Here is a 57,671-nt window from a genome sequence, read left to right on the forward strand (position 1 = left end):
GAAGCTAGGACTCCGGTGTGCGAGGACTGCTCGTCGGGCCTGCTCCTCATCCTGTGAACGGATGGCCGCCACCAAGTCGAAATGGATACGCAGACGGACGTCGGTGTCAGGTCTGAATCCAGGGACATCCAAGGATGCTGTTGGCATCTGGAGCTGGCTGCTTTCACCGTCAATGTAGTCGACAAGGTTCAAGTAAAAGGTCCTAAGGACCGCGTTCGGCGAGATTTTGGCGATACGGCGGTGCAAGGCCCAGTTGCAATGTAGCCCACGAACTGGATCGTGCCAAACAGAAGCAAGCTCACTCATGATGCGGTCGAGGTCCTCCACGTCAGCCGCGGTTCTGTGCTTGGTGGCATCGAACACTACTGCTTCGTCCAAGGCATCCAGCACTGCGACGACGTCGTTAACCGGCGCACCTTCCCTGCGAAGCTGCAGCACGCTGTGGGCCAGTCGGAGGAGAGGAGTCTGATTTGCTACGAACAGCCCACCGCCAGGGCCTGGGCGCGCCTCAATGATGCCCCGACCCCGCAGTACCCGCAGTGCTTCCGCGAGAGTGGCCGGCGCGACACCGAACTGCTCCGCCAAGCCTTGTTTGGTTCCAATTTTGTGGCCGGAAGGCAGGTCATCCCGCGCGATGATCGCCTCGATCTCCTCTATAACGGCATCTGCGACGGACGGGGCAGTTCGAAGCCGGGCAAGGGGGGTCATCGCAGCTCGGCCTTGGGCTCCAGGGTGGGCGGTCATCTTTTGTTGTCCTGACTCTGCGGGGGCCGTAAGCGATTGCCCTAATGGCCTCATCTTATCGGCGAGCTAACCGGAACCGTAATGGAGCTCGCCTGGAGCCCCTCTCCGGGGCGCGAGATATCGGGCTTGTAAAAGATCCCGAAACCTCTTGCCTGAAATGATTATAACCAATATATTGGATTCTTGCAGCCCTAAACACGTAGGAGAGACGAATGACACAATTGACCGGAGGCGAGCTTCTGGCCGAATCTTTGGCAGCCCAAGGGGTTGACCAGATTTTTGGCATCCCGGGGGTTCAGCTAGACGCGGCGGCAGATGCACTACAGTCGCGAAAAGAGAAGATCAGCTTTACTTGTGCACGAAACGAGCAAGCGACCACCTACATGGCCGATGGGTACGCGCGCAGCACCGACAAAGAGGGCGTTGCCATGGTCGTGCCAGGACCCGGCGTCCTCAATGCACTCTCAGGCCTCGCGACCGCGTACTCGGCCAATTCACCGGTCCTGCTTCTGGCGGGACAGATCGATTCGAAGGCCATCGGACGGGGTCTGGGGGCTTTGCATGAAATCCCGGACCAGTCCGGACACTTGGCTCGGTTGACTAAATGGTCGGCCATGGCTCGGTCGGCGGATGAGATCCCAGGACTCGTTCAGGAGGCATTCCACCAGCTTCGCAGTGGCCGGCCGCGTCCGGTGGCGCTTGAGCTGCCGCCGGATGTCCTCGCGTCCTTTGGATCGGCCCGGATCCCGAGCATGGTTCCCTTCGGACCGACCCAGCCGGAGCAGCGACTGATCGAGCAGGCAGCGGCGCTGTTGAAACAGGCCCGTCGGCCCATGATTTACGTTGGAGGCGGTGTCCTGGCATCCGGGGCATCAAGTGCGCTGCAGGCACTGGCCGAGAAACTCGAAGCGCCCGTGCTCATGAGTGAGAATGGCCGCGGCGCCTTGGATGCCCGCCACCGTCTTGCGTTCGATGCGCTTGCCCTGAGGGCCTTCCGCGAGGACGCTGATCTCGTCCTTGCGGTCGGAAGCCGGTTTGTATCGACGTTCGGGACCCCAGTTGGAACTGGCAGCGCAAGGGTTATCCTGCTGAACGCTGACGAGGCGGATCTGACCGATCCGCGGCCAGCTGACCTTCGTATCCACAGTGACGCCGACACTGGCCTGCAGGCGCTCTCTTCGGCTTTGGGAAACCTGTCCGGCGAGTCCCGGGAGACCGAATTCGCATCGGTTCGCGAATGGCTGGACCTCCAGTTCCAGGACATCGCACCGCAGCGAGAGTACCTGTCAGCAATCAGGGCGGCACTGCCTGATGACGGTGTCTTCGTCAGTGAATTCACGCAGGTCGGGTACGCCGCCAGTGCCTGCTATCCCGCCTACACGCCCAGGACATACATCGGCCCCGGCTACCAAGGAACGCTCGGTTACGGCTTCGCTACGGCGTTGGGCGTCAAAGCCGCCGACCGGAACCGTGCTGTTGTTTCCGTCAACGGTGACGGCGGTTTCTCCTGGACCATGCAGGAACTGTCCACTGCAAAGAGGTACGGCCTCGGTCTGGTGACCATCGTGTTCAATGACGGTTTCTTTGGCAACGTCCGTAGGATTCAGAAGAACCGGTATGGGGCACGATACTTTGCCAGCGACCTGACGAACCCAGACTACGGGGAACTGGCTGGTGCGTTCGGAATCGAACGGGCGAGGGCAACCACGCCTGCTGAACTGCGCAGCGTCCTGTTAGAAGCGATCCCCGCCAACGAGCCTATTCTCGTCGAGGTACCGGTCGGAGAGTTCCCGTCTCCCTGGCACTTGATCCACGAAGGTATTCCCCGTCCCGCGCCACTGCAGGCCGACTCCCATTTGGTCACAGCGGGAGCCCTGAAATGATGCGCAGCTTTGCAGGAACCGTTGTCGGACATTACATCAACGGACAGTGGGGATCGGGCCAGGGACGCGAAGTCATTGAAGTGCACAGCCCCAGCGACGGGCGCGCAGTCGGCGCGGTCGTAGCGGGAACGGCTGAGGACGTCAACAAAGCCGTCGACGCCGCGTCCTCAGCGTTTCCTGCCTGGGCTCAAACTTCACCGGCGGAACGCATCCGCCTGGTCGAGCGGCTGATCATCGAGATCGAGCGAGGCCGAGAGGCGCTCGCTTCGGTTCTCACAGACGAAATGGGTTCGCCGCTGGCGTTCGCACGTGCGGCCCAGGTGGGAGTCGCAGTTGCGGACCTCCGTGAGCTGGTGGCTGCCGCCCGGGCCCACGATTCCGAATGGGAAGTGTCCAACTCCTTGGTGATTTCAGAACCGGTCGGAGTTGTTGCTGCGATTACACCTTGGAATTTTCCACTTCATCAGATCAGCTTGAAAGTCGGAGCCGCTCTGCTGGCAGGCTGCACGGTTGTTCTGAAACCCAGCGAGATCGCCCCACTGAATGCCGCGATGCTCGCCGGGATGTTCGAAGCGGCGGGCTTCCCGCCAGGCGTGTTCAACGTCGTCTTCGGAAACGGCGAAAGCGTTGGCGACCCGCTGGTAACCCATCCGAAGGTAGACATGGTTACCTTTACTGGCTCGCGCAACGTTGGGGAACGGATCTCCATACGCGCCTCAGCGTCGATAAAACGTGTCACTCTCGAACTCGGCGGTAAATCAGCAGCCGTGATCCTGGATGATGCTCACGTCGGGGATTCCGTTTCTGCAGTCCTCCGGTCGGCCTTTGCAAATACGGGGCAGACGTGTGCAGCGCTGACCCGTGTTTTGGTGCCATCTTCGCTGCGCGATGTCTGGATCAAGCAAGCACTGGACGAGAGCCGCAAGTGGACCCCCGGACGACCGGAGGAAGAATCGACGATTCTTGGCCCGCTGGCGTCCGCACAGCAGCTCGAACGAGTACGCCAGCACATCAGGCGAGCCATCCAAGACGGAGCGGAAGTCGTGACCGGGGGAGCCGGAATGGTCACTGGGTTGGAAGATGGCGCGTTCGTTTACCCCACAATCTTCAATAATGTCACCCCGCAGATGCAGCTCTTTCATGAGGAAGTGTTCGGTCCGGTTCTCGCCATCACGTCCTACGAGACCATCGAGGAAGCCGTTGCTCTTGCCAATGATTCAATCTACGGGCTCTCCGGTGGGGTCTTCTCCGCTGATGACGCCCGCGCCATCGACGTCGCCAGGCAGATGAGGACGGGAACTGTGGGCATTAACGGGGCCGGTCTGGACGTCGGTGCCCCCTTCGGCGGGTACAAGCAGTCTGGTAACGGCCGTGAATGCGGAACCCTCGGTTTCGAGGAATTCCTCGAAACCAAATCAGTGATGGGGGCACGGAAGCCCTGACGAATCAGCAACATCCCCTTTCCTCTCCAGCCCGGCTTGGCGCCGGAGAGAGAATCTGATTAACCGACAAGAGAGCGAATCAATGAACGCACGACCAGCATTTGCTGTGGCGGCAGCAGCCGCCGTAGCTTTGTTTGCAGTCTCCGGATGTGCCCCGGGCGGTTCAAACAGCACTTCCGCGCAGGAGGCTGTTACCGGAGGCCAGGCCACCATCGCCATTGCGGCGGATCCTGGCACCCTGAATCCCTTGGCTGGGAATCCGTCTCCGTCCTCATACCAGTTGATGGCCATAGCCTACGACCATCTGGTCGCTAGAACTGCCGACGGGAAATTTCAGGCGAATCTGGCGAGTTCCTGGGAGTCCACTCCCACGAGCGCTAAATTTGTCCTGCGTGATGACGTCAAGTGCTCCGACGGTTCGGCCTTGACCCCTTCTGTAGTGGCCAAGACCTTCGCTTGGGTGTTGGACAAGAAGAACAGCTCGCCGTGGCTGGGTGCGTTCATTCCCGTTGACGCCAAGGTCACCCCTGATGATGCCAACAAAACGCTGGAAGTCACTTCGGCAACTCCGTCGAGCTTCCTGCTCAACTCGCTCAGCTATATGCCAATTCTGTGTGGCAGTGGTGCTGACAACCCCGCCGGACTGGCCACCACAACGTCGGGCACCGGCATGTTCAAACTGACCGGGGAAACCCCCGGCCAGAGCTTCACATTCAGTGTCCGACCTGAGTATGTGTGGGGTCCGGCAGGCGCTAAGGCCAGCGACGCGGGAGTTCCGGCCACCGTCACAGTCAAGATTGTGGCCAATGAAGCAACGCGGGCTAACCTGCTGATCAGTGGCGATGTGAACGTCACCGCACTCACCGGCGCGGACAGAGATCGTCTCAAAAACCAGAACCTGTCGAAGATCGATATCCCCGCCAACCCGGGGCTCATATTCTTCAACCAGGCCGCTGGCCGCGTAGGCGCGGACAAATCAATCCGCAGCACCCTTAGCCAAGCCTTGGACCTGAAGTCCATCGCTTCTGTGGCTTCGGGAGGCCGCGGACAGGACTTAAAGTCCATCGTCACTGGAACGCCTTCGGTGTGCAGCGTCGACACCATTTCTGGCAACGTTCCGTCCTTCGACGCCGAGTCGGCAAAGAAGGCACTGGACGCAGCCGGGTGGAAGGCAGGATCCGACGGCCTCCGCAGCAAGGATGGCAAAGCACTTCAACTGAAGTTCCTCTACCCGAGCAACCGAGGCACTGAGCTGGTCGCCGCAGCCGAACTTATCCAGAAAGAACTGCGGGCCATCGGTGCGGACCTTACTCTCGTCGGGTCGGATAACTACGCCAGCGTCCTGTTCAGCGGCGGCGATTGGGACATAGTCTGGGGCCCGTTCAGCACCGAAGACCCCAGTGTTTGGACAATCCTGGTCAACGGCGCCGCCCCACCCAACGGGCGCAACTTCGCCTCCATCCAGAACGCAACCTACCAAGCCAAAACGAACGAAGCTGTCACCAATGCAGGAGAGGAATCCTGCCCCCTCTGGGGCGAAGCCGAAGCGGCGCTGATCAAGGACAACGACATCCTGCCCGTAGTAGCAAACACTCAGACAATCTACGGCAACAAAGCCAAATTCAACCTTGGCATCCTGGGCAGTGTCGACGCAACGTCGATCCGCATGTCTAAATAACACCAGGTCACCACCAGTAACAGACTCCCAACGAAAGTGAGCATCTTGTGAGTCACGAGCTCGGCATAGACCCACCGGTCGCCGCCGCCACAGAGCCCGCCCGTCAACGGCAACAGGCCGAAACAACGCGCACGCACGTGTGGATCCGTTTCCTGCTACGCAGAACGACCCGGATGATCATTTCAATGTTCATCATTGTGACTGTTGCCTTCTTCGTCGTCCGCATGTCCGGCGGCGATCCTGTCAGGGATGCCTTGGGACCTACAGCGCCCATGGCCCTCGTTGAGCAGCGGCGCGCCGAACTCGGACTGGACGCACCGCTTCTGAACCAGTATCTTCACTATCTCTTTGGCCTGCTCCAAGGAGATCTGGGATCCTCGTTCATAACCGGGCAGTCTGTCAGCAGCGTTGTTGCCGAGCGTCTGCCCAAGACGCTGGCGCTCGGCTTCATCGCTGTAGTTGTTGTACTTATCGTTGCCATCCCACTGGGCCTTATCATTGCCGTCCTCACCCAGAACGGACGACGACGACTAACAGAGTTCAGTTTCAGTGGCCTCACCGGGTTATTCCTGTCGATCCCCGAATACCTGCTGGCAGTGGGCCTCGTGGTGCTATTCGGGATCATGTGGCCGGTGCTTCCTATTGCCGGGTCGGATTCTGCGGCTGCCTACGTCCTGCCGGTCATCGCTCTGGGCGCCGCGTCATCGGCGCTAATCGCACGGATTGCTCGGGTCGAAGGATTGAAAGTACTCGGCCAGGACTATATGCGCACAGCACGGTCCAAACGGCTTCCGAAAACCACACTCTATTTCAAGCACGCCCTGCCAAACATGCTAACGGCGGTATTGACTCTGGGCGGCACAACGCTGGGCGGATTGGTTGCCGCAACCGCGCTGGTTGAGCAAGTATTCAACTGGCCCGGGCTGGGATACACCCTTATCCAATCCATTTCGGCCAGGGACTACAACGTCGTCGTCGGTGTCGCCGTCGTCTATGCCACCCTCATCATCGTAATCAACCTCATGGTTGACGTGCTCCTCGCAGCCCTTGACCGTCGAACAGCTCTACTGGAGATATAAACATGCGCCCACGTTTTTTGAGGACCATCTTTTCCTCACCTCTGAGAGCGTTTGCGTCCCTCGCTCTCCTGGCCCTGATCGTGATCGCAGTAATCGGCCCGGCCATCTGGGGAGTCGAAGGCGACACGCCAAACCCCACGACGCTTAACGCCCCGCCAGGCGGTGACCACATCGCCGGGACGGACGCCCTAGGTCGTGACGTCCTTGCGCGGGTGTTGGCAGCTGGGCAGATCTCACTCCTTATGGCATTATCTGCTACCGCAATCGGGGTAGTGCTGGGTACCCTGCTCGGAGCCGTGCCGGTAGTTCTCGGACGCAGGTCCCAGCGAATTCTTGCCTCTGTCCTTTCAACCTGGATGGCATTTCCTGTCCTGCTGGTCGCCTTGTTCATCACCATCCTCCTAGGACCGGGCACCGTAACAGCCGTAATAGCCATGGGCCTGACCATGACCCCGTCCTTTGGCCGGTTCATGCAAACACTCGCCGCAGAGATCGAGTCCGCAGACTATGTCGTGGCCGGCCGTATGCTGGGAATCAGACGTGGACGGCTGTTCCGGCGGTATATCCTGCCCAACATCTCCGAACCCGTTTTGGTCTACGTGACGATCTCCATCGGCAACGCACTTCTGGCCATGTCAGCGCTCAGCTTTCTCGGACTCGGGGTACAGGCTCCGAACTACGACTGGGGCCGAATGCTTGGCGATGCCCTGCCCAACGTTTACACCAGCCCCTGGGCAGCCCTGATCCCCGGAATCGCTATAGTCTTCGCAGGCATCACCTTCGGACTGGCAGGAGAAGCTCTGGCCTCTCTCTCCCGCAACCGTGGAGGCGCCGCCCGCCCACCCCGAGGCGTCCCAACGCCGCAGAGCCCGTCAGCGATGGAAACCTCCGCTACCCGCCTGAATCAGGGCAACGAATCGAACACCGAAGCACACCTAGTATCCGGTCGTTCCCTCGATGGCGAACCCCTCTTGAGCGTTCGCCATCTCAGCGTCCACTACCCGACCAGCGACGGATGGGTGAGCCCTGTCCGTGACGTCAGCCTAACCATCAACCGAGGGGAAATCGTCGGTGTTGTCGGCGAATCAGGATCAGGAAAGTCCGTGACGTCCATGGCCATCAACCGCTTGATCACCAACCCCGGCCAAGTTCAGGCACGACAACTGAGCTTCGATGGCATCGACCTGTTGGGCATCAAGGAAAAGGATCTCCGCGCGAAGCTTGGCAGCCGAATCGCCACCATTTTCCAGGACCCGATGACTTACTTGAACCCGGCGCTGCGTATCGGCACTCAGCTGACCGAAGTGCTCGAAGGTCGCAGCACCCGCGCAGAAGCACGAGAACGGGCAATCGCCGGACTCAAAGAACTCCGTATGACCAAGCCGGCAGAACGTCTGAACCAATTCCCTGCCGAGCTGTCCGGCGGAATGCGCCAGAGGGTCCTAATCGCCATGGCGCAGATCGCAGACGCTGACCTGATCATCGCCGACGAACCAACAACGGCGCTGGACATGACGGTCCAGCACCACGTCTTGGCCGCATTACGCAAACGCTGCCGCGAAAATGGAAGCTCCGCACTGGTCGTCTCCCATGACATTGGCGTCCTCGTCGAGCTCTGCACCCGACTCGTAGTCATGTACGCGGGGAGGATCGTTGAGGAGATCTCGGTGGAACAGCTCCTTAGGCAAGGCCCGGCCCACCCGTACACCGAGGCGTTGTTGGCATCCTTGCCAACCCTGGAAACGCCTGTTGACAAGCCGCTGGTTACCCTCCCCGGTCAACCTCCCCACCCAGGCGAAACCTTCTCCGGCTGCGCCATGGCACCTCGTTGTCCCTTCTCCACCGATGAATGCCGGACTGTTCTCCCGCAGCTCGAACTTGTCCGCCCGGCAACCAAAGCAGCCTGCTTACACCCTCGAAACCACGCGATCGCCTCGACCGAAAGGCAGAACCTTGACATCGCTTGAGATCTCCCATGCCTCCCTAACCTTCGGCAGGGGCGAATCTAAAACCGTTGCCCTCAACGACATAAGCTTCACGATTCCCTCAGGTGGGGCGCTCGGTCTTGTTGGTGAATCCGGCTCCGGAAAATCCACCCTTGCACGTGCCGTAGCGGGGCTGAGGCCATTGGACTCAGGCGTAATCAGAGTCGGCGGCGTCGATATCACCGACATTGAACACCGCAGACGCAGAAACGTCCAGATGGTCTTTCAGGACCCATACTCGTCATTGAACCCTGCCATGGATATCGGGCACAGCATTGCAGAAGTCGCCCGCACCCGCGGCCACCAAGGTGCAGCCGTGGGGCGCCGGGTCAACGAACTGCTTGACGCCGTCCGGCTTCCCACAGCGGTCCGCGACCGATACCCCAGCCAGCTTTCCGGAGGCATGCGCCAGCGCGTTGCGGTGGCGCGTGCGCTGGCCGCGGAACCAGAGATTCTCGTTGCCGACGAAATTACTTCAGCCCTCGATGCATCGGTTCAATCGGCTGTGCTGAACCTCGTGCGCGACATTCGGCAGGAATTCGGCCTAACGATGCTGTTCATCTCCCACAACCTGGCCGTTGTCCGCTACATCGCAGAAGTCACGGCTGTCATGTACAAAGGCGAACTGGTGGAGATGGGTTCAAGTCCCACCCTCATCAGCAGTCCAACAAACGAATATACAAAAGAGCTCATCGCCTCCATCCCCCGCCCCGGGGGCCTCGACGACTTGGATCCCATCACATGACACCTAACACAGCCATCGACACGTCATTGACCCCGGACCCGCACTCCCGCCTGCAGACAGGCAAGCCCAGGACGGTGCACTTCGACTGGCAAGCCGCGGTCGATTTCGACAGCAGCACGCTCCGCTGCAGCATTAGGCTCCGCTTCGACAGACCCGGCCCTGATAGCGTCGATCTCGATATCCGTCATCTTGACATCCAAGCCGTGCGCACAATTGAAGGTGCTCCCCTTCCCTTCACTGTCGGTGCAGACGACCCAATCCTCGGTGAAGGACTGAGCTTCGAGCTCCCCGCAGACCTAGACACCGTCATCGTTGACTACCAAACCACCAGGGATTCCACCGCTCTGCAATGGGCGCCACCCGAACAGACAAGCTCAGGCACAGGCCATTTCCTCTACAGCCAGTGCCAGACCATCCATGCAAGGTCAATGATCCCGCTGCACGACAGCATGTCAGCCAAGAGCACCTACACGGCCAAAATTACTGTCCCTGCGGGTTACACCGCTTTGATGCCCGCAGAGATGCTGGCGCAAGAAGCAAGGGACCACGCCACCGTTTTCTCCTTCCAGGCCACGACACCCCGGGCACCCTACCTGATGGCACTTGCAGTCGGGCATCTTGCGTCGAGGGAAATCAGCCCCCGGAGCCGAATTTGGGCTGAGCCATCTCAAATCGATGCAGCTGCGTGGGAATTCGCTGAAGTGGAAACGATGCTTACCGCTGCAGAGGAGTTCTTTGGCCCCTACCAATGGGGCCGTCTGGACCTGCTCATCATGCCCCAAAGCTATCCCTATGGCGGACTCGAAAACCCGGGCCTAGTCTTCCTCACCCCGACACTGATCGCCGGCGACAGGTCCCTGACGGATGTTCTCATACACGAAATAGCCCACCACTGGAGCGGCAACCTGGTCACCGGGGCGTCCATGGATCATTTCTGGATCAATGAAGGCTTCACCACTTATGGCGAACGCCGGATCTCCGAAACGTTATACGGGCGAGAGCTCGCCGAACTCCGAGCAGCAATGGGACTTCTGTACTTGAAGGAAGACTTCGAATTCCTTCAAGACCGCATGGAACTGAGCCGCCTGCGGATGAACCTTCGCGGGCTGGACCCAGATGCCACTTCCACTTGGGTCGCACACGAGAAGGGCAGCATTTTCATCCGTGCCCTCGAAGAGTCCGTCGGGCGGGAACGCTTCGATCCATTCTTCAAAGGCTTCTTCCGGGATTTCGCCTTCGGCAGCCTGACAACCGAAGACTTCATTGCCTATGCTACGGACCATCTAAACTCCAGCATCGACTACGAAGAATGGCTGTACGGCAATGGCCTCCCCGCTTCAGTGCCCCCCATCGAGTCGACGGCCCTCACTCGGGTCCGTGAGGTGGGTCAGTCACCTGTCCAAAAAGATGACGCATCCACGTGGGACGCTTCGATGTGGACGGTGTATCTGGGTCAGTTGGAGCCAGACAACAAAACCGATGTCTTCTTCCAGACGATGGACTCAACGTTTGACCTTCTCGACCATCAGAACCCTGAAATCCGGCGTCTATGGTTGCTGCTAGGTGTCCGGGCCGGCTACGCGCCGGCAGTCGAGGCTTCGATGAGATTCCTGTCATCCACCGGCCGGATGAAGTATTTGAAACCGCTTTACGATGCCCTAGTAGCCAACGTCGAGACCCAGTCACTGGCCGTCGAATGCTACCGCCGCAACCGGGAGGGATACCACCCCATTGCCAGGGCCGTTGTCGAGTCGCGTTTGTCCCGATTGGGGTTCACCCCGGACGAACTAACCACCACCGCAACCGAGGAGTGAGCCTTCATGTTTGATCTGCTCAAGGAACTAACCGAACTGCCCGGACCGATCGGACGGGAACAAGCCGTGGCAGATTACCTGCGCGACCGCTGGGCTTTGGCAGGGGCGGACGTCACAGTCACCCGCGTAGGGAATGTCGTAGCCGACCTCGGAGGTAAAGGTCCTCGGCTCATGATCCAAGCCCACATGGACGAAATGAGTCTCAGTGTCCGCAGCATTGATTCCAATGGCTTCGTTCGGCTGGCAACAGGAGCCCGTGGAGGAAATCTAGGCATTCTGCCGGAAAGTGTCAATCGTGAAGCCATCATCCTGACCCGGTCCGGACCGGTGAATGGGATCTTCGCTCGTCCAACAGGCCACCTCCGCAGCACCAGTGGGAGCGAGTCCGGAGCGCCTGATTGGGACACGGTCTGGATCGATCTGGGACTCAGCAGTCGGGATCAAGTACAGGCGGCAGGGGTGCATGTAGGTAGCCCTGTCCTATATAAAGCCGAAACCCGTCAATTGGGTCGACACATCGTCGGCAAAGCCTTTGACGATAGGATAGGCCTTGCCGTTATGACATCCTTGGCCGAGAGAATTGACCGGGCCAAGCTCACCCACAACGTCGTCCTCGTCGGAACCATCCAGGAAGAAACAGGTGCCATTGGCGCCTCCTCGTTGCGCGCAGATCTTGGAGAATTCGACGCCGCCATAGCTCTAGAAGTTGGACCCGCAGGAGACACCCCCGGCAGCCCTTCCGGATCAGACACGGTAGCCCTGGGACAAGGAACTTGCATAGTCCACGAAGACGCCGCTGCTCATTACGATCCCGCGCTCACAGATGCCTTGATCAACCTAGCCGAGAAGAACGACATCCCTTTCCAACATGCACTCTTCACAGCGTTTGGTACAGACGGAGTGAACTTGATGATGCAAGGGATTCCTACTGCACTCTTGGCTGTTCCCACCCGCTACACCCACAGCCCTTTCGAAATGGTCACCCAGGACGACATCAACGCCACGCTCCAGCTGCTTGAGGCGTACGTAACCTCATGAACCTCAAGACAACCGAAACCCTCGTATCTGCTGTATCAGAGGGGTTGCCGATGGCTATCGATTTGTTGGCCCAACTCGTGGCCGAACCATCAGTTTCCGGTGGAGCGGAACAGGACAGCACGGCCAGCGAACGAACCGCTCGCATGGTAGAGCAGGCCTTCAGAGATGTAGGCATCAGCAAGATCCGTCTACAGGAAACGCCAGACGGTTCGTACACCGTCATTGGGTGCAACGCCGCTGCCCCAGACGCTCCCACCGTACTTCTGTACAGCCACTACGACATCCAGCCGGTAGGCGACCGCGCGGTCTGGCAGTCAGAACCTTACGTGCTCACAGAGTTAGGTGCGCGACTCTACGGCCGGGGCGCGGCTGACTGCAAGGGCGGCATCGTCACGCACGTGGCCGCGCTTAGCGCGCTTGGACCCACAGACCGGTTGCGCATAGTTGTGGTTTGCGAAGGGTCCGAGGAACGAGGTGGAACTGGACTTATCCAGTACATGCGTAAAAATCCGGAAGAGTTCCGGAGTATTGATGTCGCTCTAATCGCAGACGCCGGAAACTTGTCGGCGGAGCGCCCGGCCCTCACCATTTCCCTCAGAGGGCTACTCGCAACTACGATCGAAATTTCGTCAGGGGAAGCGCCGCTACACTCCGGGCTCTACGGTGGTGCGGCGCCCGACGCTCTAGCTGCACTTATAGCAGTCTTGGCCTCAATGCGCGACGCCTCGGGGGATACAACCATCCACGGATTGCCAAACGATGGACGTTGGAAGTATGCCCCGTATCCAGCGGAAAATTTCATAGAAGACGCCCGGCTCCTACCGGGGATACAACCCGTTGGCACCTCTGACCCGGCCTCCCAGATCTGGGCGAAACCCGCCCTAACCATCATGGGTATCGATGTCCCTAGTCTCGACTCCGCCGCACCTGTCATACAATCTAAAGCGCGAGCCATAGTGAACCTGAGAATCCCTCCGGGCACCGACGCACTGTACGCCTCTCAGGCCCTGGAAGAACACATACACAATCACACCCCTTGGGGACTTGAAGCACGAGTCACCCATTTTTCATGCAGTAGGGGCATCAGCGTCGACACAGAATCTCGTACCTTCAGGGCGTTCGCCAAAGCACTAGAAAACAGCTACGCAAACGAAGTGGACTTCATTGGGGCAGGTGGATCAATCCCGTTCTGCCAAGCGCTTCTCGAAGCGTCCCCTGACTCAGTCATGCTTTTGTACGGCCCTGCCGATCCACTGTCACATATCCATGCGGCCAATGAGAGTGTTGGTGTTAGAGCACTGGAAAGTACGATTTCCGCCGAAGTTCAACTCCTCAAGACCCTCATCCTGGAGACAGCGCCACTAGGAGCCTAGTACCGGCCGCTTGACGGTATTTGGCGCGAAGAAGCTGGTTCGTCGGTTCCTGATGCTACGTGTAAGCCTCTGGTCTGGCCGCTGCACCCGTCAAACCCGTCGTCAACTCCATTCCGCTCACCCGGTAGCGCGTGGTCAAAGGCCCGGTTCCTTCCATTGGAAGGAACCGGGCCTTCTGCATGCGACGGACGTAAGGTGGCGCGGAGATGAATGGCCCCTGCGACACATCGTGCGTCGCTGGGACAGTTGACGTTAAGGATGGAGCGACTGCTTCTTCTACCGACCCATTCGTTCTTATCGAGGTACGACGGCGTAATGGTGTGAAGGCCATGTGCGCGCTAATAGGCGTCGAAGCAATTGAAGCCCAACGCTACTGTCGGACCGGCTCCTCTCGTAAGACGATGGTTTGCCGTTGATCGTGTCCGATGGCGTCCGCTTTCTGCCCTGCCAGGCAGGATTCGGAGGCCGCATCGCCCCACTCCAGCGCCAGGAGCACCTACACCCATCGGTAAAAAGCGATGTGCCATACACGGTTGCCGCTTGTCCCTTCTCACTCTTTACGGATTAGTTCGTGCTGATAACTCTTGCAAAGAGAGCATTCTTAGGGCACTATAGTTCTCATGCGCACGATAGTGCGCATGTTCTTTGTGGCTTACTCAAAGGAGAGGCAAGTGGAAAATAGTAATCTGGACGCGCTGGCTACGCGCGTCATCGATGGTCTGGGGGGTGAGCGAAATATCGCCTCAGTGACGCATTGTGCGACTCGGCTTCGGTTCGAGCTGACCGACCCGGATGCTGCAGACAAGGCTGTCATCGAGAGTGCGCCAGGAGTCATTGCCTTCGTCGTGGCCGGCGGCCAACATCAGGTGGTTGTCGGTAACAACGTCGCACTGGCCTACGCCGAAGTTGCCGGCCGACTCGGACAGAGCACCGCGACGGATGAAGATATTCAGGATTCCAAGAAGAAGGGATCGCTGCTAAACCGCGCCATCGAACTCATAAGCGCCCTGTTCCTACCGATCACGTGGCCACTCGCGGGGACCGCTCTGCTCAAAGCTTTCGTATCACTCTTCGCTCAGCTTGGGTGGCTTGATCCGGAGTCAACCACCTACGTGATCCTTGCAGGGACGGCCGACGCACTCTTCTTCTTCCTTCCCGTGTTGCTGGCCGTCACCGCGGCAAAGCGGTTCCGAACTAACCAGTTCACATCGATCACGCTTGCCGGCATCCTGCTCTACCCCGCCATTGCGGCTCTCGCTGGCCGTGAGGACGTAGATTTCCTGAGCATCCCCGTCACGATGATGAGTTACTCAGGATCGGTGATTCCCATCATTGTGGGCGTATTCCTGCAGGGTCATCTTGAGAGGCTCCTTAACCGGGTGTTGGCTAGCTGGGCACGTAACTTCATGACCCCTCTGCTGACCCTGCTCATTCTTGGGCCGGTGCTGCTACTTACCGTCGGCCCCCTCACAATGACGGTCGCCAACGGCCTTTCAGCCGTGGTGCTGTGGGTATTCGCAAACGTCCCCTGGCTGGGCGGTGCCCTCATCGGCGGTCTGTGGCAGGTGTTCGTCCTGTTCGGCCTGCACTGGGGGATCATCCCGCTGATGATCAACGACATAGGAACGCAAGGTTTCACCATGTTGTCGGCGCCCACGATGCCGGCGGTTCTCGCACAGGCAGCCGCGGCTTTGGCCGTCCTCATGCGCTCCCGCAGCGCCCGTCGCCGCGCGGTTGCCGGTCCCGCCGCCGTCTCAGGTTTCCTCGCCGGCGTAAGCGAGCCCGCCATCTACGGTATCAACCTCCCGCTCAAGCGCCCCTTCTACTTCGGCATCGCCGCCGGTGCCATCGGTGGAATCATCGTCTCGCTCGGCGGATCGGCGGCTACTTCGATGATCTTCCCTTCAATCTTCGCCCTTCCCGCCTTCCTCGAAGTCGGGAACTTCGTCCAGCTCATTGTCGGCACCGCTGTCGCGATCATAATTGCATTCACTTTGACCTTCTTCTTCGCAGACCGTGAAAAGCCAGATACGTCGGCTGAAGGTCCCTCCGATGCCCACGCCGACACCCCCCGTGCCGCCACCGGGACGCCCGTTGGTACCGGCATCGTGCTCGCCGCCCCCGCCACCGGCCACGTCATCGCGCTGCCCGCTGTGCCTGACAAAGCCTTCTCGTCCGGATCGCTCGGCCCCGGGTTCGGCGTCCGGCCGGTGACCGGGGACATTGTCGCGCCAATTGACGGTGAGATTGTCGTCGTGATGCGCACAGGACACGCGTTTGGCATCCGGGATTCTCTTAGCGGCGTGGATGTGCTCGTGCATATCGGGATAAACACCGTGTCGATGAAGGGCGACGGGTTCGCCCCACGAGTCGCCGTTGGCAACACGGTGCGACGCGGAGACCTGCTGGGCACCGTCGACCTCGCGAAAGTCGCCGCCGCCGGACTTGATGCCACAACCATTGTCGTGGCCACTGCCGGACCTGCTGACCGCACTGTCGACTTCACTGCCGTCGGAGACGTGCGGGCTTCGGAGGAAGTGGCCACCTTATCGTACGCATCGGCCCTTGCCGAGAAAGGAAATGCATCGTGAGCATGAAATTCCCCGAGACATTCTTGTGGGGCGGAGCCGCCGCCGCCAACCAGGTCGAAGGCGGTTTTGACGAGGGAGGCAAAGGGCTGTCCATCCAGGATGTCCTCCCGAACGGAGGAGTAAACCCGCCGTCGGACGGCCCTACCCCCGGCAACCTCAAGCAAGTTGGGGTGGACTTCTACCACCGGTACGCCGAAGATATCAAACTCTTCGCCGAGATGGGCTTCAGTGTCTTCCGGTTCTCGATCGCGTGGAGTCGTATCTTCCCCCAAGGTGACGAAGAGACGCCCAATGAGTCTGGTCTTGCATTTTACGACCGGGTGATCGACGAGCTCGAGAAATACGGGATCGAGCCAATGATCACGCTCAGTCACTACGAGACACCGCTGCACCTGGCCAAGACCTATGACGGCTGGGCAAGCCGAGAACTCATCGGGTTCTTTGAACGCTACGCCCGCACCGTCCTGGAACGCTACGGCAGCCGGGTGAAATACTGGCTCACCTTCAACGAGATCAATTCAGTGCTGCACGCCCCGCTGATGTCGGGCGGCATCTGGACACCGCGCAATCAGCTGACCGAACAACAGCTGTATCAAGCCGTACATCACGAACTGGTGGCCTCGGCATCCGTGAAGCGCATCGCGCACGACATCGCGCCCAATGCCCTAATCGGCTGCATGATCCTGTCGATGCCGACATACCCGCTCACCCCCAGCCCCAACGACGCATGGGCAGCCTTCCAAACCGAGCACGGCAACTACGCATTCGGCGACGTGCACTGCCGCGGCGAATACCCTGGCTACTTCCTCCGCATGCTTCGCGACCGCGGCATCGAGCTAGACATCACGGACGAGGACCGCGAAACCCTGCGCAACACCGTCGACTTCGTGTCTTTCAGTTACTACATGAGCGGATGCACCGCCGCCGATGCCGCAAACATGGAACAGGCCGAGGGTAACCTGCTCGGTGGCATCCCCAACCCAACCTTGCCGGCTTCGGAATGGGGTTGGCAGATCGACCCGATCGGCTTGCGCATCGTGCTCAACCAGTATTGGGAGCGGTGGCAGAAGCCTCTGTTCATCGTCGAGAACGGGCTGGGCGCTCGCGACCAACTGGTCGAGGTCGACGGAGTCAAGACAGTACTCGACGACTACCGCATCGCTTACATGAACGACCACCTCGTGCAGGTCCGCGAGGCGATCGAGGACGGCGTCGAAATGCTTGGTTACACGGCTTGGGGTTGCCTGGACCTCGTAAGCTCCTCATCCGCGCAGATGGCCAAGCGTTACGGCATGATCTACGTCGACCGCAACGACGATGGCAGCGGCACGCTCGAGCGGCACCGCAAGAAGTCATTCGGCTGGTACCGTGATCTGATCGCCTCACGAGGAAGCGGGCTGGTGTGACGACGGTGCTCGCTCAACGTCGACTATCGTGGACGGTACCGGCCAACGCCGGTACCGGATCGTGTTGCTCGCGATCACACGAGGAAGGATCTGTCGATGACGGATATGGCCGACGCCACTCGGCTCAGTCAGCCGCTGCTGGAGAAGATCGGTCGCGAGGTACGCGCGCGCCGCAAGGCCTTGCCCCTGACGGTCCAACAGCTGGCAGATGCCGCAGGCCTCAGCCGCCGCATTGTGACGAAGATCGAGTTGGGGCAGGCGAACGCCAGCCTCACAACCATCGATCGGCTCGCAGCGGCGCTGGCTGTCGACTTCTCCACATTGATCCAAGGCAGACTGCCGCAGCCGTCTGTGCAGGTTACCTCGAAAATGACGAACGAGGACGAGTGGGTGTCGGAGTCCGGCGGCAGGCTCGTGTTCCACGCGGCAACCTCGGTGCGCCCGGCGGCAGAGCTGTGGGAGGGGACGCTCGCCGTCGATGCGCGACTACAGGCTCCCGCGGACCCTCCGGGCAGCGAAGTGCTCGTCTTTGTCATCTCGGGTGTGCTGACTCTGTGCGTCGGGACCGAACCTATTGTCGAGGCGAGTTCAGGCGAGTCGGCCCGGCTGCGCACCGATCAGCCACACGAGTACGCCAACAGGGGCAGCGTCCCGGTGCATTTCCTACGGGTCTTCCAGATAGGGCCTGCCGAGAGCTGATCCTCGCGGCAGTGGGAACGGACCCAGCCCGATGACCCGCATTGTCAATGAGCGCTCTTCGGTACTCGCTGCGCCAGGGATGCGACCTCTGCTTGCAACCGTAGTCATGGCGTTCACTGGATTCAGTTTGCTGCTACCTATATCGCCCGCATGGGTAATTGCTGGCGGCGCGACCGAACTGGGGGCGGGCGCCGTGACCGCGCTGCTCATGCTCTTCACGATTATCGCGCAATTGCGAGTAAACCTTGCCCTTGTGCGTTTTGGCTGGGCTCCCGTACTAGCCGCGGGCGTGACGCTACTTGCTCTCCCCGCGCCACTACAGGCACTCACCTCCGATCTCACCCTTGTCCTTGTATCGTCAGCCCTGCGCGGTCTAGGATTCGGAATCCTCACCGTGTGCGGAGCAACCGCGCTCACGTTACTCGTCCCCGAATCCCAGCGCGGTCGCGCGGTGGGCGCCTACGGGCTCGCCGTCGCCCTACCGCAACTCGCCTTTGCATCTTCCGCTCCTATGCTCTCAGAGGTCCTTAGCCCGCCAGCGGTTCTTACTTTCGGCGCCGTCCCCCTGCTCGCGCTCACCTGGATCTTCCCTCTGGGGCGCCGACTCACCGCCCTAGCCGTAAACGCCCACGAACGAGCGGACGCGGCCCCCCGCTCATTCGTGCCGGTGATGGCGCTCGTATGGACCTCGCTTCTCGCTCTCGTGCTAACCACAAGCGTCGGCGGCGCGCTCCTCACATTCTCTGACCAAATCGCGCCGTCTCCAGGATTAGCTACCGCTGCGCTATTGTGCTTCACCGGATTCGCCGCACCCGCGCGATGGGCCGCTGCCGCTCTCAGCGACCGCCCTGGCGCGCGATGGGTAATCCCTGGTCTCGTCCTGACCACGGCCCTCGGCGCCGCCGGAATCATCGCCTCTCTTGTGATCGCAGGCTCCATTATGGGCGTCGTGTGGCTGCTCGCCGGCGCCACACTGCTGGGCCTAGCCTACGGCGGCCTGCAGAGCGCGACAATGGTACGCGCTTTCCGCGACGCTGGCCCCCAGAATGCTGCACGAGCCTCAGTGATGTGGAACGTCACATTCGACCTCGGCACCGGCGCGGGAGCGCTTCTAGTCGGTGCTCTCGCTCAGGGAACATCCTTCGCGGTCGCGTTCGGGGTGGCCAGCGTCGTTGCGATTTTGGGGGCCGCATTTACCCGTGAGCGTACAAAGTAAGACGCCGCCCGGGGCTTTTTGCAAATGAGACCTGCTCTCCCGAGGTCCCTGGACAGTTTCCGGGCTCGACCTCGGCCTTCTTCATCACCCCATTCAGGGTCGTGAAATGGACTCCGAAATCCTTAGCGATTTTGGCCAGCTCCACACCGGCCTCACTATTCAACGCGCCCGGAAAGCTTTCGGGTGCTGGCTTACTCAGAGCCAGACAGCCTTCCCGCCCAGTCCCTTGGACTAGGCACTGCGGAACCTCGTGACCTTGTGGACACTTCTGTAGGAGATGTCGGTGCGCCCGTCGGGGAGTTCGCAGACCCAAAGAGATCAGGTTTCCGACGCGCTGGCCGAATCCGGCCGTTGGAACCAGCTATAGTTTTTTCGCCGATTCGTGTGGTTACGGCCATCGACCACGCCACAAAGTCGCGAGGGTTATGGATGCGCCTCCATCACTCGTAGCCCTGACACGGCCGCGCTGGGCACCGACCAACAAAGAACCCGCCGCGCGCCAAAAGGCCGACCACGGGATCATAAATTGCCCGGGGCAGGAACTGGACCGGGCCGCAGACGTACAACAGATCCAATGTAACGCTCGTGGACACAGCGGACTTCGGCGGCATTACCCGCCTGACCCAAACCGGAATTGTCGTCGGCGAAACCCACTATGAAGTGGACTGCGTCATCATCGCCACCGGTTTCGATGCAGGCGTCTCTGGAGTGCTCTCGGGCACCCTACCCGTGTACGGGTGCAATCAGCGCTCGTTGTTGGAGGCGCGGGCGCAGGACCCGTGCACACTGCGTGCTTTTACAACAATGGGTTCCCGAACCTCTTCCAGCTCGGTGCACTAGAACGCAAACTCCGTCAATTTTCTCCATATCCTCCAGGAACCAGCAGAACATATCGCAACAGTCATCTCCCAAGTACGGACAACCGGCGCCCACGCCGTCGAACCGACCCTTGAATCAGAAGCCGCGTGGGGGGATGACCGTCCTCAAAACAGCATCGGACTCCGGCGCGTTCCAGGCCGAGTGCACCCCGGGATATTACAACGGTGGGGGAACCCGCACGATCACCGGGGCCTCGTTCAGCCCCGGCCCCGTAGCCTTTCACCGTTCCTTCGTCAATGGCGGGAGGGCGATATGAACGATGTGATGGGCCGTGAGAAGCTCGGGGACTCCTCATGAACAACGTTGCGCGGCAAAACAGGACGGCCCTCGTCTGTTTGCAGCAACCCTCGCCTTTGCGTTCACCCTGCCAAGGTGTACGCCGGCTGCACCACCGGACTCGCACCCATCCACGGAGGCACACGAACCATCCGAACAAACAGCCGAAGAGCTACTTCACGTCACGATAGTCTATCCAAGCAGCGGCATGACGCTTCTGGAAGGCCCGACGCTAGGACCGAACGGAGGCCTGTGCGTCGTCGACGTCACCGCCGCGCCGGAGATGCCAAAGTCATGGCGATCGACCTGGTGTCCCGTAGGGCACGAACCATTTCGACGGATGACACGATCGCGTTCACATCGGCCCAATTCAGCCCCATCGATGGTCGGCTGTACCTTCCGAACTTCCATGGTTCCTTGGTGAGTGTTACCGCCGACGGCCACGATCCACAGGTCTTCTTCTCCGGCCCTGTAGCCGGGGCCACCATGAACCCGGACGACATCAGCTTCGACACAGCCGGGAACCTCTACATCACCGACACGACCGGCGCTCAGAACCCTTACTGGAAACCCCAAGGACGCCACGTACGGCTTGAAGGGCACACCGCCGAAGCAACGGGTGCTGGCCTACGGACTGCCTACCCCAACGGACTCGCCTTCACACCCGGGTTCGAGGGCCTCTGGGTCAGCCACAACACGGCCAACCAAATCGGCTACCTCCGGTTGAGCGAGGATGGGCGTGAGGTCATGACTGCCCATCCGGCTATTCACGTGAGTGGCGGCGGGGGCCAAGTTGATTCCTGGCAATCGACGCCGACGGGAACCTGCATGTAGGATTCCATAACAAGGCAGCGGTTTTTGTCGACGATTCAAAGGGCAAGCACATCATGACCGTATCCGTCCCCTCGAAGGGTGCGGCTCGGTCTATACATTGAGCGCTCTCGCCAAGGGAATACGCCAGTCAAACGGAGGTTAGGACGTCGTATCCGTGAAGCCCACGCCAGACATGCGTTGCCTTAGAAGCTGCTAATCGAGCTCTTATGTTCGCCTGAACAGACAGCTGGTGGAAGTCGTCGGCGCCGACCAGAATGCTCTCTTCGAGACAATCAATCGAAAGCTCCGCAGGATTCCAGGAGTGGCGCGCGCGGAAACGTTCACGTACTACGGGATCCGCACCCACCGATTTGGATGGGGAACCAAGTAAGCCCGAGGCCTGCAATGCCGGCTCCTTCCGCCTCCGGGCAGAAGGCGAGTCGCTTCATTTGTCGAGAAGTCCACGCAAGTTGGCGTCACCGACGGACCGGGGTTGGAAGATACAACCTAGGGTAGCCTTGTTTCATGGTCAAAATTCCGGACAACAGCTGTTCAATCGCACGCAGCCTTGGCGTGCTTGGCGGTCGATGGACGTTGCTGATCCTACGCGAGGCAGTCACAGGGGCCAGCCGATTTTCGGAGTTTCGCAGCGGACTCGGAATTGCCGCGGACGTACTGACCGAACGCCTGAACACACTTGTCGAGCATGGTGTGATGCAGAAGGCGCCGTATCAGGAGCCGGGTGAGCGGGCGCGATTTTCGTACGAGCTTACTGATGCCGGCCGGGAGCTCTTGGTGGTCCTGCTCGGCCTGCAGCAGTGGGGTGATAAATACTTACCGTGGCCGGGCGGCCCCACCTTCCTTCGCCAAGTGCAGGGGACCGGTGACTCGGTGCACGTCGGGTTCATCGATGAAAATGGCAACGAGGTCGACGACAGTTCCGTGGCTCTAATACCGACTGCCGCATACCAGGGCCCGAGGTCCCCGGCTTAGCCCGAGTAAATTCACTCCGCACCCATCCTGCGCGGGCTTGCAGCAACTCCGGCACGTCCGGCCGATACCCCTCGCAGCCTTAAATACGCTTCGTAACTATCTCCGCCCGGCACGCATTGTCCTCTGCCGCGTGGTTCTCGGAGTTACCCGCTTGCGCAGCCGGCAACTTCCCCGCAACCGCTTCCAGTGCGCGGTCCAAGCGAAGCTGCGTCCTATCTGTACGGCCGTGCGCGCGGAACCCGTGCATCTTAGCGATACAGGCTTCGTGGATGTCGGATTCCCTGGGCGTGACACGGCCCCTGCGAGGCCCTCTTTGGCGGCGCGGAAGTCGACAACCGGCAGTGTGCGGAAGTGGGTACTGCAAAGGCCGCAGTATCAATAGATCCAGGAAGCTTTGCGGTTGATCCAGACGGAACTTTCAGCTGCCCCCGCCCCTTGGGGGTGCCGGTCATGCCAGGACCCTAGGGGCCTTGGTGAGAGAGTTTCAGGCACTACCTCGACGGTCGCTTCATGGTGAGCCTGCGGCGACAATTTCCCTTTCCATGAATCTAGGTTGGTTTTTCCAAGTCAGGTATGTAGAGTCTGCCCTATGACCAATCCAACGCAATTCAATGTCCAGGCCATCACTCCGTCCTACTGGAGGGTGACGTTCGAAAACGGTCCGATCAACCTGATCGACCCAGACACCATCGAGCAACTTTCCGACCTCATCACACGTATTGAACAGGACCCTCATCTCACCGTCGTCGTATTCCAGAGCGCCAACCCCGACTTCTTCATGGCCCACTTTGACCTCCTCTCCGACATCCAGCGCGTCTACACGACAGCCCCCGGCCCCACCGGCCTCCTGCCTTTCTCGGATAACCTCCTGCGACTCAGCAGGGTTCCTGTCGTCACCATTTCGGCCATCAAGAACCGGGTCCGAGGTGCTGGAAGTGAGTTTGTGCTGAATACGGACATCCGCTTCGCGGGTGCCGATGCCATCCTGGGCCAACCCGAGGTGGGTTTCGGTGCGGTGGCTGGCGGAAACCCGATGGGCCGATTGGCGGAATTGGTGGGTCGGGGCCGGGCAATGGAGATCATGCTCGGCGGAGACGACTTTCCTGCCCAACTGGCGGCAGAATACGGGTACGTGAACCGCGTTGTTGCCGATGATGAGCTGGATGACTTTGTTGACGTTTTCGCTCGCCGTATCGCGGGGTTCAGCAAGGCTGCCGTTGCCGGCGCGAAGAAGTTCGTCGATGAAGCTACTGCAATACCGGCGGGGGAGTATGCGGCCGCCATGGCCGCTTTCAGGCGCACGGCAATGCGTCCGGAAAACGCCGATCACCTGAAAAGCCTCTTCGACCGTGGGCTGCAGCAGCCACAGGGAATCGAACTCGATCTTGGCCAGCAGGTTGCGCTGAAACTCTAAATCTGACCGGCGGCAGCAACTCCCTGTTTCAAGGAGAGCCTGGGAAGCATCAACGAGCCGGCACGCTTTCGTGCCGGCTCGTTGATGTTTTGGCTTAGGAGTGAAGATCGCAGCCATGTTACTCCAGCTGAGTCCGAATCGCCCGTCGCCAGTACTCAGTGCAGCAGAGCGATGAGGACGGGTGCCGCGACGAGCAGGCCTCTCGCTCTACCCGGAGAGATGACATCCTGCCCTCATCCGGGCACTGCAACCCGTCGCGACCGACCAGACTTGGATTTTCACGTCACGTGGCTAGTTGACTGCAGCAAGCTCTTTGGACTTGTTGAGGTGCGAGTTTTTGATGGAGTAAGCGAAGTAGAAGATCAGGGCAAATGTTGACCAGGCACCGAAAGCGATAAGAGTGTGGGGGCGGAGATCTTTTATGATCCAAAGGCACCCGGCGATTGCGAGGATGGGGGTCAACGGGTACAGCGGGACCCGGAAGGGGGCAGACCCTCCAAGGTTCTTCCTGCGCCGGACGATCACTGCGATGGCCACGATGAGGAAGGCGACCAATGTTCCGATGCTCGTCATTTCGGCCAGGAAGTTGATGGGCAGCAGGCCCGCCAAGACCGCGACGGCGGATCCTGTCAGAAGGGTGCCGGCCACCGGAGTTTTCGTTTTGGGGTGAACTTTACCGAACACCGAGGGGATCAGGCCGTCGCAGCTCATGGCGTAGAAGATGCGGGTCTGGCCGTAGAGGACGACGAGAGTGACGCTGAAGATAGAGAATACGGCTGCGATCGCTAGCACTGTCCCCGGCCAGGTGGAACCCGTAACTGCCTGCAAAATGGCGGCAAGGCCTGCTTCCTGGCCTTCAAATTCGCTCATGCCCTGCGCTCCCACGGCTACCAGAGCAACCCCGACGTACAGCAGAGTCACTACCCCGAGGGTGATGAGGATGGCGATCGGAAGGGTGCGACCGGGGTTCTTGGCTTCACTGCCCGCGGTGGAGACGGCATCCAATCCGATGTAGGAGAAGAAGATAATTCCGGCCGCGCCCGTGATCCCGGCCATTCCCATGGGTGCGAAGTCGGCGAGGTTGTTTTCGTTCCAACCGGTGAGCCCAATGATGATGAACATGACGAGGACGGCGATCTTGATCATGACCATGGCTGCGTTCACCTTGGCTGATTCACCGACGCCCCGAATAAGCAACAGAGTACACAGGGCGACGAGGATGATGGCCGGGAGATTGACGATGCCGCCCGCTTCAGGTGCGCTCGAGAGAGCTTCCGGAATTCTTATGCCCAGCAGATTGTCCAAGGCCTGATTGAGGTATTCAGACCATCCCACCGACACTGCGGCGGCAGATACCCCGTATTCAAGCAGCAAGCAGGCACCAACGCCGATTGCGGGCAGCTCTCCCAGGGTGGCGTACGCGTAAGAGTAGGAGGACCCGGAGGCCGGCATGACGCTGGCCATTTCTGCGTAGCAAAGCGCGGTAAGGCCTGCGACCACGGCGGCGATGACAAAAGACCAGATCACTGCAGGTCCGGCGACCGGGACCGCCTCAGAAAGGATGATGAAAATACCGGTGCCCACCGTGGCGCCGATACCCAACATAGACAACTGGAAGACGCCCATGGTGCGGGCTAATTGCCCGGGTCCCTCCGTATCGGGGCTTCGATCCTCCACCACTGGTGTGATCTTGCGGAAGACGGTTTGCAGTAGAGCTGGCATTCGTAGGTCCTTAGTAGGCAGATCAGTGACGACGGCGTCCCAGTTAGGCGCGTGGTGGCGCAAGTCACTCAGCATGCTAGCTATATATTGCCCAAAAGAGCAATAAATCACTCATGCACCTTTGTTGCCGCTGTCCAGGCAACCCGCCTTGACAGATATTTCTCAAGTGGGCAATATAAGTAACAGCACATGCTGCGCTTATGCGCTATCAACATCGGTTTGGCTTCGCGCCATCGAACCTTGGAGTTGCCATGAAGATCAAAGATTTCGGCGTCGAAATTTGGATGAACAAGTACGAAAACGACTGTGTCTACAACCTTGGAGAGACTTGCGTCGAGTCTTTGACAGTCGATCAGCTTCTCACGCTTGCTGGCCGTAAAGAGAGCTTCCTGGCTGAGATTCTTCCGATGAAACTCACCTACGGCGCCATCGAAGGTTCAGAAGCCCTGCGGGAACTCATTGCCGGCTTGTACGAGACGCTGCGGCCCGAAAACACCATCACCACTCACGGGGCCATCGGCGCTAACGCGCTGGTACACGAAACCTTGGTCGAACCCGGTGACCACGTCATCTCCGTGCTGCCCACGTACCAGCAGCACTATTCGATCCCGGAGAGCTACGGCGCAGAAGTTGACTTGCTCAAGCTCAAGCCGGAGGCAGGGTACCTGCCAGACCTTGATGAACTCAAAGCCTTGGTCAGGAACAACACCAAGCTCATCGTCTTGAACAACCCGAACAACCCGACCGGCTCCGTAATGGACCGTGAGATGCTCACATCGATCGCAGAGATCGCCTCCACAGTCGGGGCGTATATCCTGTGCGACGAGGTCTACCGAGGAACGGCCCAGGACGGGGACGGCTTCACTACCTCCATTGCTGACGTCTACGCGAAAGGCATCAGCACCGCCAGCATGTCCAAGTCATTCTCGCTGGCAGGACTTCGCCTCGGTTGGGTAGCCGGTCCCACTGAGATCATTGAACGGGTGGCCATTCGCCGCGACTACAACACCATCAGCGTCGGCATGATCGATGACGTTCTGGCGCGGATCGCTTTGGAGAACAAGGAAGCCATCCTTGAGCGCTCACGCTCAATTGTCCGCACCAACCTTGCCATCCTTGACGAGTGGGTCCAGAACGAACCTGCCATCAGCTACGTCAAGCCGGCCGGTGGAACGACAGCGTTGTTGCAGTACACCACGGGTGAGCCCTCTGCGGAGATTGCCGCCGCCCTTATGGCTGAGGTTGGCGTCCTCATGACCCCTGGCAGCGCTTTTGACCTGGAAGGCTGCCTCAGGATCGGGTACGCCAACAACGAAGAAGTTCTACGCGACGGACTGGCCAAGGTGAGCGAATTCTTCGCCCGCCGTACCCAGAACTAATCCATACAGCCAGATTCCATGGCCCCAGTCCGAGCGGGCTGGGGCCATGGGTGTTTAGGAAGCGAGTTCCCATGACCGACTACCAAGTTACTAACCCGGCGACCGGGGAGAAGAGCCCGCTGTATCCGTTGATCAGCGAGACTGGGCTGGACAGCGTGGCAGGAGGGGCTGACCGGGCCTATCGGACCTGGGGGAGGACCAGCACCGTTCAGGAACGCGCCCAGCTACTCTCACGCATCGCTGAACTGCACAGAGGCCGTAGGGAGGAGCTGGCGAGTCTCATCGTCGCTGAGATCGGCAAGCCGATTACGGAGGCTTTGGGTGAGGTCGATTTCTCGGCCGACATCTACGAATATTACGCGGCCAATGCCGAAGAGTTTTTGCGGGACGAGCCCATCAAGCTGCTGGCCGGGGAGGGAAGTGCGCTCCTGCGAAAAGGTCCGGTTGGCGTATTGCTCGGCATCATGCCCTGGAACTATCCCTATTACCAGGTGGCCAGGTTTGCCGCCCCCAACCTGTTGCTGGGAAACACGATCATTCTCAAGCACGCCCCGCAATGTCCTGCATCATCGGCTGCAGTGCAGGACATTGTGGCCTCTGCCGGGGCGCCTGCAGGGGTCTACACGAACGTATACGCCAGCAACGAGCAGATTGCCGATCTCATCGCCGACCCTAGAGTCCAGGGAGTTTCCCTGACCGGTTCCGAGCGGGCCGGTGCCGCAGTGGCGGAAATCGCGGGCCGACACCTCAAAAAGGTTGTCCTTGAACTGGGCGGTTCCGATCCCTTCATTTTGCTCTCCACCGCTGACCTGGACGGTGTCGTGGAAGAGGCAGTGCAGGGACGGTTGGAAAACAATGGCCAGGCCTGTAATGCGGCCAAAAGGTTCCTCATTATTGATGACCTGTTTGAGGCCTTCACGGAACGCTTCACGCGCGCCATGAACCTCATCAAGCCAGCAGATCCCACACTCGCCAGGACATTCCTTGGCCCCTTGTCCTCCATCGCGGCGGCGGAGCGGCTCGAGGCTCAACTGAATGTCGCGGTCGCGCACGGCGCCACCGTGATCGCCGGAGGAGACCGGGACGGCAGCTTCTTCCCGGCGACCGTGTTGACCGGGCTGGACGACCAAAATCCCGCCTATCAGGAAGAGTTCTTCGGTCCTGTAGCCTCCATCCGGAAAGTCGCCTCGGAGGAAGAAGCGATTGCTCTCGCCAATGACAGCGTTTTCGGTCTGGGGTCCTACGTCTTCAGTACCGACCCGGAGCAAGCCCTGCGCGTAGCTGACAAGCTGGAAGCCGGAATGGTCTTCATCAACGGAGTGGGTGCCGAGTCACCCGAATTGCCGTTCGGTGGAGTGAAGAATTCCGGATATGGTCGTGAGCTCGGTCGTCAGGGCCTCAACGAGTTCGTGAACCAGAAACTCATCCGCATCATCAAATAGCACAATAGGCAAAGGCCCTGCTCCTCGATGGAGGGCAGGGCCTATTCCCTTTGCTATTGAGTTGGTGGTCTCCGAACCGTATGTCTCTAGTCGTCCAGGTGCGTGGGGCCGAACATCGTCAGGAGTGTTTCAACCACGACGACGTTGGGTCCGTCCGCTTGGAAGGACGCCTTGAGCGCGTCCCCCACGTCCTCCGGGGCAACCCGGCGGGCCGGGACACCGAAGGACTCGGCCAGTTTGACGAAGTCCGGGCGGGCAAGCTCGGTGGCCGTAGCCTGGCCGAAGGCACCCACCATGTACTCGCGCAGGATTCCGTAGCCGCCGTCATCCACGATCAGCCAGGTCACCGGGACGTTGTGCTGCTTGGCGGTGGCGAGCTCGGAGATGGAGTACATGGAGGACCCATCACCGGAGACAGCCAGCACACGGCTCGGCTTACCGGTGGTTTCCAACCCCACGGCCCCACCGATTGCTGCGGGGAAACCGTAGCCGAGGCCACCGGCGCCCTGGGCGGAGTGGAACTGGCCCTGGCGGGCGTCCCAGCAGCTCCAACCCCAGTACGCGGAGATGGTCATGTCCCAGAACGTCTGCATGTCGGCCGGGACAGCCTCGCGGATGTCGGCCATGAACTTCAGTTCCTTGGCCAGGTCCTGTGATTCCAGGCGTTTTGTGACCTTGGCCAGGGATTCCTTGACGACGTCTTCCGGGCTGGTGCCGTGCCAATCACGCTTTGTTGCGTCCGCGGCACCTGCTGCGGCGAGGGCTTCGTCCAAGGCGGCGAGTGCTTGGCCGGCGTCGGCGCGGATGCCTAGTCCCGGTCTGTTGGATTCGAGGACCCGTGGTTCTGCGTCGATCTGGATGATGCGGCCGCGGGGTTCGAACGTGAAGTAGTTCGAGGTCACTTCACCCAGGGACGAGCCGATGACGATCAGCACGTCGGCGTCTTCGAGGACGTCGGTCATGTACCGGTCCTCGATCCACGACTGTAGGGACAGCTCGTGGGTCCACGGGAACGCACCGTTGCCACCGGGCGTGCAGATGACCGGTGCGCGCAGCTGTTCGGCAATCGAGAGCAGCGGCTTCTCAGCCCGGCCACGACGTGTGCCGCCGCCGGCGATGATCGCCGGACGTTCCGCCGTCGAGAGCCACTTCACGGCTTCGCGGATCAGCTCGACGCGGGGCGGGTTGTCGAATGCCTCGGCGAGGGCGTCTTCCACCGGCGGGACCATGATGGGATCCAGCAGGACGTTCTGCGGGATTTCGATCCAGACCGGGCCCTGCGGCGAGGAAATTGCTTCGGTCCAGGCGTCCTGGATGGCCGACGGGATGCCGGAGGCGTGTTGGATCAGGCGCTGGCTCTTGGTGACGTTCGCGGCCGATGCCTTCTGGTCATCAAGCTGGTGGAGCATGCCTTTGCGGCGTGCGCCCAGGCCATCGAGCGGGATCTGGCTGGCCACAACCACCATGGGAACGCCCGTGGCGTAAGCCTCCTGCAATCCGGCCAAGGACGTCAGCGCGCCGGGACCGGTGGAGAGGAACAGCACGCCTACCTCGCCGGTTGCACGGGAGTAACCGTCAGCGGCGAACGCCGAGTTGTTCTCCACTCGCGAAGAAACGAAGTGCAGGTTGCCGCGGCCCATGGCGTCAAAGAGGCCCAGCGCGTGCTGCCCAGGGATACCGAAGACGGTCTTCGCGCCCAGTGCTTCAAGGGTCTCGACGACGAGGTCCCCACCGTTGCGGCCGTGGGGGATAGTGACTTTTTCTGAGTCGTTCATGTCAGTGGTGCCTGTTTCTTTCCAGTGCTGATGGGAAGCCGCGGTTCGCCCGCCGGGAGTTGGCCTGTGGCTGCCATCAATCTGCGGCAGCCAGAGAGTAGCCGTCCTCAGCATGGATCAGAACACGGCCATGGGGAACGGAAAACACCCAGACAATTGAGCGATCTTCCGTTGTAGTGTCGACCGTGCCGGTGATGGTCGGCAGGGTTGGGTGCATCAGGGTGACGGGGATGCCTGGCCCGAGGTCCTGCCAGGACTGGGCGCAGTCTGTCGGCGGCGCCGAGACCTGGCCGCCGACAGTCTCCGCGTCAGGCGGGGACGATGGCGAGTGCATCGATCTCCACCAGTGCGCCAGGAGCCAACTGGGCTCCGACAGTGACGCGTGCAGGGTAAGGCTGGGGGACGGAGCTGCTGTAGGCCTTGTCGAATTCATCGAAGTCGTCGTCGGAGGCCAAGTACACCCGGGTGATGAGGACGTCGTTCCATGACGCCCCGGCGTCGGCAAGAAGGGTGCTCAGCTGGCTGAGGCTCTGCTTGGTCTGCTCGGCAATCCCGGCCTTCATGATGGCTCCGGTTGCCGGGTCGATGGCGAGCTGGCCCGAAAGCTGGAGGAACGAGCCGATCTGCTTGCCTTGGTTGTAGGCTCCGACGGCTGCGGGGGCGTTGGGTGTGTTGATGATGCGCTGAGTCAAGGTCGTTGTCCTTTGGGTGTGAGGGGGTTGCTTGTTGAGCCCAAGCTGCTGCTTGCAATAAGAGCAATATACTGCACAATAGAACCGGGTTCAATCGTTACAGTGCTCATCTTGCGAGGAGGTGCCCCATGGAGAAACAGCAGTTACCCTCTGCGACGGCGGTCGGACCGCCACTGAACCGCGAGGATCTTCCCACTCCGAGAAGCGTCGGGTGGAATCTGCGGCTCGGACGCAGAAGCAGGCGTCTGACCTTATACGATGTCGCAGAAGGAGTGGGCATTACAGTGAGCGCGCTGAGCCGCATTGAAACCGGTCAAAAAACGCCTTCGCTTGAGACGCTGATCAGAATCTGTGACGTCACAGGAATTGGGATCGGGGATGTCTTCCAGCGCCCGGAAGTTTGGGCCGGACCGGTTGTTAATTCCCAAGACCGCAGGTGGACGCGGGCGGGATTGATGCGCCTAAGCCGCCCGGATGAATCCAGGGTAGGGGTGTTCCATGGGGAGCTGCCGCCCGGGACATCTGGGACCCTCAAGGGGCCGGCCGTAGGCGGGCTAGTGGTAGTCACGGCCAAGGCGGGCGTCTCGGTGATCGGCCAGGCAGAAGGACGCCACGTCCTGGAAAGCGGAGACGCCCTGACGGTAATGGCACCCGGTCGCATCAGCTGGATGAACGAAGGCCCTGGCCCGGCACGCGCACTCTGGATCTACACGCCGTATCTGGGGTCATCGGGGAGTCCCTTCCGCGGCCACGCTTCCGGCCGGTGAACTATATGGTGTTGATAACGACCACACGCACGAAGCTCAGATTCTCCGCCGTTCCGTTCACATATGAGTACTCGCGGTCGGTGGCAATACGAGCCACGCCGCCTTCGGGCACGACGTAGGATGCGTCCCCCACGACGAGGGTTAGCGTCCCCGAGGTAACTGACAGCACTTCCTCGGAGCCTGCCGGATCCGGCTCGGCATCGTAACGGTCTCCGGCGCCGAGGCTCCAGTCCCACATCTCCGCCGGGCCACGGCTTTTGGTGGTCGTGAACACCCGACCGCGGCTTTCCTTGGCTGCGCCACGCCACACCGTGGAGGCATCTGACCCCAGGAGAAGCTCTACGGGGCTCTCTGAGCGAGACCGGACCAGTGAAGAAAAGTCCACACCCAAAGCTCGGGCGATCTTATCGAGGGTAACGAGGGAAGCGTTGGCCGTTCCGGCTTCGATGGCCGTCAGCATCCTGCGGCTGACATCGGCCCGTTTCGCCAGGTCGGTTACGGAGACTTTTTGCGCAGTTCGTAGCTGCTTGATGGTGCCGCCGACAAGGGCGATCAAATTTTGCCCGGCCAGATCGAGGTCCGTCATGCGAATGCTCCAATTCCCAAAACTGAGTGATAAAGTGCGCATTTGTAGCCTATCAGGCAGCCAGGGTCCTTGTGCCGTTCGTCCTTCCAAGGATTGCAGCTAACCACACATGCGAGTATAGTACTCTTCTGAGCACTTTATTGCTCACTTCGGCCTATTTTTTGAGGTGCTCATGTTTTCTCCACAACATCACGTCAATTACGTGGCAGCACGCGTCACGGACGCGTCTGAACTGGACGCTGTTCTCTCAGGGGCGGTCGAGCGCATGCGCATTGCTGCGGCCGGCAACCGCACCCAAGGCATCATGATCACTGCCCAGGAGCCCGGGTCCTATATCGTCCACCTCAGCGACGAGGTTCCCTACGGACTCACCCGAGAGCGTTACGCATACTGACTTTCAGTGACGGCCGGGCGTACCGGCCAGCTGCACCCCCAACCAAGGAGAACCCAGAATGTTTGAAACAACCGAAAGCCCTCAGCCGGGGAACCCGGCCGCCTCCCATACCGGCAGCAACCGTGTTAAGCGGGGCATGGCTGAGATGCTCAAGGGCGGCGTCATCATGGACGTCGTTAACGTCGAGCAGGCCCGCATCGCTGAGGATGCCGGTGCCGTGGCTGTCATGGCGCTTGAGCGCGTCCCGGCCGATATCCGCGCCCAGGGCGGCGTGTCCCGCATGTCGGATCCGGACATGATCGATGCGATCATCGCTGCCGTGTCCATCCCGGTCATGGCCAAGGCCCGTATCGGCCACTTCGTCGAGGCCCAGGTCCTGCAGTCCCTCGGTGTTGACTACATTGACGAGTCCGAGGTCCTGACCCCGGCGGACTACATCAACCACATCGACAAGTGGAACTTCACCGTTCCGTTCGTTTGTGGTGCCACCAACCTTGGTGAGGCCCTGCGCCGCATCAACGAGGGCGCGGCGATGATCCGTTCCAAGGGTGAAGCCGGTACCGGTGATGTTTCCAACGCCACCGGGCACATGCGCCAGATCCGTTCGGAGATCGCCAAGCTCGCAGCCCTTCCCGAGGACGAGCTGTATGTTGCGGCTAAGGAATTGCAGGCCCCGTACGAGCTGGTCAAGGAAGTCGCCGCCACCGGCAAGCTTCCCGTGGTGTTGTTCACCGCTGGTGGCATCGCTACCCCGGCTGATGCTGCAATGATGATGCAGCTCGGCGCTGACGGAGTGTTCGTTGGTTCGGGGATCTTCAAGTCCGGCAACCCGGCAGAGCGTGCCGCCGCCGTCGTAAAGGCCACCACGTTCCATGATGATCCCGATGTCATCGCCAAGGTCTCCCGCGGACTCGGCGAAGCCATGGTCGGCATCAACGTCGACGACATCCCCCAGCCCCACCGCCTCTCAGAACGCGGCTGGTAACAAGCAAAGCAGTACGACGTCGGGCCGGCCACCTTTCAAGGTGGCCGGCCTTTCTGTCGTCGACGTATCAGGTCGTCGATCCCTTCAGGAACCGGTAGAGCACCCTGGCGCCGAATTTGAGCGACTCCACAGGAACACGCTCGTCGGTTCCGTGGAACATGGCAGAAAAATTGTACCCTTGCGGCAATTTGAGCGGCGCGAAGCCGTATCCCTGGATGCCGATAGTGGCGAACGAAGCGTTGTCCGTGGAAGCAGAGGAGGTGTACGGGATGATCCGGGCCCCTGGATCTTCGGCGGCAAGGGCTTGCTGCATGTTGCCCACCAAAGGTGCCCCCGGGTCGGCTTCGTCGGCTTCGGTCAGATCAATAACGTCGACAGAGACCTCCGGGCCGGCCAGCACGCTCACCTGCTCGAGAAAGTCCTCTTGCCTGCCCGGAACAAACCGGCCATCAACGACAGCTTCGGCACGGTCGGGAACCACGTTCATAGACCGGCCGGCGGTAAACATGGTCGGGTTGGAAACGTGCCGAAGGGAAGAGGCGAGCATGCCGGCGACCGGAGCCAAGACGGAACCGCCAAGATTGTCCGGATTGCCTCGAAGGTCGGGGGCGCCTAGGGCGTCCAGGGAGTCGACCATGGCGTTGGTGACCGGCGTCAAGGCAAGCGGCCAGGTATGTTCGGCGATGCGTCCGATGGCAGACCCCAGAATGCCGATGCTGTTGCCGGGGTTGGTGATTGACCCATGGCCAGGGCGGCCCTTTGCGGTCAGGCGCAGCCACGCCACGCCTTTCCGGCCAGATTCGAGAAGGTAAACCCGTTGCCCGGGTGCGAGTTCAACCGAGAAGCCACCGACTTCACTGACTGCCTCTGTGCAGTCATCGATGAGTCCGCGCTGGTTGTTGACCACCCATCGCGATCCCAGGGTAAAAGCGTTTTCCTCATCAGCAAGAAAGGCGAGTACCAACTCCCTGGCGGGAACTGTGCCCTCCCTGCGAAGCTGCCTGACGGCCGCGAGGATCATGGCGACCATGTGCTTCATGTCGATGGAACCGCGGCCCCAGAGGTAACCGTCGATGATTTCCCCGGCGAACGGATCGACACTCCACAGGGAGGCGTCGGCGGGTACAACGTCCAAATGTCCATGGACAAGCAAAGCCGGTCCTGAACGTCCGGGCAGGCGGGCAATCAGGTTGGCGCGGCGAGGTTCCGGCTCGAAAATGTCGGAGTCGATCCCTACGTCTGCCAGCTTAGATGCAACGTATTCAGCTGCCGTGCGTTCCCCCGGCCCGGAACCATCGCCGAAGTTTGTAGTGTCGATACGGATGAGGTCCCGACAGATCTCCACAACTTCGTCGAGTCCGGGGCCGGGGGAACTGTCGAAGCCGTCGTTGGTGCTCACAGGACCCGCGACAGGAAAGACTGGGTCCTCTCGTGCTGGGGATTGCCCAGCACCTCAGAGGGTGTTCCCTGCTCGACAATGACTCCGTTGTCGAGAAAGACGACTTGGTCGGCGGCTTCCCGGGCGAACCCCATCTCGTGGGTGACCACGACCATGGTCATGCCGGAGGCGGCAAGCTCCCGCATCACCTTAAGTACTTCACCGACCAGCTCGGGGTCCAGAGCCGAGGTGGGTTCGTCAAAAAGCATCAGTTCAGGCTTCATCGCCAAGGCCCTGGCAATGGCCACTCTTTGCTGTTGGCCGCCGGAGAGCTGGGCCGGGAAGTGATGTGCCTTATCGGCCAGCCCGACTTGTTCGAGGAGGGCTGTTGCCCGCCGGCGTGCTTCTGTGGCTGGCTCTTTGAGGACCCGGCGCGGAGCCTCCATCACGTTTTCCAGTGCTGTCATATGTGGAAAGAGGTTGAAGCGCTGGAACACCATTCCGATTTTGGTGCGCTGACGGGCGATGTACCGGTCATCGAGTTCATGCAGAATCCGTCCCTCCTGCCGGTAACCAACCAAGTCTCCGTCAACGTAGAGGCGCCCGGAATCTATCCGTTCAAGGTGGTTGATACAGCGCAGGAGCGTGCTTTTTCCGGATCCGCTGGGACCGAGCAGACACGTGACGTCCCCCTTGGCCACTGACAGGTCCACTCCTTTGAGGACCTCGTGGTGGCCGAACTTCTTGCCGACGTTATCGGCAAGCACCATGGGTGTACTCATCGGGATACTCGTTTCACTCGTGAGGGAAGGGTAGATGTGACGCCTCGGCCAAAGCGTTTTTCCAACTGGCTTTGCCCAATGGAAAGCAATGTGGTGACGATCAGGTACCAGACAGAGGCGACCACGAGCAGGGGAATGACCTTGTAGTTCTGCGCGTACACCTGCTGAAGGTTGGTCATCAGGTCGTTGCCGGCGATGACAGAGACAAGGGCGGACGTCTTTAGTAGGGAGATCACTTCATTGCCCATGGGCGGGACCACGACCCGCATCGCCTGCGGGAGGATGATCCGCTGCATGGTTGTGGCCCGGTTCATGCCAAGCGCAGAGGAGGCCTCCCGTTGGCCGGAGTCCACGGACTGGATACCGGCCCGCACAATTTCTGAGGCATAGGCAGCCTCGTTGAGTCCCAGTGCCAGGATAGCCGCTGTTGTGGAGTTGATCAGGGCGGAAGTGGGGGAGGAGAAGAAGACAATGTCCGTGAATGGCACGCCGATGGTTACGGCCGGGAAGAAGGCCCCGATGAAGCCCCAGAAGATGATCTGGACCAGGACTGGTATGCCTCTGAAGATGGTGACGTAAGTTGTCGCGACGGCCCTGAGGACCGGGTTGTGGGACAGCGTCATGATGGCGATGACGGTGCCACCCACGAGGCCGATTAACATGCTGACCACGGTCAGATACAGGGTTACCATCAGGCCGCGGATGGTCAACTCCGCGAAAAGGTAGGCCCCGACGGTCGGCCAGTCCATGTTGGGGTTCGTCGCGAAGACCCAGCCGACGCCAACTGCGGCGAGACCTACGATGACCGCGGCTACCGACCGCCAAGGATGGCGGAGTTTACGGACTTCGAAGTCGTCCACCCGCCGGGGCGTGTCAACGGATACAGACATTTTCAGCCTCCGTGCTGGTTCATCGAGGGGGCTTCCACTGCTGCTTGGCCGACACCATACTTGTCGAGGATGGCCTGGTAAATCCCGTTGTCCATGAGTTTCTGGACCGCTTTGGCAACCGCCTCGCTCAAGGCCTTGTCCTCCTTGGGAATGCCGATTCCGATCAGGGAGCTTTCATAGCCACCTGGTGCAGCAGGATCGTCGATAGCTTGAACCGTGGAATCCTGCTTTGCGGCGTAACCCAGGACGGGAAGGTCGCCGACGATTGAGGTAATGGCGCCGCTATTGAGGGCGAGTTGTTCGTCCGAAAATGCGGGAAACGCCTTGATGTCGATAGCTTTTTTGCCGTCGGTGACACACTTGCCGCTCTGTGTGGTGACCAGATCGAATTGAAGGGACCCGTTCTGGACTCCCACAGCTGTCCCGCAGAGGTCATCGAGTGTCTTGACGTTGGTGGTCGTCTTCTTGACCAGGATTCCTGAACCGGACCGTGCATAGTTGACGAAGTCCACAGCTTTTTCGCGTTCGGCGGTGTCGAACAACGTGGCCATCAACACGTCGTATTTCCCTGCCTGCAATCCGGGAATGAGCCCGTCGTAGGGCTGCTGGGAAAAGTCGAAAGGAATGCCCAGGGTTTCCCCGATGGCGTGGCCGAGGTCGATCTCCAGACCGATCAGGTCCTGACTCCCCGGCGATGCGAACATCTGGTAGGGAGCGTAGGGGGCGTTGGTCGCTACCCGGACAGTTCCGGCGCTGCGCAGGTCTGAAGGAACCATCGCGGCGAGAGTTTCATCTTTCGTCGCGGTCGGAATGTCACTCGCAGCGCTGGTGTCGACGGGCGCCGAGGAAACCGTTGGGTTGGCGCAGCCGGTGACTGTAGAAAGGGCCAGGGCGAGGGTCGCCACGCCCAAGGTCATGATTCTGACGTTGTTGCCGCTTCTGTTTCTGACTCGCATTGTTGTCTCCTTGGTGCTTGGTCCGGCGAAGTTGAGCCGGTCAGTCGCGTGGGATGCGCCACACGTTACTGATGCTCATGTGAGCAATATAACACTCATTAGATTACGAACTTGTTTCCAGCGCAAGACCTGCAGCCAAACTGGCCGAAGAAGACGCGGTGAGCGCTTCACTTCCCAAAAACCTAGACAACTCGTCTAAGTGACCCCTATATTGCTCAAATGGTCGCGTTGATACCGGCCGCACCGCGTCGTCATTGACCCGGTTCGTTACCCCTGCAAGGTTCCGGGAAGCCAGCTTTCGTCGCTTCCCCCGCCCTGAAAAGAGAACTACTCATGAAGAAGCTCCCCTTGGTAGCCTCCCTGGCTGCCTAACTCGCGGTAGGCGGCCTCTTGGGCAGTCTTGTCTTTCCGGCCGCGGCCACGAGCTCTGCATCCTCGACTGCAACGACGCTGGAACGAGGTAACTGGGCTCCGCGGAACTTCGAGGCCATCAATGCCCTCATTGCCAAACATTCCTCCGGCAACTCACCGGACGACGCTGCAGCCGCCTACGCGGTTTTCGACTGGGACAACACGTCCATCATCAACGACGTGACCGACAAGCTCTTCCTCTATCAAATCGATCACCTCGCCTATCGCCTGACACCCGAGGAGTTCGCCCAAAACCTCGTCGGGACGGTGCCTGGCGGCTTGTTCAAGGAATCGATCGTCAACGATGCCAAACAGCGGGTCAGCCTCGAAGATATTGCCGCGGACATAAGTGCCGACTACACCTACCTGCACGCCAACTACCAAGGCCTGGCCGGAACCAAAACCCTCGAGGAGATCACGAGCAGTCCGCAGTTCCAGGATTTCAAAGCCAAGCTGTACTTCCTCTTTGAGGCCATCATTGACACGCATGGCAAAGAGATCGCCTACCCGTGGGAGATCTTCTTCGTGGACAACATGACAGAAGAGGAATTCCGGGTACTCGCCCAGGACTCGATCCGGCACCAGATGGGAGCCGAAATCAGCAAGCACGCGGCCCAAAGCCCCGCATCCCTGCGGGGACGGGCCGGCGTCGTCTCCATCTCCTACGCCGACGGCATGCGAACCGTGCCCGAAATCTACAACCTCATGCACACCTTCCTGGACAACGGCATCGATGTCTATGTCGTCTCGGCGGGATTCGAACCGCTCGTTGAAGCGATTGCCTCCAGTCCCGACTACGCCTACAACGTCCCCGTCGACAAGGTTTTTGGGCTAAGGCTCGAACAGGATCCCAACGGCGCCTACCTGCCCGAATACAAAAAGGACTACCCGTTCACCTACGGATCCGGAAAAACCGGAACTCATCCACAAGGAAATTTCAGGCAAGCATGAAGGCCGGGACCCTGTCTTCGTGGCAGGGGACTCCGGCTCGGACATCGGCAACTTCACAGAGCTTCCGGGCATGGAACTCGGCGTCATCGTCAACTACTTGGCCACCGGTGAACTCGGAAAAATCTCCAAAGAGGCGGCCAACGCGATCGAAACCGACAACACGCGGTTCGTGCTGCAAGGCGTCGACGAAAACATCGGCGTGTGGCAGCCGACGGAAAAAACCCGCCGGGTCGGGGCGAAAGAAGCGGTCCTGACAAACCCCAAGGCCTAGGCAGCCGGCGGCTTTCACGGCCTTCTTCACTGCAAAAGACTCCGGGGACGCTTTGTACCGTGTCCCCGGAGTTTTGCTGTCCAAGCCCCTGTAGGTGTTTCCGGGGTCACTAGACCCAGCCGGCACCGGGCCTGGACTGGAGGATGGAAGCCTCCAGGCCTTCAAGGAGTCGCGAGCTGGAGGCCCGGGGGAAGACCAGGGGCGGGCGGATCTTCAGCACGTTGTCGTAGGTCCCCGAAGCGCTGATGAGGATGCGCTTCTCACGCATGGCGTTAACCACCTCGGCGGCACGTACAGCGTCGGGGAGCCCGCTCCGGTCCACAAACTCGACGGCAAGGAAAAGGCCCGCGCCACGGACTTCCGCCACCCCCGGTTCGTCCCTGGTCATGGTCTGGATGGCGGAAAGCAGCTCCCCGCCCAACTCCTCGGAATGGGGCAGAAGCTCCCTGGATTCAAGTTCATCAAGAACCGCCGTAGCGGCGGCAATACTGACGGCACTGCCGCCGAATGTATTGAAGTACCGCACCTTGCGTCCGAACTGCTCGAAAAGCTCTTGACTGCCAACAACGGCGGAAATCGGAATGCCATTACCCATGGGCTTGCCCAGGACGGCAAGGTCCGGCACCACGGTGTGGCGTTCGAATCCCCACCAGGTTGAACCGGTCCGGCCGAAGCCAGGCTGCACCTCGTCTGCGATGTAAAGCGCACCGTGGGCACGCGCCCGTTCTGCCACGGTGCCAAGAATACCCACCGGGTGGCTCTGGAGCCCGTCGCTGGACAAAATGGAGTCCACAACGATGGCTGCCGGCGCAATGCCACGGCTCCCGAGCTCTTCAACGGCGGCGTCAATCCTGGCGGCCAGCAGCGCGGCGGCCTCACCCGGTGCATCCCGCACCGAGTCAGGGGCATCCACCAGCGCAACTTCGGGCGGAATGAGGTTGTTGGGTCCCAGGCTCGGCGAAATCTGCGCCGCCAAGGTCGTCGTGCCGTGGTAGGCGTGACGGGTCACGATGATGCCCGCCCTTCCCGTGGACATCCGGGCAATGCGGAGGGCCAGGTCCACCGCTTCACTTCCCGTGCAGGCGAAAATTGCCTGATTGAGTGGCTCAGGGAAAAGGGCGGTCAAACGTTCGGCATAGTCAACGACGCCACCGGCGAGGTAACGGGTATGCGTATTCACAGCTCCCAGCTGGTCACTGACGGCTTTTTGTACGCGCGGGTTAGAGTGACCCACCACAGGAACGTTGTTGTAAGCATCGAGATAGTCAGCGCCATCTGCATCGTAGAGAAACGCCCCTTCTCCCCGGACGAAGTGGACGGGGCGCTCGTAGAAGAGCCGGTACGCCGCCCCCATCGAGGCGTCACGACGCCTGAGCAGCTCCCGATCAGCCGGATCAAGCAGTGCTGCCCGCGCCGGATCGAAGCTGTTCACCATGTTCATCGGACCGGAAATACCGCCCGCATGAAAATCGCCCATGAAATCTCCCTAGGATTGATGATCAATTTATGTCATCATATCCGTATTGGGGCCGATATTGAAGGCCAATTTATCTATGGGAGTGTTTGTGGCAGCTGAAGACATTTTGGACCTAACCACGGATGAGACTTCCACCATCCTCCGGGACGGCTACGGCCTGGATGCCGCGGTATTGGATGTTGTCAGCGGCGAAGCAGCGACCGTCTGCAAAGTGAAGGCCGGCGACGGCATCTTCGCTATGAAGGCCTCGCGTAGTACGCCCCAGGCGCTCTCACTTCTCCGCTGGCAGACCGCGGCGATGAGGCGGCTGACTGGTCTGGGTCTCCCGGTACCAGCCCTCGTGCCGGACCTCAATGGTGAGTTCCTGCACCGGGAATCCGGAGCAGGCGGGGACGTCGTGGTGCAACTGTCCGCCTGGCTTCACGATCCGCCGCTGTCCGACGTCGACGTTGATTTCTTCCTACTCCGGAAGGTAGGGGCGATGGCCGCGCGGGTCAGCCAGGCACTGGCCGATTTCCAGCCGTTGCCACACGAAGCCAGCCACGTCTGGGAATTGAGCCGCAGCGCCGACTCTATCCGGTTCGCCCTGCAGCAGCTGAAGCCCGGCCCCGTCGAGACGTTGGCGCGCAGAGCCCTGCAGACTTTTGAAGAGGAACTGCTTCCGCTGCTTCCGGAGCTGGACCGTGCTGTGGTGCATCACGATTTGCACGACTCCAACCTCCTGATCGGAATCGGTGCTGACGGCACCTTGGGTGTGACCGGAATTCTTGACTTTGATGACATGGTCTATGGAGTCCGACTGGCCGAGCTTGCCGTGGCGGGCGCCTATGCGGCCCGAAACACCCCCGACGCTGTGGAGGCGCTCCTGACTGTTGTGGAAGGCTGGGCCTCGGCCCTGCCCATGACCGAGGCGGAAGTCCAGGCGATCAGGCCCGCGGCTATTTCGCGCCTGGCTGTCAATGCCTCCGTGTGGGCTTCAAGGGTGGCAGGTCCGCGCGGCGACTATGCCGTTGCCCGATCCGGTGGAAGGACCCTCGAAGCTCTGGACCAGCTGCTGAGCGTAGGGAATCACGAGTTCGTTTCAGCACTCAGGCGGCGCGTCTACGTTCACCCGTAACCGATACCAGGACTTCGCCCCAAACTAAGGCCACAACAAAGCAAAAAAGGCGGCAGACAGCGTTCACATGCTGTCTGCCGCCTCGGTCTTGGATGCCTATGTAGTGGTTAGAAAAGCTGGGCCTGTACTGTCGCCGGCAAGTGATCCGGCCTCGCTTGTGGTTCTGCCTCGCCTGGACTGACGGGATGTGGAACTGACGAGTGCAGTAAGAGTGGCCTCATGAGTGGCAATGTGCTCTAGAATCAGACGCTGAGATGCATAGACATCACGATTGACCACTGCATCCAGGATCGCTCTGTGCTCAGCTACCAGGGACGTCGACGGGACAGCAAAGGCTTCCTCGCGATGCTGAAGGAGCGTAATGGCATACGTCATTTGCGAGCCGACGCGCTCATAGAACTCATCAGTGCGCGGACTCGCACTCAAAGCTATGACTGCCCCGTGGAAAGCCATGTCCGCCTGCGCCAAGTCCACGGACCCAATGCCTTGTTCAGCAGCCTTCTCAAGGCTCAGAAAAGCCCGTTCGACGCCTCTGAGTAGTTCGTCATCAGCGCTTGCGGCATTCTTTGCCCCCTCGCATTCGAGCATCCTGCGCACCTTGTACAGGTCCTCAATATCGTCAGCATCGAAGGATCTGACGACGGCCCCGGTATTGTGCCGGTGCACGACAAGCCCTTGCTCGTTCAGTACCAGGAGGGCCTCCCGGAGCGTCCTGCGCGAAACGCCATATCTGTCCGCCAAGGGCACTTCACGCAATGGACTGGCCGGGGGGAAGGTTCCGTCGAAGATCTCTTGGCGGAGTTGAGCGACAACCTGGGAAGATCGCGTGTTGATCAACCGTCTTCCTTTCTCATGGCCTGGAGCCAAGTAACCGAGCGCGCGCCACCAGCAAGTGGGAACCACCTGCTGTGCCGCATGAATCCTTACACGGAGACAGCGTCGCTGAGGCGCTCATCCGCTGCTGCGGGTGCCCACAAGCCCCGACGACGATTCTCTGCCATCACGCTTAGCGTTTCGTACACTACATGCGCAGCGGCTATACCGGTGATTTGAGCGTGATCGTAGGCCGGTGAAACCTCCACAACGTCCCCTCCGATGACGTTCTTGCCGAGGAAACTGCGAATGATGGCCAGAAGTTCCCGGCCGAGAAGGCCGCCGAGCTCGGGAGTTCCAGTTCCGGGCGCAAGACCAGGTTCTAGGACATCGATGTCGACAGAGAGGTAAACCGGGGTATCCCCGACTCTCTCGTGCAGTGAAGCGATCATGTCTGAAAGCCGCCCCTCCGCCAGGTCGTGGGCCGGGAAGATCTTGAATCCGGCCTGAACATCGTTTGCCAGATCCGAAGGATCGTAGAAGGATCCACGAACTCCGACGTGAGCCGAGGTCTCCTTGTTGATGAGGCCCTCCACCGAAGCCCGGTAGAACGGGGTGCCATGGTTGACCTCACAGCCGAGGATGCTCTCAACCGTGTCCAGATGAGCATCGAAGTGAACCAGGGTAATAGGTCCGTGCTGTTTGGCGGCCGCCCGAAGCATTGGCAGGGAGAGGGTGTGGTCACCGCCGATGGCAATAAGCCGCCGACCCCCGGTGGTGAGTCTTTCGGCAGCTTCCTGCATGGCTTCCACGGCCGTTGCGGCATCGAAGGGCGTTAAGGCAACATCGCCGGCATCGGCCATCTGCACATCGGTGAACGGGGTGGTTTCCAGAGCGACGTTGAAGGGCCTGATCAGACGAGAAGAGTCACGGACGTGGTTGGGCCCGAACCGCGCGCCCGGGCGGAAGGTGGTTCCCGAGTCGAAGGGAAGACCTAGCAGTGCGATGTCATAGTCCTTGACATCCCTGATTTCCGGCAGTCTGGCAAAGGTGGCACGGCCGGCGAATCGTGGGGCGACCGCCGCGTCGACCTGCCCCGTAGCCGGGCCCGCGATTCTGGGGTACTCACCGTAGTTTTCTATCATGTCAGCTCCTTCAGCTTGTAGAGATTGATGATCAATCTACCTACTAGACTCTATATAAACAAGCTATTGCCGGTGATGCGCACCACATGCTACGGTTCCCGACAGTAGATTGATCATCAATCTTTCGACTCACTCAGAATCGCGGACCGTTTCCCATCCGGATGTTCGTGGGTTCGTCTCTCACAGAGCGGTTTTCCTGGAAGGCAGTCATGGATTTAGCAATCATCGTCATTTACATCGCCTGCATGTTGGGCATAGGCATCTGGGCTAAGAAAAAAGCACAGAGCCGCTCCGACTTCCTCGTAGCGGGAAGAAGGCTGGGGCCCTTCCTGTATTCGGGGACTATGGCCGCAGTTGTTTTGGGTGGGGGGTCAACCATCGGAGGCGTCGGCCTCGGGTATGAGTTCGGTATTTCGGGAATGTGGTACGTCTTCTTTACCGGCCTGGGGATCCTGGTCCTAAGCCTCGTTTTTTCCGGCAAGATCAACAGGTTGGGCATCTACACGGTCAGTCAGATGCTGGAGCTGCGCTACGGGCCGGGATCGACCTTAATCTCCGGGCTGGTGATGGCCGTGTATACCTTGATGCTGGCGGTAACGTCCACCATCGCCTACGGCACCATCTTCACTGTGCTCTTCGACATCAACGAAATCACCGCCATCATCATTGGTGGGGCAGTGGTTGTTGCCTACTCGTTCCTGGGCGGCATGTGGTCCATTACCTTGACCGACTTCGTCCAGTTCATCATCAAGACCATTGGCATTTTCGCCGTACTCCTCCCGGCCGTGCTGATCAAGGCGGGTGGCTGGATCGGCCTGGAGAAGGCTCTGCCGGAATCCGCGTTCTCCCTCAACGCGATCGGCACCGACACAGTCATTACGTACTTCGTGATCTACTTCTTCGGGATCATCATCGGACAGGACATCTGGCAGCGCGTTTTCACCGCACGCACGGATAAAGTTGCCCGCTGGGCAGGGACCTCTGCCGGCGTCTACTGCATCTTGTACGGAATTGCCGGCGCCGTCATCGGGATGGGCGCAAAGGCCCTGCTGCCGGACCTGGCGAACCGCAACATGGCATACCCCGCCATTGCCGAGATGGTCCTGCCCGTGGGCTTGGCGGGCTTGGTCCTTGCTGCAGCCCTGGCAGCCATCATGTCCACCTCCAGTGGTGCCCTGATTGCGGCGGCGACCGTCACCAAAGAGGACATCGTCGAGCCCATCCGCCGTAAATCACGTGCGGGTTTGGCTCCGGCGACCGAGCACGACGAAGTAAAACGCTCCCGCTTCTACATCCTGGGGTACGGCATTTTGACCATTTTGATCGCCTGCGGAGTGAAGGACGTTCTGGCGGCGCTGACCATTGCTTACGACATCCTCGTTGGTGGACTTCTCGTGGCGATCATCGGAGGTTTGCTCTGGAAGCGGGGAACCAATGCGGGAGCGCTGACCAGCATGGCAACCGGCGCGGGGGCGACGCTTATCACGATGGTCGCGATGGGCGACATTTATGCCAACGCCCCCATCTACGTCGGTCTAAGCATCAGTCTCCTCACCTACGTGGTGGTGAGCCTGTCTACGAAACCCACCGATCCAGCGGTGGTCACCGCGTGGAACGATCGACTGCGAGGCAAGGGCAAAACCTCAGACGCCACTGAAACAGCAGTGCCCCCGAGGGAAGTGGACCTTTCGCACTGATGTCACGACCCCGTGCCGACGTGGCTTGGTCTCATCCGGACCTGACATGTCGGCACGGCCGACGGCCAAACTTCAATGTCCCGATGCCCCCATCGGAGGGAGGGCTGATAGCGCGACCATGATTGACGGGCTCCGCGACGCAGCGGCTGAATGAATTCCCAGCGACGCGACTATACGGCGGTTGCAGATCGGGCTGGGTGGTGCCCCCTCCGGTGACGAACGAGGACTGGCCTTCTCTCCAGCGAAGTCTTGGCCGCGGATGGTGACCCGGTCGATGCCGGGTGGTCCGGTTTAGAGCAGCGACTCGGATATAAGTGTGGCGATCGTTCCTGTCTCCAAGGCTTCAAAGATATGCGGGGCATCGCCTCTGTAGCTCATGTAGTCCCCTGGGTTCAGCGTCGTGGGGGAGTCGATAGGGCCGACAAGGGCCCGGCCGGCTATGAGGATGACGTGTTCAACAGTGCCGGCAGCGTGAGGCGTCGATTTGCGGGGAGGGCCGGGCTCAGCCGAAATCCGATAGATGTCTCTGCAGGCACTCTTCGGGCCGGCGCTCAAGAGAGTCCCGATGTACTTGGACTCAGCTGCTTCGATCCCTCGGCCTTCACCAACCCGGATGACAGTGACGGCATCGGTGACCGGTTCAACCAAGCGCCAGAAAGGTATTCCGAGGGCAGTGGCCAGCGACCAGAGTGTTTCCAGGCTCGGGTTCCCGCTTCCCGCTTCAAGTTGAGACAGGGTGGACTTGCCGACTGCGGCTTTGCGGGCGAGTTCGGAAATCGTGAGGCCGGCACGGTTTCGTTCCCGTGCGAGGGCGGACGCAATGAATTCCTGAGGTGTGGTCACAGCGGTTCTCTCCTCGGTGGGCGCGACGGGCGTCCTGATTCTATCGAGCGAAGTTGACGGCTGCACCTAAGGGCCTCCACTATATAGAACATGTGTTCATTATATAGAACAGTTGGTTCGTCGACCATGCGAGGTGTTCTCCTAGTCTGCGCATCCGTGTCAATTATGGGCATCTCCTATGGGCTGGCAGCCCACACGGCAGGAATCCCTTTATGGGCCAACCTCCTCTTGGCCGTTTTCGTCCTGGCCGGTTCCAGCGAGTTTCTCTTTGTCGCAGCTGTCGGCGCCGGCGTGCCGCCCATACTTGCCGCGCTGACTAGCGCCTTGGTCAACACCCGCTGTTTTGTGTTCGGATTCAGTATCGCTTCTTTCCTCAAACAGGGCAGATCATTGTGGATGGCCGGGCACCTGATCAACGACGAGGCAGTGGCCCTTGCCCTGGTCGAGGGCAAGCGCGACCGCAAGCGGCTCCTCTACTGGGTCACAGGCGTCGGAATCCTTGTCTCATGGCCCATAGGTGCAGCCGTCGGCGGAATGCTCGGGGGAGTCATTCCCGATCCTGCAGCTCTGGGCGTTGACGCGGTGTTGCCCGCCGTACTGATAGCCATCGCTTACCCCGCGATGAAAGACCGGTGGACGGCCGGGGTGGTCATGGCCGGTGCTGTCCTCGCGGTTGCGGCGACTCCAGTTGTTCCAGTGGGGGTCGGTCCCGTCGTGGCGTTGGCTGCCTTGCCACTCGTGCTGTTGAGGAAGAAGGAGTTGACCTGATGCATGGTTCACTGATTGTCGGCATCGCGATACTTGCCTTATGCACATATGCGCTGCGTATGAGCGGGACACTGTTGGGTGCCAAACGGGAGTTCTCCGAAGAAACCGAAAAACTCCTGGGCGTCGGGACCACAACACTTCTTGTAGCTGTTGCCGCGACCGCCACACTGTTCGATGGGAACTCCGTCGACGGCTGGGCCAGGCCAATGGGTGTCCTGGCAGCGCTGGTCGCGACGGTCTGTCGCATGCCCATCATTGGTGTCGTGGTGACCGCTGCTGCAGTCACTGCCGGACTTCGTCTTGCAGGAATGAGCTAAATAATGAGTCGGCAAAGGAATAATCGATGAAAATTCTCATTGTGGGTGCCGGGGCGACGGGCGGAGCTTTCGGAGCCCGGCTCGTCGACGCTGGCCGGGACGTGACGTTCCTGGTTAGGGCCAAACGGGCGGAAGTCCTGGCTGAATACGGGCTCATCCTCGATGCCCCGGACGGGCGCAAGGTTCACACCGTAAGGACAATCACCACCGTGGAGCCCGGCGACATCTATGACCTCGTCGTGTTGGGGCTTAAAGCGCCGGCCCTTGAGTCGGCACTGAAAACAATCAGAGCCGCCATCGGACCAAACACTGTGATTCTGCCCCTTCTCAATGGCATGGGCCACTTTACGACCATTGAACAGCTCTACCCTGGCAGGACCATCGGCGGGCTGGCGAAAATTGTGGCGACATTGGGACCTGGGGGAGTGATCCATCAGATGACTCCCCTCGCAGCGTTGACCGTCGGGCCTATGCGCGGCCGGCCGCTCAATCAAGATCTGATCGAAACGCTCACGGTGGAGGGATTCACTCTGTCTGTAGATCAAAATGTCCTGTCCCGGCTATGGGAAAAATGGGTGTTCATCGCCGCTGCGGGGATTGTCACGTGCCTCTTCCGCGGAACCATCGGCAACATCCTCGCAGCCGGCGGCAGGAACCAGATCCTGCAGTCCATTGAGGAAACGGAAAACGTGGCGTCTAAGGCAGGCCACACAGTAAGCCCGGAAAGCCACCGCGACACTCTCGCCCTCCTTACCGAGGAAGGGTCGAAGTTCACGTCGTCTCTGTACCGGGACCTCGCTCAAGGCGACCCGGTAGAAGCTGAGCACATACTCGGTGGCCTTTCAGCTAAGGCGCAGGCGATGGACGTATCGGTACCGCTGCTCGAAGCGACACTGTTGCAACTACGCACCCACCGGGTTGCCCGGGCATCAAACGGCCAAAAACCAGCTACGGATCACCAGTGAGTGCGCACATCTCCAATTCGGTTCTGGAGTGAAATGGCAACACTCCGCTGGTGCAACTGAGACGGGTGAGGCCCGCTTCATCGGCGCAGGTCCTAGTGAAGAGAACTTCCCCCAAGCCTTAGCTGAGCGTGCGCAGAGCTGACAGTGCTTGTTGCGCCTTGTCTTCCGGAACAAACAGATGATCGTGCGCGTAACCTGCGACGACGTTGCAGCTGATTCCGGCGTCCGTGAGCACGTTACTGATGGCCGCGGTCAACCCGACGGCCTCGAGCGCTGAGCGGACCTCCAAGGTGATCCATGCCGCCACGTAGTCGTACGTTAGTCCAGCGGAGTCAGCCTGCTCTTTCTCCAAGACAAGGGTCAAGCCTTCTTTCTCACGGACCGTAGCTACCGGCGAGAGGCCAGCAGGAATCTCCGTGTCTACGATCGTGAATACATAAGCACCATGGTTCAGCACTGGTGACATGTTGCTCAGGAGCTTGTTGAGATCGGTCTCGCCTGGCATTTTCTCTCCATATCCGGCGCACACCGTAGTCTCTTGACCTGGTGCTTCCGATTTTGTGCGTGTGGTGAGGCGCTGTTGGAGCCGCGCGGGAGCCAAACCGGGCTTGAGCCGGTCCGAGGGTTGCAGCTGTCGAACGTGGTCCGACTTCCAGATCATAACGCGGGCGTGTTACATATATTGCCCACCCGGGTACCAACTTGTCAATAAGGTAAGGAGCGCTTTAAGGGTCCCGGCGAGCTCCTCGCCGTGCCGCAAAAGGACGTCAGTTACCCCCTTGGGGCGATAACGACGTCCTCGCCGAGAGGGCCGTAACGCTTGTTGGGAGGAGGCTTACGGTCGTTGCGCGGTGTCAGACTCGAGCGATGCAGTGCTTTTGTCGAGGCCCTCACGGATCGGCGGCTTCGAAGAGGAGGGCCGGGGTTGGTTCAGGTTCTCGAGCTGGTGCGACAATTTTTTCCCGCTGATGCGCAATGCCTGTACCAAGGCAATGACGGATGGGTCCGCGAGGGCGTGCGGAGCGACTTCCACTCGAATTACTCGTTCAAGCCGGGCTCCGGAGACCGACACGGCAACTACGTGTGGACCGGCAAAAGGAGTGCCATAGCCGGCACCAGTGTCACTTCGAGTCCCTGCTGAGACGTAGCCTGAAGGACGGTGTAGTCGTCGGTACGGAGTACGCACCGCGGACTGAAGCCCGATTGCTGGCCCGCCCTTGAGAGTAGTTCGTCGCACGGATCGCCCGGGCTCTTGGACATGATCCAGCCCTCACTGGCCAGGTCTTCCAGGGCTACTGCTGCCACCCCTGCCAGACGATGCTGTTCCGGGAGCCGTACGTAGAGTGCTTCGCGAAGGAGTTCGACGGCATTGCCGTCGGAAGGATGATCCGGCAGCCCATGCAGAATCGCAGCATCACAGGGACCATTCACCGGACTCCTTTGCAAAGCTACGGCGTCGTCTTCTTGGATGATGTCCACCGAAATCCCTTGATCATTCAAGGCAGGTACCGCCGGAGGAAGCAGAAACGCGCCAGCTGTTGAGAACACGCCGACAGTCAGACGGGCATGAACGCGCTCAGCGGACCTTGCTGTTTGTTCGGCCATCATGGCCAGCTCGATGATTTTCCGGGCGAACGGCTGCAGGGCCTGCCCGGCGGGGGTGAGTTCGCTTCCTCTGGCGCGACGGTAAAGCGCAGGTCTTTTCAGATAGGACTCGAGAGCGCGGATGTGGTGTGCCAGTGCCGGCTGGCTCCAGTCCAGGGCCCGAGCGGCCGCGGCCATGGATCCGTGACGAGCGATCGCGTCGATGGCTTTCAGTTGTTTAAGATCCAGCACGGCATTCTCTTTATGGTGGTATCCCGCACGTCAGTCTTCTCCCTGCCGATCCCGCGTCGCATCCTAGAGGGATGGAAATAGAAACCCTTACTAGCGGTCTGGATGTTCTCAGCACGACAGAACAGCGCGCAACACCGTACGCAGACAGCGTGCGCCAGCTGGTCGGCGAGGCCAAAGCCCGGCTCCTTGTGCCTGGACACGGCGGCGGACCGGCAGTATCTGAGCGTCTGACCCAACTTCTGGGAGAACCGGCCCTCAACCTGGACGTCACCTCAATGTTGTGGGGCGTTGATCGCACCGCCAGTGATGGCCTGAAATCGGCACGCACTCTGGCGGCCAGCGCCTATGGCGCGCGGAAGACCTGGTTCCTGACGAACGGTTCCTCGCAAGGAAACAGGATGGCGCTCATAGCGCTTGCAAGTCGGGAGACCGACAGCCACACCCGTTAAGCCAAGGTGCCGATGTCCTCGTATCCAGCACTCACAAGATGGGTGGCAACCTCCACCAATCGGCCATGCTCCACCTTGCCCACGGACCGTTCGCTGATGAACTGGAGCCGCTTTTGGATCGGGCGCATCGCACCACCCAATCGAAGAGCTTCAGCTCATTGATGTCGCACGCAGTGAGCTTGCTACCCACCCGGACCGGATCACAGTTTCTTTGAACAGCGCGAGTCGACTGATCGCGGCGCTCGAGAACGCAGGCTTTCCAGTAGCGTCCCATGATTTTACAAAGCTTCGCGGTGTCGTTTCTTACGACCCGCTCAATGTCACCATCGATGTCCGTTCCATAGGTATCGACGGAGCGGAGGTCCGTGAACGGCTCGCTCTTGAGCACGGCATCCTCACCGACCTGGCAACCTCGTCCACGGTCGTGGCCTTGCTCCCTCCCGGAACCGATCTGCAGGAATCCGATCTGGTCGAGGCGCTTACTGCCATTCGCCGCGGCGGAAATGCCGGGTCCCGGAGCGGGATACCGCCCTTAGCAGGGACCGGAGCCCTGAAATTAACGCCCAGGGACGCCTACTTTGCTCAGGCAGTAGTCGTCGACGACAGGCGGGTATATCCGAGGCGCCCTCGATGCGGGCATCGAGAACTTCAGGGTTGTACGTGACCCCTCAGATCAATAGAACCCACCAGCCCTACTTGCCCATCAACCCAGCCCCGTAAACCCTCAACGAAGAGGAAACCAACATGAACCCGCGCCCCAACGGCGCGTTCTTGAAGACATCTCCACCCAACCCGGCCCCAATAATTCCGTTGCTTGGAGTGCAACGATAAATGACAGCCCGCCACCTGGTTATGATTGCCCTCGGCGGCGTTATCGGTTCTGGCTTTGTTCCTCAGCTCCGGTTACACCATCTATCAAGCAGGGCCTCTGTGCGCGGTGATCGCTTACCTCAGTGGGGCAGTCGTCGTCTACTTTGTACTTGCCTGCCTGGCCGAGCTCGCACTGGCATATCCGGTGTCGGGTGCCTTTCACATATATGCTTCACGCACGATTAACCCGGCCACCGGATTCACTACGGCCTGGCTCTACAGGCTTACTGGGTCGTGACCCTTGCCAGTGTATTCACCGCATCCGGCATGTTGATGCGACGCTGGTTCCCGGACGTACGTGTATGGGTGTTCTGCCTTGTCTTCTGGGCCACCAGTGGAAACCCAAGAACCCAAAGCCAGGTCAGGCTCGAACTGCTCGTCCTCTTCGACGGCGCAGATGACCAGGCCGCGATTTTGATAGTTGGCCAAGGCGGCCGGGCCGTCGAGGGTGCACGTGTGCACCCATACGCGTGTCACTGCAGGTACGGCGAAACGATCGGACAGCGACCAGGCGGCCCTGATGCCGTGTTCGAGAAGCCGGCCGCCCAAGCCGCGTCCGATGGATTGTTCAGTTAGCCCAAAGTAGCGTATTTCGACCTGAGTTCCGCCCTTTGCGAGCGAGGGGCATAGATGCGCATAGCCCAGCGGCACCCCGCCGCCATAGAGGATCCAGAACTCCGTGCCGACGATGCTGAGTTCGTCGAGCCATTGCTGCCGGGACCACTCCAGACGATCAGTCCAAGACCAGGGGCCACCGACAAGACCGTAGAGAAAGCGTGCGTACTCAGGTGATACGGACGTGGCCCGGTCCAGGCGTGCATCCTTAGGAAATCCCCGCGCAGGCTCTACGGGCGCTGTCAGCATCTCCAAGGTAAAAGTGGTGACTTTCATGGTCGGTCTCCGTTTGAAAGTTGACTACGATGAGGGGTCTCAGGCGGCATCTACCCGTCGAATACGGACCAGCGATGTCGCGTAATCGCAGCCAAGGTAGCCGCGAGTTTCACTGGCAATATTAACTGGGGCTTGATGCGATCTCCCAATTTCTTGCGTATTGGGCAATATACTGCACTTTTGACAGCCGTGTTGAACCTCATGGTTGCAGGTTCGTTAGGGACGCAAGGGTTCTTTGCGCGCAGCGCGTACACGCATGGGTTTTCGGGATTCCTCCCCTCCCGCCATTGCCACGTGGCAATCGCTGGCACCGCGGTCAAGGACGGAAGTTTCATCGGATGCTGGGGAACACCTGACGACATCGCATCTGTTGTCTTGTTTCGCGCCAGCGATCTGTACACCATCATGATCGGCAGCACACTCGTGGCGGACGCCGGCAAAACCATTTAGTGACACTTATGCCAGGAACCCCTCTTCAGGTGGAAAGTCTGGGCAAGCACGACAGCGCTTCCATTCTGATAGGGATTCGGCCGCCGGGACATCCTCGAAATGGATCGTGACGTGCGGAAACGATTGCGGCAAGAGACGGGAGTACCTGCAAGTAGTTCCTCTCCCGCGCCTTAGCCATCAAATAGGACGCTACCTCGTACGGGGGGGCAGCCGCGAGAAGCATTGCCGGAACTTACCGCCACCATCCCACGGCAAATGCCCAAGTCACGGCATGTCGAGCCGGGTTTTGAAGGCCGTGTTTTTGTTGGTGTTCCAGCCGGCGATGGGGTTTAGGGTCGTGGCTGGTGGGCCCTCCGCGTGCTCTGAACTGGGGCTATGCGGGACCTCTCTTGGTTCCTCAGCTAGGTCGTGATTGGCCTACACGCCTTCATGGGTCGGGATGCTGAGCACGACATGACTTTGGGACTTGCAATAATTACCCTGACTTCGGTTCGTTCCTGGAGTGAGGAGACGTGGTTGGCGGCTGCTTTGTCAGGCCAAAGGGGGGTGTGGACATTGTCCACACTTTAATCTTCTTTATCGTGGCTGCTTGCGGCCATTGGCTCTTCCCTCCTTGGGCCTTCATCTACTCATGCATGTGAGTGGCCTTAGCGACATGACCCCGATCCTCAGGGGCAGGGCAATCCGGACATGAGGGGTCCGTCCATGCGGACGACCGAGTGCTTCGGGGTGGTCTTGCGCGGCCAGACGACATGGAAACAAGTATGAATAGGGGAGTTCTCCCGGTGCAGAGTACATGTCGCCAGCTAGCCGGAGCCGTGGCATTTTCGCCTGATCGTCGGCTTAGTAAGTCAAAGCCGTCCAGCTTGCCGGTAGGCCCCACATGTACCGAGGAGCCTTCGGCGAATACGCAGGGCCTCCATCTGAACGGCTAGACGCAACGTGGCGGGTTGTTGTGACGCCTGATGATGCGCGCGAATGAAGTCCCGGAGCCGTCAGTTACTTGGCGTCAGTGGGAGAAGCCGGCTGCCGCCTCAGTCAGGGTTTTTCCTTTTGTTTCGGGGGCGAGCCATTGGGAGACTGCGGCGCCGGCGAGGGCCACTGCGGAGGCGATGAGCATGGTGGGTCCGGCGCCGAGGGACTCCATGGACATGGGCATAAGGAAGATGCCGATGCCTGCGCCTACCCGGCTGACGGCGGCGGCGAACCCGGTTCCTATTCCACGGATTTCCGTGGGGAGGACTTCTCCGGGGTAGACGTTGGTGAGGGTGTTGTATCCGGCGTTGAAGAAGGAGAAGACCAGGAAGAGGATGAGCACGGCGATGGCCGGGGCTCCGGCCCAGAGTCCGATGATCGCGAGGACGACGGCGCACAGCCACTGGGGTGGGACGGTCAGTGTTCGGCGGCCTACTTTTTCGATCAGCAGGAAGGTGACGATGACTCCGGCGAGGGCGATCGCGGAGAGACCGACCCCACCGGCGAGCCCGCCGGAAAGTCCGTACTGTTGGAGCACGCTGTCGGCGAAGGTGGCGATGGCGAAGTAGGGTGTCACGGCGCAGAACCAGAAGGCTGAGATGAATAGGGTGGTGCGCCAGTACTGTTTGGAGAACAGCATCCCGAAGCTGCCTTTGCGGACGTCTTCGTGGCGGACGTCGTCGAGTGCGTCGTCGGGCAGGTACTTCTTAGCCAGCGCTTCGGCTTCGTCTTTGCGTCCGACGCTCCAGAGCCAGCGTGGTGACTCTGGCATGCCGAGACGGCCGAGGAAGATGGCGACGGCGATGAAGGTGCTGGTGCCGAGGATGAAGTGCCAGCTCAGGGTGGTGTATTCGTTCAGGAGGTAGCCGATGAGGAACGCGGTCATGAAGCCGGCGTACCAGGCGATGCCCATGGCAGCCATCAGCTTGCCCCGCAGATGGGTGGGCGAGAATTCGGCCATCATAGGCCAGCCGACGGCGTATTCGGTGCCGATGGCGATGCCCATCAATAAGCGTACGACGATGAGCAGCATGGCTGAGTCGACGAAGAATTGCATTGCTGAGGCGATCGCGAACAGTCCGATATCGAACATGAAGATGGGTTTGCGTCCCCATTTGTCGGAGGCAAAGCCGCCCAGTGGAGATCCGATCAGGATGCCTATCAGCGCCGCCGCGGCGATCAGGCCCTGCCAGAATGCATCGAGCTGGAGGTCATCGGCCATCCTCTCCGAAACGGGTCCAATGATCCCGAGGATATAGCCGTCCAGGACCATGCCGCCGATCAGGACCGTGACCAACCGGATCAAGAATCGTCGTTTTCCCACCGTTATGGCATCGCTCTGATCTGAGCTTGCATGATCCGTGGCTGGCATTTGCACACTCCTCACGACTGCGTACCAACCCATGGTCCGCCTCATTGGCGGCAATAAGTAGTGCCATGTCTTGGAAGAAGTTTGCGATACGGCGCGGAGGCGCGCCGCCCGACCTGTTACCAACGCATCCTAAATGTGTAAAGATTCAAAGTAATAGCGTAAGGATGTCTCCCTGCGCCGGAATCAGTCACAGGAGGGTTTGCCATGGAGAGCACGGCACTCTCAACCCGCGCCCTGGATCTGTTGCTCTTATTGCGCGGAAGTGAGCCCGAAGGTCTCGGTCGGGCGGACCAGGTGTCCTATCAGATCGAGACGGCCATCCTCATGGGCATACTGACCGAAGGGGACAGGCTCCCCACGGAGTCCGTTCTTGCGGCAGAGTTGGGCATTTCTCCCATTACCCTCCGTCAATCCCTCGCGGCGCTGCGCACCAAAGGCCTGATTGAAACCAGCAGGGGCCGGAGCGGTGGCAGTGTCATTAGGGGCCAAATCGATCTGACCGACACCCAACTCCAGCGGAAATTACGGGATGCCAGCACTGAATCATTGCGTGATTTGGGTGACCTTGGTGCTGCAATTTCGTCCATGTCCGCCCGGCTGGCGGCCAGTCGTGCGGACGCCCAGAATGTTGCCCACCTCGAAGAGCTGGTTCAGCGGCATCGGGACACGAAGGACGAGCGTGCCAGACGGCGGGTGGACAGTCGTTTCCACGTTGCGGTGAGTGTTGCTGCGCAGTCGAGCCGCCTGACGTCGGCCTCCCTGCAGCTCGAAGCCGAGTTGATGACGCTCTGGTGGAGCCATCCTTCGCAGGCCGGCAGCCAGGATGTTCTTGAGGAGCAACACGTGGCCATTCTCGAGGCAATCCGGGCCCGTGATGCCGATGCCGCCTCGGCCGCCGCTGAGCTGCATTCGCGGACGGAGACCGAATACCTGATAGCTCAGCACCTCAGATTGACAATGGAGTCCGATGAAAGTGCATAACGTGGCAGCAACGAATAAGGCTCTCAATCGAACAGCCGAGGCAATCTCCTCTAGTGTCGGCGGTGTTTTTGACGATCTGGAGAAGATCGCGGCCACCGTTTCAGCCGTGGCAAACCCGGCGCAGGGTGCGCCTCGGCGAAGTGCCTACGCCTTCCTGAAGAAGGACTTGGCCGCCTTCATCAATCGACACTCGGCACTGATTGTGGGGGCCGGTATAGCGTACGCGCCCGATAGCCTTCCCGAAGCACCTCTGTGGCTGGAATGGTGGAGGGGGACGCAGACCGGGGGAGAACCCCGCTGGGTCACGCATGACCTCAATCCCGAGTCCTTGAATTACTACGACTACACCACCCGCGAATGGTTTGCGTCTACGTCGGCCAAGGGCAGTCCTGTTGCGGTAGGGCCGTACGTGGACATTGGCGGCATTAACGTCAACATCATCACTCTTTGCGTTCCCGCCCCCACACTTCAAGGCACGCATGTCCTCGGCTGCGACTTGACACTTGCCAAGCTCGAAGGAGTCTTCCTGCGGGCATTGCAACTCCAGGATCCCATTGTGGTCCTGCTTGGCCCCACGGGCCGTGTCATCGCGTCAAATAACGCCCGCATAGCGTCGGGCACTCTGTTTGTTGAGGAAGACCTGAAACGGGTGGACCACTCAGTGGACGTCTCGTCGTCAAATCCCGCAAGGTTACCCTGGAGGCTCGTCACGTTGGCGGCGTAGCTTCATCGCTCCACGCATCCCGTCCGGCAGATTCTGCCGGGCGGGATTTTTTTACCCAAAAGACCTATTGCATTAATCATACAATGATGTATCTTTTATATTGTGACCAGGCACACAAGCTCCTGGGATATACCTCATTCCTCCCTCATCAGACATGACGCATCCGTTCTCCAGCTGCCGAGGAAGACAGCAGGCGGGTCCGCGTAGAGCGATCCCTCGAAGAAGAAAGTTCATTCCCATGAAAGACGTAGTAATTGTCGGCGGCGGTCTCGCAGGACTCTCAGCAGCATGGCGCTTGCGGCATTGGGACACGCTGGTCCTCGAGTCCGAACACCGCGTGGGTGGGCGCATTCGTTCCGAGCGACGCGGAAACTACTGGCTGAACTGGGGCGGTCACGTCTTCGCGGGCGCCGGCTCCTCCACGGACTCCTTGCTGGGGGAGGTCGGCGTCAGCGCTGTTCAGATCCCTGGCTCCCTGCAAGCACTGTCCATGAACGGCAAGTTCATCCGCGAGGGACACATCGCCACATAC

Annotated in this window: 52 protein-coding genes and 2 pseudogenes (2 of these 54 only partly in view); 35 read left to right on the forward strand and 19 right to left on the reverse strand. The window is 60.2% G+C overall.

Features of this window, described 5'->3' with window-relative positions; genetic code table 11:
* Nucleotides 1–744, reverse strand: the 5' portion of a protein-coding gene (locus tag CQ020_RS06055; RefSeq protein WP_181151779.1) for a FadR/GntR family transcriptional regulator. 3 nt of this gene lie to the left of the window's left edge; the window shows 744 of its 747 coding nt (coding positions 1–744); it begins with the start codon at nt 742–744; the stop codon falls past the left edge of the window.
* Nucleotides 745–956: 212 nt separating this feature from the next.
* On the opposite strand from CQ020_RS06055, the gene CQ020_RS06060 reads away from it, so the two are divergent.
* From CQ020_RS06060 to CQ020_RS06140, 17 genes are all read left to right on the forward strand, one after another.
* Complete coding sequence (locus CQ020_RS06060) at nt 957–2,627, forward strand: thiamine pyrophosphate-dependent enzyme (RefSeq protein WP_105690998.1); 1,671 nt, start codon at nt 957–959, stop codon at nt 2,625–2,627.
* On the forward strand, nt 2,624–4,069 hold the full coding sequence (locus tag CQ020_RS06065; RefSeq protein ID WP_219844496.1) for an aldehyde dehydrogenase family protein: 1,446 nt from the start codon (nt 2,624–2,626) through the stop codon (nt 4,067–4,069). The genes CQ020_RS06060 and CQ020_RS06065 overlap by 4 nt, the downstream gene beginning before the upstream one ends.
* Before the next feature lie 82 nt (nt 4,070–4,151).
* Entirely contained in the window at nt 4,152–5,747 is a 1,596-nt protein-coding gene (locus CQ020_RS06070) for an ABC transporter substrate-binding protein (protein ID WP_105691000.1), read from the forward strand.
* Between the two features lie 137 nt (nt 5,748–5,884).
* Nucleotides 5,885–6,826, forward strand: coding sequence for an ABC transporter permease (locus CQ020_RS06075; RefSeq protein ID WP_258141737.1), 942 nt, complete (start codon nt 5,885–5,887; stop codon nt 6,824–6,826).
* A 2-nt stretch (nt 6,827–6,828) separates the two neighbouring features.
* On the forward strand, nt 6,829–8,793 hold the full coding sequence (locus CQ020_RS06080; protein WP_105691002.1) for a dipeptide/oligopeptide/nickel ABC transporter permease/ATP-binding protein: 1,965 nt from the start codon (nt 6,829–6,831) through the stop codon (nt 8,791–8,793).
* Nucleotides 8,780–9,556, forward strand: a complete 777-nt coding sequence (locus CQ020_RS06085) for an ABC transporter ATP-binding protein (protein ID WP_181151790.1) — start codon at nt 8,780–8,782, stop codon at nt 9,554–9,556. The genes CQ020_RS06080 and CQ020_RS06085 overlap by 14 nt, the downstream gene beginning before the upstream one ends.
* A complete protein-coding gene (locus tag CQ020_RS06090; protein ID WP_105691004.1) occupies nt 9,553–11,370 on the forward strand; it encodes a M1 family metallopeptidase in 1,818 nt (605 codons plus the stop codon). The genes CQ020_RS06085 and CQ020_RS06090 overlap by 4 nt, the downstream gene beginning before the upstream one ends.
* A 6-nt stretch (nt 11,371–11,376) precedes the next feature.
* Nucleotides 11,377–12,408 (forward strand): M42 family metallopeptidase, encoded by a 1,032-nt coding sequence (locus CQ020_RS06095; RefSeq protein WP_105691005.1) that lies wholly within the window; start codon nt 11,377–11,379, stop codon nt 12,406–12,408.
* Nucleotides 12,405–13,781 carry a M20/M25/M40 family metallo-hydrolase gene (locus CQ020_RS06100; RefSeq protein ID WP_105691006.1) on the forward strand — a complete coding sequence of 459 codons (1,377 nt, stop codon included), beginning with the start codon at nt 12,405–12,407 and terminating at the stop codon, nt 13,779–13,781. Before CQ020_RS06095 ends, CQ020_RS06100 begins: the two co-directional genes overlap by 4 nt.
* A gap of 671 nt (nt 13,782–14,452) precedes the next feature.
* Nucleotides 14,453–16,372 carry a beta-glucoside-specific PTS transporter subunit IIABC gene (locus tag CQ020_RS06105; protein ID WP_181151780.1) on the forward strand — a complete coding sequence of 640 codons (1,920 nt, stop codon included), beginning with the start codon at nt 14,453–14,455 and terminating at the stop codon, nt 16,370–16,372.
* A 2-nt stretch (nt 16,373–16,374) separates the two neighbouring features.
* Nucleotides 16,375–17,778 (forward strand): glycoside hydrolase family 1 protein, encoded by a 1,404-nt coding sequence (locus CQ020_RS06110; protein ID WP_105691008.1) that lies wholly within the window; start codon nt 16,375–16,377, stop codon nt 17,776–17,778.
* 96 nt (nt 17,779–17,874) lie between these two features.
* Complete coding sequence (locus CQ020_RS06115; RefSeq protein WP_105691009.1) at nt 17,875–18,477, forward strand: helix-turn-helix domain-containing protein; 603 nt, start codon at nt 17,875–17,877, stop codon at nt 18,475–18,477.
* Between the two features lie 31 nt (nt 18,478–18,508).
* Nucleotides 18,509–19,693 carry an MFS transporter gene (locus CQ020_RS06120; RefSeq protein WP_146116633.1) on the forward strand — a complete coding sequence of 395 codons (1,185 nt, stop codon included), beginning with the start codon at nt 18,509–18,511 and terminating at the stop codon, nt 19,691–19,693.
* 585 nt (nt 19,694–20,278) lie between these two features.
* The gene (locus CQ020_RS06125; protein ID WP_105691011.1) at nt 20,279–20,533 is read left to right on the forward strand and encodes a hypothetical protein; all 255 of its coding nucleotides are present in this window, start codon (nt 20,279–20,281) and stop codon (nt 20,531–20,533) included.
* A gap of 567 nt (nt 20,534–21,100) precedes the next feature.
* Nucleotides 21,101–21,682 (forward strand): SMP-30/gluconolactonase/LRE family protein, encoded by a 582-nt coding sequence (locus CQ020_RS06130; protein ID WP_146116634.1) that lies wholly within the window; start codon nt 21,101–21,103, stop codon nt 21,680–21,682.
* Nucleotides 21,683–22,186: 504 nt separating this feature from the next.
* On the forward strand, nt 22,187–22,654 hold the full coding sequence (locus CQ020_RS06135) for a helix-turn-helix domain-containing protein (protein ID WP_105691013.1): 468 nt from the start codon (nt 22,187–22,189) through the stop codon (nt 22,652–22,654).
* Between the two features lie 589 nt (nt 22,655–23,243).
* A complete protein-coding gene (locus CQ020_RS06140) occupies nt 23,244–24,068 on the forward strand; it encodes an enoyl-CoA hydratase/isomerase family protein (RefSeq protein ID WP_105691014.1) in 825 nt (274 codons plus the stop codon).
* 291 nt (nt 24,069–24,359) lie between these two features.
* On the opposite strand, the gene CQ020_RS06145 is transcribed toward CQ020_RS06140, so the two are convergent.
* Entirely contained in the window at nt 24,360–25,790 is a 1,431-nt protein-coding gene (locus tag CQ020_RS06145; RefSeq protein WP_105691015.1) for an amino acid permease, read from the reverse strand.
* A gap of 251 nt (nt 25,791–26,041) precedes the next feature.
* On the opposite strand from CQ020_RS06145, the gene CQ020_RS06150 reads away from it, so the two are divergent.
* Together CQ020_RS06150 and CQ020_RS06155 are read left to right on the forward strand one after the other, a co-directional pair.
* Nucleotides 26,042–27,169: an aminotransferase gene (locus CQ020_RS06150; protein WP_105691016.1), complete on the forward strand. Its 1,128-nt coding sequence runs from the start codon at nt 26,042–26,044 to the stop codon at nt 27,167–27,169.
* A 71-nt stretch (nt 27,170–27,240) separates the two neighbouring features.
* On the forward strand, nt 27,241–28,611 hold the full coding sequence (locus tag CQ020_RS06155) for an NAD-dependent succinate-semialdehyde dehydrogenase (protein ID WP_105691017.1): 1,371 nt from the start codon (nt 27,241–27,243) through the stop codon (nt 28,609–28,611).
* A gap of 86 nt (nt 28,612–28,697) precedes the next feature.
* On the opposite strand, the gene CQ020_RS06160 is transcribed toward CQ020_RS06155, so the two are convergent.
* From CQ020_RS06160 to CQ020_RS06170, 3 genes are all read right to left on the reverse strand, one after another.
* The gene (locus CQ020_RS06160) at nt 28,698–30,386 is read right to left on the reverse strand and encodes a thiamine pyrophosphate-binding protein (RefSeq protein ID WP_105691018.1); all 1,689 of its coding nucleotides are present in this window, start codon (nt 30,384–30,386) and stop codon (nt 28,698–28,700) included.
* Between the two features lie 76 nt (nt 30,387–30,462).
* Nucleotides 30,463–30,720: a hypothetical protein gene (locus CQ020_RS06165; protein WP_105691019.1), complete on the reverse strand. Its 258-nt coding sequence runs from the start codon at nt 30,718–30,720 to the stop codon at nt 30,463–30,465.
* Nucleotides 30,695–31,078, reverse strand: coding sequence for a RidA family protein (locus CQ020_RS06170; RefSeq protein WP_105691020.1), 384 nt, complete (start codon nt 31,076–31,078; stop codon nt 30,695–30,697). Before CQ020_RS06170 ends, CQ020_RS06165 begins: the two co-directional genes overlap by 26 nt.
* A gap of 128 nt (nt 31,079–31,206) precedes the next feature.
* Between CQ020_RS06170 and CQ020_RS06175 the strand changes: the two genes are divergently transcribed.
* Complete coding sequence (locus tag CQ020_RS06175) at nt 31,207–31,845, forward strand: helix-turn-helix transcriptional regulator (RefSeq protein ID WP_105691021.1); 639 nt, start codon at nt 31,207–31,209, stop codon at nt 31,843–31,845.
* A gap of 1 nt (nt 31,846) precedes the next feature.
* Here CQ020_RS06175 and CQ020_RS06180 read toward each other — a convergent pair whose 3' ends face one another.
* The gene (locus CQ020_RS06180) at nt 31,847–32,431 is read right to left on the reverse strand and encodes a helix-turn-helix domain-containing protein (RefSeq protein WP_181151781.1); all 585 of its coding nucleotides are present in this window, start codon (nt 32,429–32,431) and stop codon (nt 31,847–31,849) included.
* Between the two features lie 172 nt (nt 32,432–32,603).
* On the opposite strand from CQ020_RS06180, the gene CQ020_RS06185 reads away from it, so the two are divergent.
* Nucleotides 32,604–32,825 (forward strand): hypothetical protein, encoded by a 222-nt coding sequence (locus CQ020_RS06185; protein ID WP_105691023.1) that lies wholly within the window; start codon nt 32,604–32,606, stop codon nt 32,823–32,825.
* Nucleotides 32,826–32,883: 58 nt separating this feature from the next.
* On the forward strand, nt 32,884–33,810 hold the full coding sequence (gene pdxS, locus CQ020_RS06190; RefSeq protein ID WP_105691024.1) for a pyridoxal 5'-phosphate synthase lyase subunit PdxS: 927 nt from the start codon (nt 32,884–32,886) through the stop codon (nt 33,808–33,810).
* Between the two features lie 67 nt (nt 33,811–33,877).
* Here the strand turns inward: pdxS and CQ020_RS06195 are convergent, their stop codons facing one another.
* From CQ020_RS06195 to CQ020_RS06210, 4 genes are read right to left on the reverse strand one after another with little or no spacing between them, the layout of a single operon-like run.
* Nucleotides 33,878–35,209, reverse strand: coding sequence for a M20/M25/M40 family metallo-hydrolase (locus tag CQ020_RS06195; RefSeq protein ID WP_105691025.1), 1,332 nt, complete (start codon nt 35,207–35,209; stop codon nt 33,878–33,880).
* Nucleotides 35,206–35,970 carry an amino acid ABC transporter ATP-binding protein gene (locus CQ020_RS06200; protein ID WP_308727307.1) on the reverse strand — a complete coding sequence of 255 codons (765 nt, stop codon included), beginning with the start codon at nt 35,968–35,970 and terminating at the stop codon, nt 35,206–35,208. The genes CQ020_RS06195 and CQ020_RS06200 overlap by 4 nt, the downstream gene beginning before the upstream one ends.
* Complete coding sequence (locus CQ020_RS06205; protein WP_105691027.1) at nt 35,967–36,860, reverse strand: amino acid ABC transporter permease; 894 nt, start codon at nt 36,858–36,860, stop codon at nt 35,967–35,969. Before CQ020_RS06205 ends, CQ020_RS06200 begins: the two co-directional genes overlap by 4 nt.
* 2 nt (nt 36,861–36,862) lie before the next feature.
* Entirely contained in the window at nt 36,863–37,816 is a 954-nt protein-coding gene (locus CQ020_RS06210; RefSeq protein ID WP_105691028.1) for an ABC transporter substrate-binding protein, read from the reverse strand.
* Between the two features lie 390 nt (nt 37,817–38,206).
* Between CQ020_RS06210 and CQ020_RS06215 the strand changes: the two genes are divergently transcribed.
* Both CQ020_RS06215 and CQ020_RS06220 read left to right on the forward strand, forming a co-directional pair.
* Nucleotides 38,207–39,178 (forward strand): phosphoserine phosphatase, encoded by a 972-nt coding sequence (locus tag CQ020_RS06215; RefSeq protein WP_105691029.1) that lies wholly within the window; start codon nt 38,207–38,209, stop codon nt 39,176–39,178.
* 19 nt (nt 39,179–39,197) lie between these two features.
* The gene (locus tag CQ020_RS06220; protein WP_105691030.1) at nt 39,198–39,449 is read left to right on the forward strand and encodes a hypothetical protein; all 252 of its coding nucleotides are present in this window, start codon (nt 39,198–39,200) and stop codon (nt 39,447–39,449) included.
* Between the two features lie 109 nt (nt 39,450–39,558).
* Here the strand turns inward: CQ020_RS06220 and CQ020_RS06225 are convergent, their stop codons facing one another.
* Nucleotides 39,559–40,926 (reverse strand): aspartate aminotransferase family protein, encoded by a 1,368-nt coding sequence (locus tag CQ020_RS06225; protein ID WP_258141727.1) that lies wholly within the window; start codon nt 40,924–40,926, stop codon nt 39,559–39,561.
* An 88-nt stretch (nt 40,927–41,014) separates the two neighbouring features.
* On the opposite strand from CQ020_RS06225, the gene CQ020_RS06230 reads away from it, so the two are divergent.
* Nucleotides 41,015–42,043 carry a phosphotransferase gene (locus CQ020_RS06230; RefSeq protein WP_181151782.1) on the forward strand — a complete coding sequence of 343 codons (1,029 nt, stop codon included), beginning with the start codon at nt 41,015–41,017 and terminating at the stop codon, nt 42,041–42,043.
* Between the two features lie 96 nt (nt 42,044–42,139).
* Here the strand turns inward: CQ020_RS06230 and CQ020_RS06235 are convergent, their stop codons facing one another.
* On the reverse strand, nt 42,140–42,880 hold the full coding sequence (locus CQ020_RS06235) for a GntR family transcriptional regulator (protein WP_146116635.1): 741 nt from the start codon (nt 42,878–42,880) through the stop codon (nt 42,140–42,142).
* Nucleotides 42,881–42,966: 86 nt separating this feature from the next.
* Nucleotides 42,967–44,001, reverse strand: a complete 1,035-nt coding sequence (gene speB, locus CQ020_RS06240; RefSeq protein WP_105691033.1) for an agmatinase — start codon at nt 43,999–44,001, stop codon at nt 42,967–42,969.
* A 209-nt stretch (nt 44,002–44,210) separates the two neighbouring features.
* Between speB and CQ020_RS06245 the strand changes: the two genes are divergently transcribed.
* A complete protein-coding gene (locus CQ020_RS06245) occupies nt 44,211–45,698 on the forward strand; it encodes a sodium:solute symporter (RefSeq protein WP_105691034.1) in 1,488 nt (495 codons plus the stop codon).
* A 291-nt stretch (nt 45,699–45,989) separates the two neighbouring features.
* Here the strand turns inward: CQ020_RS06245 and CQ020_RS06250 are convergent, their stop codons facing one another.
* Nucleotides 45,990–46,541 (reverse strand): XRE family transcriptional regulator, encoded by a 552-nt coding sequence (locus CQ020_RS06250; RefSeq protein ID WP_105691035.1) that lies wholly within the window; start codon nt 46,539–46,541, stop codon nt 45,990–45,992.
* A 156-nt stretch (nt 46,542–46,697) separates the two neighbouring features.
* On the opposite strand from CQ020_RS06250, the gene CQ020_RS06255 reads away from it, so the two are divergent.
* From CQ020_RS06255 to CQ020_RS06265, 3 genes are read left to right on the forward strand one after another with little or no spacing between them, the layout of a single operon-like run.
* Nucleotides 46,698–47,309, forward strand: coding sequence for an AzlC family ABC transporter permease (locus tag CQ020_RS06255; RefSeq protein ID WP_181151783.1), 612 nt, complete (start codon nt 46,698–46,700; stop codon nt 47,307–47,309).
* Nucleotides 47,309–47,626 carry an AzlD domain-containing protein gene (locus tag CQ020_RS06260; RefSeq protein WP_105691037.1) on the forward strand — a complete coding sequence of 106 codons (318 nt, stop codon included), beginning with the start codon at nt 47,309–47,311 and terminating at the stop codon, nt 47,624–47,626. The genes CQ020_RS06255 and CQ020_RS06260 overlap by 1 nt, the downstream gene beginning before the upstream one ends.
* Nucleotides 47,627–47,652: 26 nt before the next feature.
* The gene (locus tag CQ020_RS06265; protein WP_105691038.1) at nt 47,653–48,591 is read left to right on the forward strand and encodes a ketopantoate reductase family protein; all 939 of its coding nucleotides are present in this window, start codon (nt 47,653–47,655) and stop codon (nt 48,589–48,591) included.
* 118 nt (nt 48,592–48,709) lie between these two features.
* Here the strand turns inward: CQ020_RS06265 and CQ020_RS06270 are convergent, their stop codons facing one another.
* Together CQ020_RS06270 and CQ020_RS06275 are read right to left on the reverse strand one after the other, a co-directional pair.
* Nucleotides 48,710–49,096, reverse strand: a complete 387-nt coding sequence (locus CQ020_RS06270) for an ACT domain-containing protein (RefSeq protein ID WP_105691039.1) — start codon at nt 49,094–49,096, stop codon at nt 48,710–48,712.
* A gap of 572 nt (nt 49,097–49,668) precedes the next feature.
* Nucleotides 49,669–50,427: a LysR family transcriptional regulator gene (locus tag CQ020_RS06275; protein ID WP_105691040.1), complete on the reverse strand. Its 759-nt coding sequence runs from the start codon at nt 50,425–50,427 to the stop codon at nt 49,669–49,671.
* A gap of 71 nt (nt 50,428–50,498) precedes the next feature.
* Here CQ020_RS06275 and CQ020_RS24300 point away from each other — a divergent pair, with 71 nt between their 5' ends.
* The gene (locus CQ020_RS24300; protein ID WP_105691041.1) at nt 50,499–50,876 is read left to right on the forward strand and encodes a hypothetical protein; all 378 of its coding nucleotides are present in this window, start codon (nt 50,499–50,501) and stop codon (nt 50,874–50,876) included.
* On the opposite strand, the gene CQ020_RS24415 is transcribed toward CQ020_RS24300, so the two are convergent.
* Entirely contained in the window at nt 50,873–51,004 is a 132-nt protein-coding gene (locus CQ020_RS24415) for a hypothetical protein (protein WP_258141729.1), read from the reverse strand. The genes CQ020_RS24300 and CQ020_RS24415 overlap by 4 nt on opposite strands.
* 703 nt (nt 51,005–51,707) lie before the next feature.
* Here CQ020_RS24415 and CQ020_RS24420 point away from each other — a divergent pair.
* A pseudogene (locus CQ020_RS24420) lies at nt 51,708–52,071 on the forward strand (amino acid permease); the annotation flags it as partial.
* Nucleotides 52,072–52,175: 104 nt separating this feature from the next.
* Here the strand turns inward: CQ020_RS24420 and CQ020_RS24745 are convergent.
* Nucleotides 52,176–52,637, reverse strand: a pseudogene (locus CQ020_RS24745) (GNAT family N-acetyltransferase); the annotation flags it as partial.
* Nucleotides 52,638–52,817: 180 nt separating this feature from the next.
* Here CQ020_RS24745 and CQ020_RS24425 point away from each other — a divergent pair.
* Entirely contained in the window at nt 52,818–53,087 is a 270-nt protein-coding gene (locus CQ020_RS24425) for a hypothetical protein (RefSeq protein ID WP_258141730.1), read from the forward strand.
* Between the two features lie 1,009 nt (nt 53,088–54,096).
* On the opposite strand, the gene CQ020_RS06300 is transcribed toward CQ020_RS24425, so the two are convergent.
* Nucleotides 54,097–55,434, reverse strand: a complete 1,338-nt coding sequence (locus CQ020_RS06300; protein WP_258141731.1) for a sugar porter family MFS transporter — start codon at nt 55,432–55,434, stop codon at nt 54,097–54,099.
* A 204-nt stretch (nt 55,435–55,638) separates the two neighbouring features.
* On the opposite strand from CQ020_RS06300, the gene CQ020_RS06305 reads away from it, so the two are divergent.
* From CQ020_RS06305 to CQ020_RS06315, 3 genes are all read left to right on the forward strand, one after another.
* Nucleotides 55,639–56,415, forward strand: a complete 777-nt coding sequence (locus tag CQ020_RS06305) for a FadR/GntR family transcriptional regulator (protein WP_105691043.1) — start codon at nt 55,639–55,641, stop codon at nt 56,413–56,415.
* 1 nt (nt 56,416) lies between these two features.
* Entirely contained in the window at nt 56,417–57,139 is a 723-nt protein-coding gene (locus tag CQ020_RS06310) for a cache domain-containing protein (RefSeq protein WP_146117217.1), read from the forward strand.
* A 238-nt stretch (nt 57,140–57,377) separates the two neighbouring features.
* Nucleotides 57,378–57,671 carry the 5' end (the start) of an NAD(P)/FAD-dependent oxidoreductase gene (locus tag CQ020_RS06315; RefSeq protein ID WP_105691045.1) on the forward strand. The gene runs 1,092 nt beyond the window's last position, so only the first 294 of its 1,386 coding nucleotides appear in the window; it begins with the start codon at nt 57,378–57,380; the stop codon falls past the right edge of the window.

Source organism: Arthrobacter sp. MYb23 (assembly GCF_002979775.1).
Classification (GTDB): Bacteria; Actinomycetota; Actinomycetes; order Actinomycetales; family Micrococcaceae; genus Arthrobacter.

Coding starts and splice junctions, on each gene's coding strand:
- CQ020_RS06060 (WP_105690998.1), top strand. CDS start 957: ATGACACAATTGACCGGAGGCGAGCTTCTGGCCGAATCTTTGGCAGCC.
- CQ020_RS06065 (WP_219844496.1), top strand. CDS start 2,624: ATGATGCGCAGCTTTGCAGGAACCGTTGTCGGACATTACATCAACGGA.
- CQ020_RS06070 (WP_105691000.1), top strand. CDS start 4,152: ATGAACGCACGACCAGCATTTGCTGTGGCGGCAGCAGCCGCCGTAGCT.
- CQ020_RS06080 (WP_105691002.1), top strand. CDS start 6,829: ATGCGCCCACGTTTTTTGAGGACCATCTTTTCCTCACCTCTGAGAGCG.
- CQ020_RS06090 (WP_105691004.1), top strand. CDS start 9,553: ATGACACCTAACACAGCCATCGACACGTCATTGACCCCGGACCCGCAC.
- CQ020_RS06095 (WP_105691005.1), top strand. CDS start 11,377: ATGTTTGATCTGCTCAAGGAACTAACCGAACTGCCCGGACCGATCGGA.
- CQ020_RS06100 (WP_105691006.1), top strand. CDS start 12,405: ATGAACCTCAAGACAACCGAAACCCTCGTATCTGCTGTATCAGAGGGG.
- CQ020_RS06110 (WP_105691008.1), top strand. CDS start 16,375: ATGAAATTCCCCGAGACATTCTTGTGGGGCGGAGCCGCCGCCGCCAAC.
- CQ020_RS06115 (WP_105691009.1), top strand. CDS start 17,875: ATGACGGATATGGCCGACGCCACTCGGCTCAGTCAGCCGCTGCTGGAG.
- CQ020_RS06120 (WP_146116633.1), top strand. CDS start 18,509: ATGACCCGCATTGTCAATGAGCGCTCTTCGGTACTCGCTGCGCCAGGG.
- CQ020_RS06135 (WP_105691013.1), top strand. CDS start 22,187: ATGGTCAAAATTCCGGACAACAGCTGTTCAATCGCACGCAGCCTTGGC.
- CQ020_RS06140 (WP_105691014.1), top strand. CDS start 23,244: ATGACCAATCCAACGCAATTCAATGTCCAGGCCATCACTCCGTCCTAC.
- CQ020_RS06145 (WP_105691015.1), bottom strand. CDS start 25,790: ATGCCAGCTCTACTGCAAACCGTCTTCCGCAAGATCACACCAGTGGTG.
- CQ020_RS06150 (WP_105691016.1), top strand. CDS start 26,042: ATGAAGATCAAAGATTTCGGCGTCGAAATTTGGATGAACAAGTACGAA.
- CQ020_RS06155 (WP_105691017.1), top strand. CDS start 27,241: ATGACCGACTACCAAGTTACTAACCCGGCGACCGGGGAGAAGAGCCCG.
- CQ020_RS06160 (WP_105691018.1), bottom strand. CDS start 30,386: ATGAACGACTCAGAAAAAGTCACTATCCCCCACGGCCGCAACGGTGGG.
- CQ020_RS06165 (WP_105691019.1), bottom strand. CDS start 30,720: ATGCACTCGCCATCGTCCCCGCCTGACGCGGAGACTGTCGGCGGCCAG.
- CQ020_RS06175 (WP_105691021.1), top strand. CDS start 31,207: ATGGAGAAACAGCAGTTACCCTCTGCGACGGCGGTCGGACCGCCACTG.
- CQ020_RS06180 (WP_181151781.1), bottom strand. CDS start 32,431: ATGACGGACCTCGATCTGGCCGGGCAAAATTTGATCGCCCTTGTCGGC.
- CQ020_RS06185 (WP_105691023.1), top strand. CDS start 32,604: ATGTTTTCTCCACAACATCACGTCAATTACGTGGCAGCACGCGTCACG.
- pdxS (WP_105691024.1), top strand. CDS start 32,884: ATGTTTGAAACAACCGAAAGCCCTCAGCCGGGGAACCCGGCCGCCTCC.
- CQ020_RS06200 (WP_308727307.1), bottom strand. CDS start 35,970: ATGAGTACACCCATGGTGCTTGCCGATAACGTCGGCAAGAAGTTCGGC.
- CQ020_RS06205 (WP_105691027.1), bottom strand. CDS start 36,860: ATGTCTGTATCCGTTGACACGCCCCGGCGGGTGGACGACTTCGAAGTC.
- CQ020_RS06210 (WP_105691028.1), bottom strand. CDS start 37,816: ATGCGAGTCAGAAACAGAAGCGGCAACAACGTCAGAATCATGACCTTG.
- CQ020_RS06225 (WP_258141727.1), bottom strand. CDS start 40,926: ATGGGCGATTTTCATGCGGGCGGTATTTCCGGTCCGATGAACATGGTG.
- speB (WP_105691033.1), bottom strand. CDS start 44,001: ATGATAGAAAACTACGGTGAGTACCCCAGAATCGCGGGCCCGGCTACG.
- CQ020_RS06245 (WP_105691034.1), top strand. CDS start 44,211: ATGGATTTAGCAATCATCGTCATTTACATCGCCTGCATGTTGGGCATA.
- CQ020_RS06260 (WP_105691037.1), top strand. CDS start 47,309: ATGCATGGTTCACTGATTGTCGGCATCGCGATACTTGCCTTATGCACA.
- CQ020_RS06265 (WP_105691038.1), top strand. CDS start 47,653: ATGAAAATTCTCATTGTGGGTGCCGGGGCGACGGGCGGAGCTTTCGGA.
- CQ020_RS06270 (WP_105691039.1), bottom strand. CDS start 49,096: ATGCCAGGCGAGACCGATCTCAACAAGCTCCTGAGCAACATGTCACCA.
- CQ020_RS24300 (WP_105691041.1), top strand. CDS start 50,499: ATGGAAATAGAAACCCTTACTAGCGGTCTGGATGTTCTCAGCACGACA.
- CQ020_RS24415 (WP_258141729.1), bottom strand. CDS start 51,004: ATGCGCCCGATCCAAAAGCGGCTCCAGTTCATCAGCGAACGGTCCGTG.
- CQ020_RS06300 (WP_258141731.1), bottom strand. CDS start 55,434: ATGCCAGCCACGGATCATGCAAGCTCAGATCAGAGCGATGCCATAACG.
- CQ020_RS06305 (WP_105691043.1), top strand. CDS start 55,639: ATGGAGAGCACGGCACTCTCAACCCGCGCCCTGGATCTGTTGCTCTTA.